Genomic DNA, 56,136 nt, shown 5'->3' with positions numbered 1-56,136 from the left:
ACATTGAAGAAGTTCGCCCTGGCCAACTCAAGTACCGTGCCGGCGGATGCTCGCTCTTTCGATGCTCGCTTGACGTCTGAGGGTATCGGACATGCACAAACGCGGTCCGCTGAGGTTAATGGCACCACCCAGGCCCCGTCGGGTGTGGATGCAGCCGAGCTATCGTCGCCAGCCTCGACAAATCTCACCGTCTCAACGCTCGACCCCGCCAGTCGAGGCTCAGCGCAATATATTTCGACCTTATCCGACCCCTTCCTTGACCTCCCCGCTTTGACGGTAGGCTTAGGACCTCCAGATGCGTCAATCGGCCGAGATGCCGACCCTTCGTTGGATCCGATGCATGCTCCAGCCTCGGAGAAGGAGAGAGGCAAGCTGGACGAACGCCTGGCCTTATTAGATCTCGTTTCCGTTCTTGAGCACCTTCTGACCGATGAGCGTGATGGGGCTGACGGTGTATCTCTTACGCCTCCGCAGCAACAGATGCAGCCATTTCAGGTCGAAAGAGCTGGTATCATCGCCTCCTTCATCTTGAATGCCGCCATGATTCCCGGCTGGCCTCCACCACGCCCGATCGAAGGCGTTCCCGCTGTTGTTGCCAGCTTTGTTCAGCAACAAAAGGAATTATCCGATGTGGAGCGTGACCTGCTGCTCAGCATCGGCAAGGTATTGAACGCGCCGAAGTCGCTGGAGAAGCTGCTTCGCATACTCAAGGCAAGTGCGAAGCGCGCAAAGTTGCTGGCGGCGCTGGATTTTCTCCTGGCAGTGACGGAGGACTTGGTGGCCCTGTTGCGAGCGGAGCTTGAGCGTCTGGAAGATCTGGCATCTGACGGCGAGAGTGGATCGCGCCAGCGGCTGCACTTGAAATAGCAAGCCGGTTAGGGCGCTAACCGGATCACCGCGTTGCATTCGGCACAAGTGGCGAACGCCTAAAGAATTAGTGTGCCGAGAACAGCAGTGTGGAGAAGGGACCATGTCCTCTGTCAGTTCGATTTCCAATGCGCCAATCGCGCCCCAGATCGTTACGCCTGACGCCGTAACGCCTGTCGGTCCAGCACAGGCCGTTTCCGGGCTGGTCACCTCTTCTGTTGAAGATCAGTTAGCAGCCGCGCTGGCGCTGATGGGCGGACCAAATTCCAGTGTTGGCTTGTCGGGGCTTTATCGCGCCCAATCCCCAGGCGATATTTCCGTCCTGTTGGCAGAGGCTTCGTTGACGCTTCAAAACATCTCGGACGAGGCGAAGGCTGAGAAGGCGCGGCTGGCGATGGGATCGGTCGTGGATGCGCTCACTGCCTATAGCGCGGTTGCGCAGCGCCAGACGGAACTGGATGCGAAGGCTGACGCTGCCAAGCTTCAATCAGATATAGCAACCAAACAGCAGTCTATTGCCGAGCAGATCGCTGCATTGGAAGCCATCACGGATCCGGATCAGAAGGCGGCGGTTGCGCCGCAGCTTGCAAACCTCAAATCGGAGATGGTGTCCCTTGCGCAAACGGCGCTTGCACAAACTGCAGCGCTTCTTCAACGGGAACTGGACCGGTTGCCTGATGGCGATCGCAGCAAGTCGGTGGCTGATCAACTCGCTGCCGTAAATCTGCAGATAACGACGTTGGCAGGCCCTGATGCCTATTCGAATGCGCTGTCCGCCTTGGCAGCCAATGACGTGTTGCTGGTGACGAAGATCCAGGACTATGACGCGGCGGCAAACGCCATCCCCGGGATCTCCGACATCAACCAGGCCGTCATGGCAATTGCCGCAAACGTTGCCACGGTCTTTGCATCTATCAATGCACTGCAAGTCAGCCAATCTGCCCATGATGTGGCGGAAAATTCTGCCGTTGACAGACTGCTCTCGGACATTCTTCAGGCGGCTGCCAAAGCCGATGCATCCTTCATTCAAGAGGAAAACGGTCCCACTCTGGCAGCGCAGACGCAGCTGCGCACCGCGCGTCAGGATGATGCGGAACGAACGGATCAATCAAAGCTGGTTGATGCACTGCTGATGGCTGCGGTCGATCTTTTATTACAACTCTCCACTCTGGAATCGTTGACCATTCAAGAGCCACAAATCCAACCGGGCCGCAGCCGTCTTCGCGTGGATGTGTGACATGACCGGGGTATCAACTGCCTGTCATCAACCGGTTTGGTCTATGCCTTGATGGGAAGCGTTCGGCCGCGCGCCTTACGCCTGAGGAAATCATTACCGATGCAACGCTTCCTGCACACCCTATCCAAACGGAATGACCTATTCCTGGCATTCTTGTTGGTCTGTATCGTCTTCATGATGATCTTGCCGCTACCGATCGTCATCGTCGACACACTGATCGGTATAAACCTGACTATATCGGCCATTCTTTTGATGGTTGCGCTCTATCTCAAGGACGTAGTGCAGCTTTCGTCCTTTCCGTCACTGCTGTTGATCACAACGCTTTTCCGCCTGGCGTTGGCGATCTCCACGACACGGCTGATCCTGCTGCACGCCAATGCCGGCCATATCGTCGAAACCTTTGGCAAGTTCGTGGTCGGCGGCAATCTTGTGGTCGGGGTCGTCATCTTCCTCATCCTGACCATCGTCAATTTCATGGTGATCACCAAGGGCTCGGAACGTGTCGCAGAAGTCTCAGCGCGCTTCTCGCTGGATTCGATGCCCGGAAAGCAAATGTCGATCGACAGCGACATGCGCGCCGGGCTGATCGATCTTGAAGAGGCAAAGCGGCGGCGCGGCAAACTGGAAAAGGAAAGCCAGCTTTACGGCGCCATGGACGGCGCCATGAAATTCGTGAAGGGCGACGCGGTCGCCGGCCTGATCATTATTGCTGTGAACATGATTGGCGGCATTACGATTGGCACGCTTCAGAAGGGGATGCCCGTTGCGGATGCCGGCCAAGTCTATACCCTATTGACCATAGGCGATGGCCTCGTCCAGCAGATACCCGCGCTCTTTATTTCCATTACGGCGGGCTTCATCGTTACGCGCGTTTCGTCCGAGGAAAACGACAATCTCGGCAGCGATATCGGCAGTCAGCTGATGTATGAGCCGAAGGCCTTGCTGATTACGGCCGTCATCCTCTGCATATTCGCCGTCATTCCGGGCTTTCCGACGATGGTTTTTGCCATGCTTGCCCTTGTGGTGGGTGGGGGCGGCTTCGTCTCCATGCGCAATCGAAAGGCCGTCGGACGCAATGAACGGTCAGGTGAAATGCCCGCGCTTGCCGCGGCTCTTGCACCGCAGGGGCAGGTTCCCAAGTTTCCGGAGGAAGACGACGCGCCCGTCGAGGCTGTGACCTTTGCACTGACCGTGCCGTTGATTGTCGACATTGCGGCGTCCGTACGCTCGTCGATCAGGCCGGACAAGCTTGACCGGGAGGTCGCACGCGTGCGGAGAGCGCTTTATTTCGATCTCGGGGTTCCGTTCCCCGGCATCAATCTTCGTCTCAATGAGAACCTCCGGGATGGCGAGTATCGTATCCTCGTCAACGAAATTCCGGTGGCATCAGGCGCTGCCCGGCCCGGCTACTTCATCGCCCGGGAGACGGAAGCGAATTTGAAGATGTTTGGCGTCCCTTTCGAGAGGGGCGATGATTTCCTGCCGGGAACGCCGTCGCTCTGGGTTCAGGTCAAATATCTCCCGATCCTGGAAAAGGCGAGTGTCCAGGTGATGACACTGTCCAGCATGCTGACCTTTCATCTGGCCCATGTGCTGAAGGCGCATGCCCATGAGTTCATCGGTGTGCAGGAAACCATGTTCCTGATGAACCAGATGCAGAAGAATTTTGGAGAGCTCACCCGGGAAGTCACGCGGCTGCTGCCAGTAACCACCATCACCGACGTGCTGCAGCGGCTTGTTTCGGAGGACATTTCCATCCGCGACATGCGCACCGTTCTCGAAGCCTTGGTTACCTGGGGACAGCGCGAAAAGGACCCCATCATGCTCACCGAATATGTACGCGGTGCCCTCAGTCGCTACATCACGCACAAGTTCTCCGGCGGACAGAACATGATCCCCGCCTTCCTGCTTGCCAAGGAAATTGAGGATGCCGTGCGCGGAGCAATTCGCCAGACCAGTGGAGCCTCCTATCTTGCCCTGGCGCCCGATGTGCATCGTCAGATCATCGACTCCATACGGAGTGTCGCAGGCAACCCTGCGCCCCGTGCGATTTCACCGGTCATTCTGGCGCCGATGGACATCCGCCGCTTCATGCGAAAGGTTGTTGAGCGTGACTTCCCCACAACGGCTGTCCTGTCCTATCAGGAGCTGTCGCCGACCGCCAATATCCAGCCGCTTGAGCGGATCAAGCTCCATAACGCCGTATCGCATCTGGCTGCCGAATGAGCCCAGGTCCGAACCTTGACGGGACGGTGCTTTCGGTATGGCGTTGGCCTTCGCCGAGGCTGCTTATCCCTGTCGTGGCGCTTACCGCGGCAGTTCTTTGTCATGCTGCAGTTTTCGGCTCCGCTGCGCCGACATCCTATTTCCTGGCAGTCGGTGCTGCCGTGGGATTGATGAACATCGGGCTTGCTTTGGAAAGTCACGAGGCGCTGACACTCGGCAGTCTTGTTGCCGCAATTGCTGCATTGGCCGTTCCTTGGGTGCCCGCGCTTGCTGCCGGACACACGCTGGAAGATATGGTCGAGCTCAATTTGATTTGGCCGCAATGCCTCGTGCTTTTGTTCTCCTCGCGGCTGATTACCGAGCTTAATCGTCTGCGGTTCGTCGCCTTCTGGCGGCATCTCAACGGACGCCCGCCGGGCGCACAATCCTTCTGTTCCGCACTGCTTCTGGGGCTTTCTCTCACACTGGTTTTCTATGCTGCTATCGGTGCCGCAGATGGGACACCCGCCCATGATCCAATTGGCGTGTTGCGGCGTGCGCTGGCAGCAAGAAGCCCTCTTCACGCGGCAATCGTGGTCGTCTTCATGACGGTTGGCGCAGCCCTCCTTGATGTGGTTCTGGCACTCTGGCGGGAGCGGCTTGACCTCGATGCCTTGCGGCGTTCTGTCGAAGACGGATCCAATGTGTCCGGGCAACTGGGCGAGGTATTGACTGCTTTGCCGGCGCATTCTCGCATACGCGCGGTTGCTTTTGATGCGCTGTTTCCGTCATCGTGCGGAACTGTCCAGTCGCCCATCGAGGCGATCCATCGCGCCTCCCGGCGTTTCATCCGCACGCTTCTCAGCTTTTTGCCGCTCCTCGGCTTCCTCGGCACAGTTATTGGTCTTGCCATCGCTATTGCCGGACTGGATAGCCAAGGCGGTCAGCAGAACGGCGCGAACCTGGGGCAAAGTCTTGCCGGCCTTGGGCTGCAATTCGAAACGACGTTGCTTGGTCTTCTGGGTGGCCTGCTGGCATCGCTGGGGGTTGCACTCGTGGACAAATGGGAAGCGGAGCTGCTGGCAGCGGCACGTCATATCGTGCTTGTCTCGCGGGCAAGGAGCCCGGCATGAAGGGCGGCGCTCACGATGCCGATGATGATTTTGAACATGCCGATGCAGGTTTTATGCAGCTTCCGATCGGTGACCTCTTCCTGGCGCTGGGTGCAGCCTTTCTTGTTGCCATGCTGTTGAGTATCGGTCTGCGGGTAAACAACCACGTCTGGCGTGATGAGCAGAATGCGGAACTGCAGGTTCTGGCAAGGCGCGAGGGCCTTTTGCTGCCCGCGGAGCGTTCGGAACCGAAGCTCGTCGTCAAGCGGGATGCCATTCCGGGTAACGCTGCCCTGCTGACGAGGCTTCGTTCGGGCAAAGCGGCGCATCGCTCTGTTCTTCTGGTGATTGATAGCGGTGGCGGGGAGAGCGCTTTCCTTTTTGAAAATCTGATTGCAGGTGTCGGCTTGTCCAAAGTGCGTCGGCTGAGGCTCGATGAGGATTGTGCTTTTACTCAAACGCCTCTCGATCCAGGCCCATGTCGCGCCTTGCTGGCGCGTCTTCGACAGGACGAGTAGCCATGTGGCGATTTGACTTTGCCGTCGTCGCGGATCTGACTGCCAATGTTTTCGCCACTTGCTTCCTGCTTTTTCTGCTGGGCTGGCAAAATGGCTCAGCTGACCGTGATGAGCGGGCGCATGCGCAAGCGCGGCTATTTCGGGTGGAGGAGCGGGAGGCGCTGAGCGGGCAGGACCGGGTCGTGATGCTGTTTCGCCGTGGCGATCCGGGTGTTTTGAGGTTCGATCTCCTCGGAGATCATGTTCTTGTTCTGCGACCTGGCCTTCCCCCATTCCGAGCGGATGCGGGCTCGATCGCGGCAGCGCTCGTGAACGCATCGGGACCGGCGGTACTCTACGTTTTTGACAACAGGTTTTATTATCCTGTCGTCAATGCCCTTCATCACATGGGGGTAGTCTTTCGGGAAATGGATGTACCTGAAGCGTTGAGCGCGCGCGAGCCGGATAGACGTGGCTGGTCCACTGGCTTTCTTGACCTGATTGCAAGCCAGCCCGATCGAGCTGAATTTTCGGCCGGGTTATCGCGACTGCTGGAGGCCGTAGGGTCGCCGGGGGCGGGCGTCGCCGGGCCCACGGCCCACGACGGAACCAATGACGCTGTTTCTCCGGTGACAAAGCTTTTGGAGAGTGTGACGCGCTGTGTAGCTATCCTGCTTCTCATTGTGGGCTTTGCACTGGCGGGCTTTACCGAATGGTGGTTTCCACCGCAAACACAAGCATAAGCGCAATCTGTGCCGAACATCACGCGCGGAAAGCGACGGACATATTAGAATGCGCCTAAAGCCATCTGGCAAATGAAGGAGTAGGTCTCGTGGCTGATATGATATCGTCTGCTTCCCGTCCCGTAGGCTCCAATGGTTTGGAGCGGCGTTTGCTCGATCCGCTGAGGCTTGATCCATCGGAACGCTCGGATTTGACCGCAAATGCGAAGTCCGACCAGGATGCCTTCGAGGATTATCTCAATGGTAATGCAGGCATATCGACATTACCCCAGTCGCGCCGGCATACCTCCTTCGATACCGTTGACGCGATCCAACAGGGGAGCGTCTATGGCGTTCCCGTCGATCAGGTGAAAATCTGACGGCAGCCTCGGCCCTCCACCATCAGTATTTCAGTCTGTGCCCTTCGCCGTCGCCGCAAGAAGCACAGCTGCAACGATGTGTGGCGCTTGGACGAGTTTGTCGTCACCATTTCCGGTGACATCGCCACCAAACGGTCTGCGGTAAATTCGGATCGGTCCAAGATACCGTTTGCAGAAAACACGCAACAGCAACTTGATCTCAGGCATCAAATTGCTGTTGTTTCCAAAGCCGGTACACAAGGTCATTGCCGACCATGGTGTCTGCCAGATAGCGATCAAAACCCTTTCGGCATTCGGGCGATAAGATGACATGCTGACCGTATAGCTCCGCCAGTCCATGTTCTTGTGCTTCGGAAAGGAGCTTTCGAACGTGCGTACGCGAAATGCCGAAACTGTCGCCAATATTGGCGAAGGAAATCCGAGAAGCGGTTTGTCCGTCGCACGTAATGCTCAGTTCTATCAGCTTCGTCAGGATCATCATGCCTGCAAGCCGAGGGAAAAAGAAGGCAATGGTTGGATTAGCGGCCATGAAACTCCGAGCATAGGCCATGAAGGACGCTCCGATCTGTCTGGCGCCGCGCTGAAACGCGAGATCTCCCGACATTGGTTCCGGGTAGCCAGGGTCAGGAAACATGACATGCAATGGAGCATAGTAGACGACCATTGTCTTCAGATCCCGGTCGATCATAGTCTGGGTCGGCCGGAGAAGCTTGGTGCGCCGGTCTTTTTCCACCAGTGAACTTTCGACATATCCAACATCGATGAGCCGTCGAATGATATCATGCACCCGTCGCCCACTCGCTAGCCCCAACTGCTCTAGATTTTGTTTGATCATTCGCATGCTAGGCCAAGAAGTCCGATCCTCAGGATCATGTGCGCAATAGTAATTCATGATGGCGAAATAGACAAAAGCCTTTCCCTCATCAAAAAATATTTGATTTTCCTTCGCATTATTCTCATGAGCCTTCAGCATCTCATGGACATATACCCTACGCGCATCAGGAAAGCGGGGGTGAAAGATGATGTCTTCGTAGGAGAGCATTTGGGGCGCATCTTGTAACATGGCGGACGGCTTGCCTTGTGAAAAATGTTTGGGTTCAGTGCATGCAATGTTCGCTTGATCAGAAGACTATCCCGCTCCAGATGATCTTAGCGAGTTAGTATCACAATATATCCTTCCCCCTTAGAGCTTGCGCAAGTGGCGAAGCGGTCTAGACAGGCCGTCCTATCCGAGCAAGCGCTTCAGGAGTGCAATTTGCGTCGTCCTGTGCCGTTTGGCACAGTCGGTCCGTGCGAGATGTCTATCGTACGCGCCGCGTTGCGTCTGGCCTAACCTGAAGCACATGCAGGACCACGGTTTCGTTCACGGCGATTTAGGAGCCCATAACCTATTTGTTGGCGAAGGCGGTGTGATGAAATTTGCTGATTTCGGTACGACGCAAGGTGGGAATAAACTGAAGGTTGCAAGCGGCTGAGCGGTGGACACGACCCATTTTGTTTCGCCTGAAGCGAGTCGTCTCCGCGATGAAATTGCAAGGGCAAAGGACCTCACAATATTTTCGAATCAGGGCGATACATCCCTCAAAGTTTCCTTCCGCGACCTCAAGAATGTTCTTTCAGCGGCTTTCCATTCTAATCCTGGACCCAGCGGTGGCAAGACTCAGATGTATCTTGTAACTGAACATGTTATGGGTAGGCTTCAGTCGGTTAACGAGAAGCTTCGTCAAAGTAATTTGGAAAGCTTGAGCGCTCGCACGCTAGATCCAGAAATTGATACTTGGGCGCTCGGCGCTAGCCTATACTACATGATGACTGAGACCTTATTATCTGACTCAGCAAAAAAGTCCCAGGATGGTATGGTGAAAAGCTGCGATCCTATGTGGATGGTCATGCCATTGGGCCTGGCGGTTATTTCGACGCGCCATCCACCGGTGACGTTAAGATTGACGAACTCATTAACCAGCTTCTTCATCCGGATCCCTCGAAACGCCCCACAATGGATGAGCTGCTGAGCCACGAGGTGTTTGCGGATGAGGCCGTGGGCCCGGCAGAGACGCGCGCTGCTCTGGTTCGCTTCATTAGCACAAATGCTGCTGTAGGAGCGAAATCCAATTCGACTCCGTCTGAAACAACTGATGAGAGCGTCAGCGACGTCAGGATTGATGATCCTGCAGGTTGGGTCTCTGCCCGGATGCCTTATCCGACGGAACAGGCGAATTTGTCTGTTGGCGGCGAGAATATGATCGGTGGAGCCCGAGCGCGGTCCACTGGCTGACTGCGACCAAGGGACGATCGAGCGTCGTTATTGGCATCCTTTTGCCTCGGCGCTCGATCACATTCTTCCTCGGATTCAAGACCGAAATCGCTCACTTCCGCGAACGCGTTGCTTTTCAGCACAGGGGGCATTCGTCCGCACGGTTACAAGCGTATCAGCAGCGGAGGGATCGATGGACTTTTCAAAACTAATTAACGAACTGAGCGCGGAGATCGGTCTTTCAGTCGTAAGCGATATCATCAGCCCCTTTGAAATTGTTGTCGATGCCCTGGCTGTTACGCTAACGCAGGAGGACCGCGGAACCGGCTCCAGCCTGGTACTGTCATGCCTGCTTGGTGCGATACCCGAAGAACATGAACTGGATGCATATCGCGTGCTTCTGGATGCCAATACATTCTGGAATGCAACGGCGGACTGCACGCTTGGCGTCAATGCACAGACGCGGCAAGCCTATATTTGCTACCGCATCATGGATGACGGCATCAGCGGTGAGCGCCTCGCCGATATCCTGGAGAGCTTCGTCTATGTGGCAGGCAATTGGGCGAACTTCATTGAGGGCTTGAACGAATTCGATGTCGAACAGGGTTTGCAGCTCCTCGACCAAAACGCCTTTCTGCGAGCATAGGAGAAGAGGTCATGACAAAGTTGTTGCAGATCGGTCACCCCGATATTCGGGTCAGAGTTGGCTATTCCGACGAGCGGCCATCAAAGCGCAACGATCATCATGCGACTGCGACATCCGGTCGGGTGGGCGGCGCATTTGAAGGGCGCAACATCAGCGGTGGCCCTGCTCAGCCAGCACACACATCCTTCTCGTTCGGGTCGTTTATCAAGGATAATGCCATCGTTCAGGCCGCCGTATCCAAATTGCAGAACTTCGCGGCTCGCCACGATAAAGATGGCTTGGCTTCCATGCTTGGTCTTCTCAAAACGGGTGCCCTCGAGAACGCGCAGCTTCAACAGTCTACGTTGCGCGACGATTTGAGTGCTCACGATTCCGAAAAATCGAATATTCTTGACGTCGCCATCGATGTGAAGGGCCGGGGCCAAGTCGAGGTTTCCGCTCTTATGGAAGAGTTGCGGGTCTCTCTCGGAGGAGACAAGAAGATCTCGCAGTTCGAAATGAATCGCTACATCAGGATGGGCGAACGCATTTGCGAGGCGGTAAAGAATAGCAAAGATGGTAAGACGGATGTAGGGGTAACCGTCAACGGAAAGACGATTTCGATACCCTCCAATGTAGATACGACGCGCGCCGTTGGGTGGTACATGTTCGCCAAGGCTATGGTGGACAATGCGGGCGCTGAGCGAGAGGCGGTCACGGCAGGGGGCGACGGAGCCATGCTTGTGAAGGATCCCGGCAAGAAGCTGTATAATTTCCTGAGTAGTGCGCCCAGTTGCTATGGCAGAACCTCAACCCACCTGAAGGCACACAGTCAAAACGCGGGCAAGAAGATGAGCTTCGGTGAAGCTCGGGCGCAGACCGGCATTATCTCGGCTTTTTCGGTGAAAGGCGGTGGTGCGGTCCAAAGCGGTATCGAGGACTACAGCTCCAAGATGCCGGGTGGAGGAACTCTTCTTTTCGACACCATTAAGCCCGACTCGAGCGGCGATTCCCTTCTGTTCATGAAGTTTGAGCCGGTGGGAACGCCAAGCAGCTTCAGCCACATTGGCCGGCATGTTGACCCCGCGGATGGATTCGCCCGCAATGTGGCCGGTCTTGCAAGCGTCGCAGGACGCAACATCAAGCATGGGTTTCATCTCGTCGAAAGTATCGCAGCAAAGCACTTCAAGCAGGAAGAAGCGTATCGAGGCGAGAAATTCGATAAGGGCCCGACCAAGGCGGTTTATCGGGAATTCAAGCAAGCGCTTGAAAACGCTGATTGGATTGATGCGGGGTCTAAATCAGAAATCGCCAAGCATGTTGCAACGTATGGAGCGGCGGGAATGCTCGCCCAGTGCGAAGAGATCAACAATGCAGCGCTGGTGGCAGCCGTTCCGGATAACGATCGCCTGGTCTTTTTGGACGTTAGCGAGCGATTGACCAAGCTAATGGCCAGCCTCGGTGCCGAACTGGGCATCGAGCGTCGAGGTAACGAGGTTCACGTCCTCTATTGAGCCGAGAAGCTTCGTCTTGGTTTCCACGAAATCGCGGCGGGCGGATGTGCCGCTCTAGTGATCGGTAGGCGTAGGGAGGTGTGATGAAGAAGTTTCCGGTTGCAACCATGGAAAACGCTGGTGCCTGATCAACCCCTGATTCATTTCACGCCATCTGTCTTTGGTACAAACAAAGTATCGAGGCCGTGAATATGCCTGGGAGGAAGTGTGTCTGCCTGCCGGACGACATCTCTATCGAAATGTCTGCTGGCTCACTAGACGGGATGCTGCAGCCTGCCTGTGCGTTTGGCAATGAACATCCTTGCCGCCCGAAGTCTTCTCTTCCCGGTGGTGGTGAATGAAATTTTCTATTGCATCGGCCAAGTCGGACATTCAAGACAATGCCGAGGTTACGTGCGACCATTCGCGCAACCGCCCTGTATTGGCGTGGATGGACCGGCGGCGAGCCGGCTCTTTTGCAATCCTCATGGCGGCGGCTTGCTGGCTCGTCGCTTGCACCACCGTCGAAGATGCTCTGGTCGTCGACGATCCCAACGCGGTTCCCCGTCTGGCCAGCAACCAGGCACCGCGAAAGGGGCCGGTTGTTGATGTGGAAAAGCTGAACAAGCTTGGCGCGGAGCAAACCTCGCGCACTTTTACAGCCTATGTAGGCAAGGAAAAGATCGATTATCCGGGAGACGTTGCGACGATTGCACAAGACATTGGCGAAGTTCGCTCGGCAACCAAACAAGCTTCGTTCGAACCAACCGCCGAAGTCAGCATCGACTTCAAGAACGCAACGATAGACGAAGTTCTCCGGCGCCTTTTGAGCGGTGCTCTAGGGGTCAACTACATCGCTCCGGATAACCTTGCCGGCAGGGTCACGTTCAAAACCGAGACACCGGTGCCAAAAGCACGCGTGCTTTCGGTCGTTCGGGATATCTTGTCTCGCAACAATCTGGTGATGCGTTCTCTCAACGGCATTTACCATATTGGTACGCCTGAAGCGATTGCGGCCCTTGATACAAACGCGGCCAATGGTGCAAGAGGCCAGGAGGCCCAGCGGGTCATCCAACTACCCAAGGGTAACGCGCAGGAGGTCGTTGCGCTCGCGGGCCGCATGTTGCCGCCCAGCGTTGTCTTGCAGGCGAGCAGTTCGCGCAACACCGTTATTCTTCAGGCGGGTCCGACTGAAGCCGATTCAGCAGAACGTCTTGTTCGCATGCTGTCAAACATGGCGACCGGGCAGCGTTCCATCGCCATCCTTCCGCTCGGCCAGGGAGAGCCGCAAGCCGTGGCGCGCCAGATCACCGATTTCTATTCGGGTTCTTTGCGTGGTTCGGATGCGAATGTGACCATCATACCGCTTGAAGCCCAGCGCGCCGTGCTTGTCGGAACGCCGGACGAAACCGTGATGGAAAACGTCAGGCTGCTGGTGCGCCAGCTAGACCAGTCGGTGTCGGACATTTCGGCACTTCGGGTTATTCCGCTCACTCATCTGCGCGCGGAAGAAATTGCCCCGCAGCTTGCGCAGAGTTTTGGTGCCGCTTCCGGCGGCGGCAATGGACCGGTAGCGGATGAACCGCGACGTGGCATAGACCAGCGTATCTCGCGCTCTAAACTTTTTCCAAACAGTCAGGCGGCTGGTGCCTCCGCTGATAATGAGGACGGTACCAGCTTGGCCGCGCCACCACCCAGCACAATCATTGCGACGCCAAATGGTGGTCAGTCGGCGTCGCAGTCCTCCGGCCAGGGCGGCGCTCAACGCGGTGGTCGCGCGCCAGCCAACGGCCAGACCAGCGGTGCCAACAATGGCGACACGATACAGGTCTCCGCGCCGGCGGGTGGAGGAAACGGCCAGGCAGACGTCAGAATTGTCGCCGACAAGCGCAACAATACGCTTCTGGTCTACTCGAACTATCGCATCTTTTCGCGCATGCGGGATGTGGTGGCCGCATTGGATGTACCGCAAAGCCAGGCGGTGATCGAGGCGACCGTCATTGAGGTCAATCTCACAAATTCGCTCTCGCAAGGCGTGGCCTTCTACCTCCAGGGCAAAGGTTTCAACGTCGGCTCCGGCATACCGGGTAACCAATCCCCACGCGACGGTGGCGTCATAGGTTTCTCCGGTTCTGTCGGAAGCTTCTCCGTCGATGCCGTTTTGAAGGCGCTGCAGCAGGTCACGACACTCAAGGTCGTCTCCTCGCCCTATCTCACAGTCATGAACGGGCAGGCGGCCCGCCTCGTGATCGGCGATCAGATCCCCTTCGCGACGGCCTCGCAGTCGTCCAACAACGGCGGCAATGTCACTGTGACGCGCGAGGTGCAGATTCTCGACACGGGCATTGTCATGCAGATCACGCCCACCATTCATGCGGATGATTCCGTAACGCTTCAGATCAACCAGTCCGTTTCGACACCGAAGACGAGTACCGGCGGGGATTCCCTGACGCCAACCATTTCGACGCGCGATATACAATCGCAGATCCTCGTACAATCCGGGCGTACGGTTCTTCTGGGCGGTCTCATCCAGGATAATGTCGGGGCGGACTCCACGCAGATCCCGAAGGTATCGAAGGTGCCGATCCTGGGAGATCTTCTCAGCCAGAAAAATGCGCAATCGCGGCGAACGGAACTTGTTGTGCTGATCACACCGCGGGTTTCCAGGACCGCGAACGAGATCGATTCCATCACCAAGCAGCTTCAGTCGTTTATGGTATCCACACCGCAGGCAAGCGATCCGGCTGGCATAAAGCGGAAGCCCGCGACGTCAGCCTACAAGCAATAGCGCCCGCAGATTTGGCTGCGGACGCATATAATGCTGTGGATCGAGGCAGGCAAAGAGCCCGTAAAAACTCAGATCCCTTCTTCGAGGGAGAGGGCTTGGAGACGCTTTCGATCGAGAATGACAAGACCCCGGTCATGAATGGCTACCATGCCCGCGCGCTCCCAGGCCTTCAGAGCCCGGTTGACATTGCTGCGCGCGCCGCGGGCCATCAAGGCGAGATCGCCTTGGGTGACAAAGGAACCGATCGCCTGAACCGTCCTGCCCTGATAGATCACGGTCGTTTCCAAATCGTCTGCCAGTCGCAACACCGCTTGCGACAGGCGACCATGCAGGGTTTTGAGACTGAGATTGCGCGTGAGCATGATATAGGAGCGGTAGCGTTTGGCTACGACACCGGCAAGAGCCAACCGTACCTCCGGGTGAGTGTTTTCCATTGCCTGGAAGCTTGATATCGGGATCCGAAAGACAGACGTGTCTCCGATGGTCGTTGCCATGTCGTGGTAGACGCCGCCTTCGAATACGCCCAACTCCCCAAAAATCTCGCCTGGGCGGAGGATGCCGAAAAGTACTGGTGAACCGTCCTCAAGAAGATAGGACAACCGGACGTGGCCCGATCGCACAAAGAATAGATGGCTGGCTTCGTCGTCTTGAAGATAGATGAATTCGTTCTGGCCGAATACCTTTACATTGGCTTTTCTGGCCAAAAGCATTTGAGTCGACTGACCAAGTTGCCGGAACGGTGAGGAATCCCGGAAGGGTATTCTTTCGGCAAAGGGTAACGTTTGCGTTGTCATCTCACCTATATCCGCCAATATACGACCGGTTTATCGACATGCGTAATGTTTTAGCAGTGCTGTATGGGCGTCATTGATGATGCTAAGTCTTTGCGTTCGATACACTTCGTTTCCGAAGCTGATCGCGCAGAAAATACTCGGGCGCTAAATCTTCACCAGTATCTTCTTGTTATGCAACCTGGAACTTTTTGCATGCAATCTTAAGGAGAAGATTCATTGTCAACGTCAAAAAATCAAAACATGATGAAATATCATGGTTTCAGCACTCTTCGTTCAACTGCCCCATGAAGAAGTGCGTCATGCATCTGTGCCCGATGTCACAGGTCCGGTGCGAAACGGATAGACACCCCAATGGGCGCTGGTGCATGCATATAATGCTTTAAGGCTTGTGTGCAGAGGGGGTATCGGTCGATTCCATCTTCTTTGCCAATCGCAGGATTGCGGAGAGCTCCGAAATCTCTGGCCAGCCTGAAGCTGGGATGGATTGAAAAGGTTGAGGACGGAATGCTTCTGAACCGCCAAAATGACAGAGCTTCACCCGCCTCGAAAGAGGCGAGGGCGCCTCTCATCATGACCGATCTCGCCGAGATGCTCGTTGGAACGCATGGGCGTGAAGTTGCGGCGAAGATTATGGCGCGCTTTGAGGAGGCGGATCAGCACCTGTTGCGTAAGATGCAGGCTGGCGTTACGCCCGCAGATTACGCGACCATGGCTGCCGTGCGCGAAGCGCTGCGCCATGGAAGCAAAGTTCTGCGGATCGCAGAAAGGGCGGCAACAGTGGGCCTTCACGATGCCCCGCCTGCGCGCGGTTCCGATCTTCAATCGGGCATCCGGTAAATGCTGATGGTCGTCGAAAGCTGGGTTTGAGACGAGAACGTATTCGTAGAGGAGATTGGAAACATGGCAAGCACCTTCACGGGCCTCGGTACGCAAGAGGTTTGGGCCGCGGGCACGAAGGATACATCCTTCGACGGGCAGACCAGCGCAAAATACGTCATCCGCGACGGGTTCGACCTCATCTGGAGTCAGAAGCAGTTGGGGGACCAGATGCAGAAAATCGAAGGTGACATCCGAGATATCGAGCAGAATGCGAACCTGTCCGATACCGAGAAGATGTTCTCAATGCAGATGGCCATGAATACGTGGTCTGCAGTGTCTAACTTGCGCACCAACGTGCTGAAGTCGGTTGCCGACACGCTGAAATCCATTGCCCGTAACGTTTCCTGATCAAGCCGGCTCCTGACGGGTCGATCAGCCGGACGCAGGCCTGCTCCGATCCGTTTATCAAGGCAGTTCAGGCTCGCGTGGGCCGTGACGTCTGCCTGTTTGTGCATGGAAACTGATCGTGGGTGCGGAGTGAATGCGTATTCCGGGGAGAACACATTATGGAAGGTGCAATCGAAACTCTCCGCCAAAATGTGGCGACCCAAAGCGTTGTTTCTCCGGTGGGAACCGAGGTCATGGAGGAGGTGCGCGGCTCCTACCGGGGCGAGCGCGTCGAAGTTTCCTCGGTCGAGTCGCAGTTGGAGGACGCCAAGGAAGAGATCGGCATGTCCGTGGCGCATCGGGCGGACAAGCGAACGCTGGGTCAGCGGGAGATCCGTCAAGGCCGTGGGTCGAATATTAACGCTCTCGCACGGATCGCCGACTATTACGACAAGCTGCCTGACATGCCGCATGAGGATGCCCTGGCATCACTCGTGGAGCAAATGCAGAATTTTGCCGATTTGCTGGATGGGGATGGTGGCTCTGAGGTAACCATCGAAGATCTCTTTCGGGCGCTTCAGGCTTTTGATGGTGACCCGACGCATCAATTCGCGGCGCTGGAACTTGCGCGCGATGTATTCGCTGCCAGCGGCGCGTCCAACGCATTTCTTGCGTTGCTTGATGAAGCGGCGGCGGCTTTTCAAACTGGCGATCTGGGCCGGGATACCAGGGCCGGCTTTGCAGCAGCAGAAGTTGCGAATCGGGCAGCGCAAACTCTGGAAACCGATCCTGCAGCAGTACGGGAGGCCTATCGCGATCTTCTGCGAGAAAATACGCGTGACATGGGTGCCCTTTTCGACATGTTGCGACGCTTCGACGTCATGAAAAGCATGGAGGAAATTGTCGGAACCTTCATCGAAGTTGCCGGTCGTGACCTGTCTGCTGCCAGTCCGTCCAGCGACCCGATCTTCCTGCATTCCCTAGTGACCGAACTTGCCAAGCTGAAGAAGATGCAGACAGCCATAGACCTGTGTGCCCAGCTTACCCGTTCAGTGGATCGTCTGCTTCAGCCGGGGGAATTGGCACGCGGTACACCTGTCGACGTCGCATCGCGTATGCTGGCCTTCGCTTCGCGGGAGGGTCCAGGATTGCAGGACGCCCGGCAATTGATGTCGCGTTATGAGAAGAGTTCCGCGGCGACGCAGGTTGCCTTTGCCAATGGTTTGCGTGCCATCCACCTGGATCTTCCGGATGAGGTAATGCCGTCTTTACAGGCACGGCTGAACCAGACGAAGGCGCTTATGCGCCTGCTGGATGAACTCGTCGAAGCCGAAGAAGAAGACTATGAAGGCCGTGATCGTGATGACCAGCACCGCCAAGGGGAAGGAAAGAACTCGTGACTTTTTCGCCCCCTGTCCGGCAGGTTATCGAAGGTTTTGCCGCGCAACTCGGTATGACCACAAAGCCTGCACCTGATGGAAGCCACAGCTTCCGTTTTGAGATATCCGGTCTGCTAACCTTCACCGCTGGCTCGCGAAACCGCGTTGTCATAAGCCTTGCGCGTAAGCCTGCCATCATGAGCGATGCCGTCAAGACAAGCGCCTTGATGATGGCCGGACTTGATCCCGGCGGGCATCACTTTCTCCACGTGGGTCTGGCAGCGAATGATCAACTCGTCTTCGCGGTGATGATGAATGCGGAGGACTTTACGCTGCCGGCCATCGAAAGTGCGCTGCAGCGTCTTCTGCCGGCATCGGCAGCCATCGCTTAGAAGGTGGCCCTTCGCCCCCTCTCAGTGGGGTTTTGGCCTATGGTCGCCGCAGTCCATGTCGATCACGCCATGTTCCAATGGCTTGCCGTAAAGATTCTCACGGTTTCGCGAGACCCAGGCAAGAACCTCGGCGACGGCATCGAACAGGTCGTCTGGAATAGGTTCATGCAGTGCCGCATCGGCAAATAGGGCGCGCGCCAGAGCCACATTGCGGAAGATGGGCACCCCGGCCTTTTCCGCCTCCGTTCGCAAATAATGCGCTTGTGCATTGCGCCCCTTCGCCGTCACCAGTGGTAGAGGCGTTTCTCCAGGTCGATAGTCGATCACCACCGCGAAATGCGTAGGATTGACCACGACCGCTGCACCTTTTCGAGCGGCCGTACCGCCATCGCCCATGATCAATTCCTGAGCCAGCTGCTTGCGCTTGCCCTTGATGTGTGGATCGCCTTCGCTCTCCTTGTATTCCCGCTTTACCTCGTCCTTCGACATCATCAGGCTTTTGATGTGGGTGTGCTTCTGCCAGGCAAAGTCGGCCGCCGCGACAATGATGAATGCCAACGCCGAATAGGTCAGAGTCTGGAAAAGGATTGAAGTCGTAATCGTGGCAATGCAGGCGATGCCGCATTGAAGGGAGTTCAGAAACGGGCCGATCGCGTTCCTGATGACGTAGTATAGCAGGATCGACAGAAAAATGATCTTGAGGTTGGATTTCAGAAGTTCAACAACCGAGTTCATGGAAAAGATTCGCTTGAACCCTGCTGCTGGCGAGATCTTCTCAAGTTTCGGCATGATGCTGTCGAATGTGAAGAGCGATCCGAATTGCACGTAATTGGCCGCGATCCCGGCTAATATCACCACACCCAGGACCGGGAGGAGCACAACTGCGCCTTCGCGAAATGTGTAGACGATCCCGATCACTGCGTTCGCTTGGAAATCACCTGTGGCCAGACGCGCTGTCTGGTCGAAAATGCCGATGATGGCGGATGTTATCGCACCCCATGAAAGCCAGATGCAGGCAACGGTGGCAAACAGAGATATGGTTGTCACCGCTTCCTGACTGCGTGCGACTTGGCCTTTCTCACGCGCGTCCCTCTCCTTCTTGGGAGTCGGCAGCTCTGTCTTTTCCCCGCCCTCGCTCATCGACGACCTCCTGGGGAAAGACTGTCAACTGGATGAGATTCGCCAGCGGTCGGCGGCGGCTCATGGTTTGCATTCGACGGTTCCTTGGGAGGAAACAGAATGGGATTGGCGACTGGAACGATCGTATCCGGTCCCTCGGCACGATAGGCGGGCGGCGCAGGCATACCGGGCGGTGGATTGGAAAACTGCATCACGGCATAGAACCGGTCGATCAGCGGGCGGAAGCTTTGCAATTGATCGACGCTGTAGGGCATGAAGCGCGCGAAATAGAAAATCAAAAGGAAGATCGCAAGACCACTTTTGATCGGCATGGCAAGAATGAAAACCTGAACCTGTGGCGCAAAGCGGCTGACCATCGCCAAGGCAAATTCCGACAGGAACATCACAGCCGCGATCGGTCCAGCGATGATGACCATGATGCGCAGCGCATTATCGGCGATCGATAATGCAAGTTCGGGAAAATGCGGCGAGAGAACTGGAAGGCCACGCGTGGCCGGCCAGACATGATAGGACTGGTAGAGGAGGCCGAGGATCGGCAGCATGGCGCCTGTCGAATAGATATAGGTCAGGAAAGCCTGGCTGAAGAGAATACCGAGCGGTGACGTCTCATGACCCTGCAGCGGATCGATAGAAGCTGCAACGGCTGCACCACGCTGGTTGTCGATGAAGGCTCCGGCCGATTGTACGGCCCAGAAAATCCAGCTGACGATATAGCCGAGCACGAAGCCGATCGCATATTCTTTCAAGACATAGGCAACGAACGATACCACCGATCGGTCGAAGGCTGCCACGTCCGCCATGTTGATCGGCACCGCGATGATTGAAAGCGATAGGATTGCTGCGGTTTTTGAAATGCGCGGTACCGCGGTATCGGCCAGGAGCTGGGACACCTGCATGAAGGAATAGATCCGCGGCAGCGTCAGGATCAGCGCGATGATTTCGCGGTCGAAGAAACTGAAGTAGAGTCTTCCGATGTCGATGATCTCATTCATGTCATGCTCGGAAAATTGTCGAACAGCTTGGTCGTGAAGTTGACGATTTCCGAACCAAGCAGACCCGCCATGGCTGCGATGGTAATGGCGACCGCAATCAGCTTGATCGCGAAGGAGACCGTCTGCTCCTGGATCTGTGTCAGTGCCTGCAGCAGACTGATGATGATGCCGACCACCGATGCGACGATGATCGGTGGCATGGAGAGAACCATCACCAGCAGCATGGTTTCCTGCAGTTGCTGAAGTGCATCGCTTGGTGACATCGTCTTGCTCCTATACGTAAGTCTTGACGAGCCCCAGGATCAGACGCGACCAGCCGTCGATCATTACGAACAGGAAAAGCTTGAACGGCAGCGAGATCGTCAGCGGCGAGACCATCATCATGCCCATGGCCAGCAGGATGTTGGAAACGATAAGGTCGATGGCGATGAACGGCAAATAGAGGAGAAAGCCGATCTCGAACGACTCCCGCAGCTGACTGACCGTAAAGGCCGGCAGTACCACCGCAACTGATTTATCCGTGAGTTGCGAGGCCATGTCCGGCGGCCAGAGTGTCTTGGCAGCCTCCATGAAAAATACCTTTTCGCGGGGGCTTGCATGCTTCTCCAGAAACTGGACAAGCGGCCCGCTTCCCGCTTCGTAGGCGCTCTTCAAACCCTCGGCCGTATTGTAGTTAATCTGCTGGACGGACAAGAGATTGTAGGTCTGCACGACAACCGGGGCCATGATGTAACCGGATAGGATGATGGCGAGCGCATTCAGCGCCATGTTCGGCGGAATGTTCTGTACGCCGATCGCATTGCGTACGAGCAGGAAGACCACCGAAAGCTTGATGAAGCTTGTGGCGACGACCGCGATGAAAGGAAAGAGTGCTGCGGCGGCGAGCAGCAGGATGAGATTGAGCGGATCGGTCACGGGCTGGTGTCCTTCCCTTTGTTCGTCATGACATCACTTGCGTGATGCGCACGCCGATCCGGTCATCAATGCGCACAAGATCGCCCGTTCCAACCGCCTGTCCGTTGACTCGAAGCGTGACGGCGATACCGTCTTCGAGAGGTTGCTGCTCCATCTCGACGACACTGCCGCGTGTCCAGCTTGCCACGGTCGTCATGGGAACCTCGATCCGTCCGATATCAAAGTCGACCGCAAGGATAAGGTCAGTCAGCCCTCCCGAATGTTGTTCATCCGCTGACAGTTCGCCCTCGATGGGATCAGACATTCTGGAAATCTCCGATTTGAAGCTTGCTGGCCGCAGGCCATCCAGTGGGAAGGAGCCGCCGCAGACGGACTGATCCTGCGAGACAGAGAAGGTAAAGAGCCGGTTCGCAACGCGAACGTTCCTGCAATCCGGTGCCGTCGCGGCCATGATCACGACATCACCAGGTTCGATTGCTGCGAGTTCCGATTTGCTGAGCGATAATCGACCCAGGGTCATATCTGCCGATAGAAGAAGACTTTCGTCGAGCGGTCCCCTCGCCTGAAAGTTCGGCAATGACCTGGCTGCCAGCAGGGAAATAAGCCAGGCGCGGTTCAGGCCCGCCTTGAGGACTATTGGCCCGGTATTGCGCTGATCGATCGTCAGATCGAACCATTCGTCTATACTGTCGGCTTGGACCGGATCGTTGCTGCGGCCAACGTCCGCCATTGCCAGTTCTATGTCCGAGCTTTGCGGCAGCAGGCCGTTCATAACCGTCAAAACCCCTGCCCAAACCGCTTCGGCCAAAGGTTCCGGAAGGCTGTCGATGTCGGCTGCTTGAAGTTCTGAATTCGTCAAATCGGCAAATGGAAACTCGATCAGCCTGAACAATGCCTTGCCGATCGGATGACCGATCCGCACGCGGGCAAGCGGAAGATGTGCGACGGGCTTTGCCGCGGGCTCAACCTTCATGATTGCGCCGGCTTCAAGGGCGATGGGATGGCGGATTTGAGCCATAAAGGCATTCCAGACAGCCAGATGTGAGTGGCCGGCAATATCCGGCGCATTGATGCTTTTGACTGGCATCCATCGCTTCATCTCATCCGCCCAACCACTAGAAACCGCTCTTGCGGCTTTGGCCACCATCGTTCGGCTTATCCATAAGCAGATTTAGAACGCTCTTTCGGCGGCGACCTTCCGGCGGCTGTGACTAACGGCACAGCCGATCTTCCTTCCCCGTGTTCCTTCGCGGCAGCAGGCCCCTAATGGGATTGTGGGGATTGCGGAAGCCGGCTTTGAGGCCGCCGCAAGGGCAGGCGATGAGCTGCGCCGGGCAGTGTAGAATGGAGCCATCGAACGATGAGTGAGCCTGCGGTTGCCTCCGCTGCGGTTATTCTAAAGATCCTCACAGGCGTGCAGTCGGGCGTGGATATCTCACTGGCTGACGGCGTCTATACGCTTGGGTCCAGCGCTGAAGACGACATTCAGGTCTATGATGTCAGTCTCAAGCCAGGGCATGCACGTTTGCGTATTGCGGACGGTAAGGTACAGCTCGCCGGCGTTCATGGCAGCCTGCACAGCAATGCGGGCGCGGATTTCCCCGCCGATGGTGACTATCAGGAACTAGAACCGCTCGATATTGTCAGTGCTGGCGCAACGCGCTTTACGACCGGTCTACCCACGGCCAATTGGGCTTCGATCACCCGGGATGCAGCTACGCAGGATGAGGTTGCACCGGCAATATCACGTTCGCGCAGTAAAATTGGAGCGGGATCGGAACCGCCGCGCCTGCTGTTTGTGTCCTTGATGGTGGGTGCAGCAGTCTTCGGGGCCGTCGCCTTCTGGCTCTTGTTCGGTAATCTTGGCACAGCCAGGCAAACGGCACGGGCCGACGAGCGCCCGACACTGGAGCGCGTTCAGCAAGCTGTTGCGAAGCTTCCACTGCCGCGCTCACTGGAGATCTCGCGGGCAGTCGACGGCGTGACCTTCGTGACAGGCTTTACGGACAATCCGGCGGAGCGGCGTGCAGTGATTGCTGCGGTTCAGGAGGTCGATGGCACAGCACGTGTTCGCCTCACCGTTCTCGAAACGACGCGCAACGAAATCGGCGCGCTGTTGTCAAAGAACTATCCACATCTCGATTTCACCCTTGATGACAAAGGGGTGCTGACGCTTTCCGGCATCGAGCTTGATCCCACCGCTGCTGCGGCTGTGATTGATCTTGTCAGGGATCGCGTTGCCGGTCTTACGTCCATCGTTTCCAATATACGCACTTCAGAAACGCTGCTGGCCGATGTGCGTGCCATGCTGGACCGTTCCCGGCTATCGCCCTTGGTCCTGTTGCGGCTCGACGGGACCCTTATCGAAGCCTCAGGACTTCTCCCGATCGAAAAAATCGATGCTTGGGCAGGCTTCTTGCAGGCATACGCTTCGAATATCGCACCGATGATTCCCTTGCGCTCCTTCGTGAATCTCCAAAGTGCCAAGGGCGAAATCATGCCCGCCCAAGCCGGACCGGGATTGATTCTCGGCAAGGATGCGGCTGGCCCCAACGAAATGAAGGTCGATGTCTCTCGACTGGCCAACGGCCAATTCAAGCCGGAGGACCTGTTTTCCAACCAGGCTGTGAAGGCAGCGGGCAATACGACGGGGCCGAACACCGATAACGGCCCTTCGGGACAGCCGGACCAGGGTGCTGAAATCGGTCAGCGTCTGCAAGCGGAATTGGATGCTGTCGCTGGTCCATCGTCCATGATACAGCAGCGCAATGGTGATCCAAGTGAAAGCAACGGAGCGCCTTTGTCGAGCTCTTCGCGTAGCGACGCCACAGCAGAAGCACGCAACAGCACCGAGGTCGCTCGCCTCCTGCATAGCTGGGACAAAGAGGGCGCGGCAGGCTTTACTCAAGACAGCGTTCTCGTGCAGGGCCTTACCCGGTTGCAGGATCAGCTATCCGAGGCCACGAAGCTTGAGGACAGTTACAAACCTCTCACGGCAACGCTGGATGTCGTTCTGAACAGTCCCTGCTGGAATGGCTCCCGGCTTTCAGCTGCGAATGCCAAGGGCATTGTGTTCTGGCTCGATATGATCAGCGTCAGCGACAAGCTGACGATCCACGACCTGCGGCCGGAACTTCAAGGCACGGTACTGGAGGCCGCACTGAACCCGACGCACCTTGCGGACTGCTTGAAACGGTTCGGCGATACGTCCAGATCCGTCTATTTGACGGAAATCAGGCGAAATCCGAAGTTCGTCAACTTCATTGTCCGCAGCCTCTCGCCATATCAGCTTGACGTTGTTGGGGCGGATCTCACGCGCGATCGTTTTGTGCAGATCCGCAACGGAGACAAGTTGGCCCAAGGTTCGGCACCGGACAAAAATAGCCGTGTAGCGGTTGTCGGAGAACTCGGCGTGGCAATCCGCGTTGCGGATACCTTTTCCATCGTGATTTACGGCGAAAATGTCAGCTGGTTCGTTCGATAGAGCGGAAGGGATACTTGCGGTTATCCGGCATCAACGCGAGAGAATTGCGGAAATCTGTGACATGACTCCGGGCGCTTCGACCGTATCGACCGGGTCAGTCCGACTCGCCGGAGCTTCCAATACACGGATCCTACGGGTAGGGAAGCGCAGGGACAGGCGGTCCGCAAGGGCCTGGGCAGCAAGTTTCAAATCGTCGATCAGCGGATGTTCACCGGTAGTCAGGGTAACGTCCAGCTGATCCCCTGTCATGGTCAGGACGAGTGCCCTGATCTCCGAACCGTCCAATGCAGGCATCTGCAATCTGACCGTCACGGGTCCGCCGGGCATGGGGCGGTCTGCCGTGTTGAGGGCTTCGGCAATTTGTGCGGCGATGCGTTCGGCGCGCGCCTTCGGCGAAATGCGATCTGCTTCCATAGGCTCCGTGACGGCCGATCTGCCGTTCGCTGAGGCTGCAGCGATAAGGGACAGGCCTTCCGGCACCAACGGCGCATCTTCCTCATCACCCTGATGTCCCTCGTTCGGCTGCTTCGAAAGCGCATGACGCAGCCGCGCAGAAAAGGCGGCTTCCCGGTCCTGTCGATCGCTTGTATCCTCACGAAAATCGCGTCTGGTTTCAAACCCGCTGCTGGTTTGTCCTCGTGACGTTCCGAACCGGGTAAGGCCCGTATTCGCCCCACCTCGGTCTGCGTATGGGCCACTGCCGTCCGCAGAGGAGTGGTTAGAGTTCGTACCTCGACCGTTCTCAACGCGCGTCATGCGATCTTTCTCCTTGATCGGGAAAACATGTCTTCGGTTTCTCCCTCTTCTCTCGCCGTCAATGCTTCGGCCTGTGCGGTTACGAGATCCTGAGTGATTACGTCGTACTTGTCGGTGACCTTGGTCGCTTTCCGAAAAGCGTCTGCCGCCTCGTCTCGCTCTCGACGCACCCTTGCCTCGACATGCGCGGTTCGCTCCCGTTCATCCACCAGGATCTGGTGTTTCGCATGAAGTGTCGCGACCCGCGCCTTGATTTCATCGATTTCCCCCAAGGCCACGGTCCTGCCGAAGATTGTCTCGAAGATCGCGTTTTCGCGGGCGGGAAGCGTTCTCTGGCTTTCCTCAACGGCTTTGACTGCCGCATGGTGCGCGTGCTCAGCTTCATACAGGGCTCGACGGCATGATTGCAGGTGACGAAAAGCCTGCTCTTGTTTCAACGTTTTGACATGCAGCAGTATCTTCATCTGGCCGATCATCGGGTCACCTGCTGAAGCTTGCGCAGCATCGTCCCAAAATCATCGAACTCATCGGTGGCCTGCTTGAGGAATTCATTGATTGGCTTGTATCTGGCGATCGCAAGATCGGATTGCGGATCGGCGCCCTGTTTGTATTCACCAACCTTGATCAGCAGTTCGACGTCCGCATATGCGGCAAGCCATTCGTTGATTTTTGCGGCCATCGCTTGATGTTCGCGTGTGGTGACAGAACGCATCACCCGGCTTTTGGAGGCAAGCACGTCTATTGCCGGAAAGTGATTGGCGGCTGCGAGCTTGCGCGACAGGATGATGTGTCCGTCCAGAATGGAACGTGTTTCGTCCGCGACCGGCTCGGTCATATCGTCGCCCTCCACCAGAACCGTATAGAGCGCGGTGATCGAACCTCTTTCATTCATGCCCACCCGCTCCATCAGACGCGGCAGGTTGGCAAACACGGAAGGCGGAAAGCCGCGGCGGGTGGGGGGCTCGCCTGCGGCAAGGCCAATCTCGCGCTGAGCGCGCGCAAAGCGCGTCACGGAATCCATCAGGAACAGAACGCGCTGACCTTGATCTCGGAAATATTCGGCGATGGCTGTAGCGGTGAATGCAGCTTTGGCGCGCTCCATGGACGAGCGGTCCGAGGTTGCGACCACAATGACCGACTTTGCAAGTCCGTCCGGCCCGAGGTCGTGCTCAATGAATTCGCGCACTTCGCGGCCGCGCTCGCCGATCAGCGCGATAACGGTCACATCCACGGCCGCGCCCTTGACCAGCATGGACAGCAATGTGGACTTGCCGCCGCCAGCTGCAGCGAAGATGCCCATGCGTTGCCCTTCTCCGCAGGTGAGCACACCGTCGATGGCTCGCACCCCAAGCGGCAATGGCCGGTCTATGATCCGGCGCGTCATGGGATCGGGTGGATTTTTGTAAACGGGATAGAAGGATTCCGGCACGAAGTGATCATCGCGACCATCCACGAAATTGCCGAGTCCGTCCAGTACGCGACCTTTAAGACCAGGGCCAACGGCAACCGCCTGCACCCGCCCCGTCCGTCTTACCTCGGTGCGTGGACTGATGCCCTGCGTCTCCCCGATGGGTGATAGAAGCGCCTCCTCGTCCAGGAAGCCAACACATTCCGCATAGAGGCGCAGGTTGGAACTACGATTGATCAACTCCACGATCTCGCCGATCTCGATCTCCGGTACGGCTGCGTGGATCATCGTGCCGACCACCTTGCGAACCCGCCCCGTGACCGTAAACGCTGAAAATCGATCGACTTGAGCCGCGAGACGATGAACGAAGCCATCAACACGGGCAGCTATGCGAAGACGGCGAGCGTCCGCAAGCTGCACGATCGCCTCACCGTTGATCGTCACGGCATTCATGGTCCTGTCTCATGTTCCGTGCTTGCGCCGACGGCTCCCGTTACGGCGGCGCGGATGGCGATTTCCAACTCCGAACAGGTGCGTCCGAGATCGCCATCGACACGGCCGATCGCAGTCTCGAAAACGATATTGGGAGCGCTGAGACTTTCGTCTTCAACAACATCCACCAAATCCACCTCCGGAAACTCGCTGATGATCCGCGTAATGGATGATTTCATCTCGGTGGCCTGCTCCGGGGAAACCCTTAGTTCCCCGCGCTTTTCGCGTCGCATGCGCCTGAGCGCAGTGCGAACCAGGGCTTCCGCCTTGGTGCGATCGTCGAAATCCTCCAGCAGACATCGCATCGCCGCAACAACGAGATCGGCAAGTTCGGTTTCTACGGCGGCAAGCTTTTGCTCCAGTATGAGGTTTTCGCTGAAAAGCCGCGCGGCTGCCTCTCGCCTGGCGGCTCGCAAGCCTTCCTCGAACCCGCGACGCTTTTCGGACTCAAAGGCTGCCTCCGCCCCTGCGATAATCTCAGCCGCACGACGGTCTGCTTCCTGCAGCAAGGCTTCGCTGGCGGCGACGGCTTCAAACGCGTCTCGTCTGATGACATGCGGCCCTGACGGAAGCCGAAAACCGAGCGTGTTCAAGCGATAATAGGGGCCCATCGCGGGTTTCTCCTTCGCATGAGTTTCACAAGCGATGAGACCAAGGCGTCGGCCAGGGGAGGCTGATGGGGGCTTGGCAGACAATCGATCAGAACAGGGGCGACGGCAGCAACAAAGGAATGCAGCACGCCTCGCCCGAATTCCTCGAACAGGGTTGAGGCTGCACTTAGATTATCGGTTTTGGCGATTGCGCGCCAAATCTTGGGACTGTTCTCTAGGGCGGCTAGCGTCGAATGCAGGGTTGGTGCCTCTTGCGTAGCGAAGTGGAAGCTCTCGGCTCCCAATATAGCCTGAGCGTGCTGTCGTTCCGCCTTGAGGCCCAGCCGTACAATCGATCTGTGTAGCGCCGCGGCAGCGGCCAGCTGAGCCGCGAAACGAATGTCCGCCTCCGGCGCGCTGGCAATCAGCAGTGCCAGCCGACCCTCTGCATGAGATGAAAGGTCAACAATCTCATGTCGCGACAGGGAAAGCGGGCGTGGATGCAGCCTTGCGAGCGCCGGTCGAAAAGCTGGATGTCGCAGCAAAGCAGACATGACGTCGTGGGCGGCAATTTCCGCCGGCAGACTGCTATTGCACAAGTGGAATTCCGCAATCCGTGTTGCGAAGGAAAACTCGGTTGCACCGAAGGGGTAACCTTGTTTTCCGGCGCCCGTCAGGTTATCCGCCACCATCATGACGGCTCCATCAGTGCAGTCGTAGCGTCACTTGTCGTCGTTCTGCTTCCGCGACGTCGACGGCTCAAGACGAACTGAACAACGCCAAAAATGGAACCGGCAGCAAGAATAAGAAGCGCCGCCGCAACGCTATAGATCACGATGCGCACCTGCGGCGCGCTGGGCGCCGGAACGGCCAAGCCTGGGAATACATCCACGAGATCGACATTGCCAGCACGTTGCTGCGCCTTGCGGGCTGCCGCCTCCGTCAAGACCACCGTGACGGCCGCATAATCGAGGCCTTGGATCGAACTGCTGACAAGGCGACGTATCTGCGGCACCAGGAATTCGAGATCCACATTCGGTTCGTGCTTGATGAAGACCGCTGCCGAGGATGGCTTGACCGGCTGGCCCAGTTGGGGCTCTTCCGGCAGGACGATGTGCACACGCGCGGTAACAACGCCGTCGATCTGAGAGATTGTCTGCGCGACCTCCTCGCCAAGCGCATAAATATATCGAACCCGCTCTTCAAAGGGTGACGAGATGATCCCGGACTTCTGAAACACGCGGCCCATGGATTCACGCGTGCGGCGCGGAAAGCCCTTTTCGTTCAGAAGATCGATCGCTCTGCCCAGGTTTTCCTGCTCCACCTGCACTGTGAAGGCTTCGCCGACGCCCGTCTTGCTGGCATCGATGTTCTCGGCCAACAGTACGGCAACCATCTGGTTTGCCTCATATTCCGTCAGGTTGGTATAGAGGTCGGCCTTGCACGCCGTCAGTGCCAACAGGCTGGCAATCATGAAGGCAAGCCTGAAATGCTGGAATGCTTTCCGCGGTGTCATGTCCACGGTTACTGACCCTTCATCAGGGTGTCGAACACCTGTGTCGTCTTGCCGGTAAGCTTTGAGGAAATATCGACCAGCATCGTGAAGTTGGCCACTTCCACCTGCATCTGCATCAGCGATGTCGCATCGGTGGTTCCCTGCTTCAGGATCTCGCTGACACGCGCTTCGCGTGCATCGAAGACCTCTCGAAGGCTGGAAAGCCCGTTGAGGATCATATTGCCCTCTGTGGGTTGCGGAGCTTGGCCTGCCGGTGCCAGATCGAGACCAATTCTTGCCCGGTCATTGGGAGAAAGCGCTTGCGGCGTCAGCGCCTGTGAAGCACCGGCGGGGTTATTGGTGGACGTGGATTGAGGATCAGCGGTCTGTTGTCGGGCCATGGCTTGATCAAAGGCTGCGACACGATCGGTGGGAATGATTCCGGGGACCGAGGACTGTGGTGCGGGTACTGGGGGAACTGCCCCGAGGATGGGGGAAACCATTGTCTTGCCTCCTTAAAGACTGAATTCGGAGATCGCTGCGCCCGCCATATCGGCGAAGGACGAGTTCGGCGCACTGGCGATGACGCCATGCAGGCATCGCGCGGCAGCCGCTCGGTCTCCGTGGCGCGCCTGGGCAAGGCCGAGATATGTCAGAACAGCTTCGCTAGGGGGCAGTTTCTTCAGGAGCGCCACAGCATCCGCCGGACGGTCTTGTGCAAGACGCACCATGGCAAGTCCGAGTGGCCCTGCTTCCTGATCGGGTCGGGCCGCTGTGATCCCTTGAAAAATGGTTTCCGCGTCACCTAACATGCCGGCTGTTATCGCCATGAAGCCAAGTTCCACGAGGGTTTTCACATCCTCGCGCTCAAGAAGCAGTTCGGTGTCATCGACCATCCAAGCTCATCCCCTTCGTCACTGCCGCAAATCTTGGCCGTCTATCAGATGCCGTCGCGGCCTCCGACGGCACGGATCCGCAGCAATCCTCTCATCAGCGTTCCGCTGGCGCTTCATGCCAGGCTCCGCATACATTACCGGTCCTAGTTCACGTGCATCTTCAGCAAAACGCGCTGCGCTCCCCGCAGATCGGTGCTGAATGAGGGATCGATCCGGGCAATGCGTGCCGCCGCAGCGAGATAAGTTCGTGCGGCCGACCCATTGCCTGAATGAAGGGCGACCATGCCCAGAATGGAGCACGCGCGTGGATGACGCGCGCCAAGATCCAAGCAACGTGCTGCAAGAACTTGCGCCGATTGGAAGTCCTTCAACCGCAGGGCAAAGACAGCAAGCCCAAGACAGGCGTCCGCTTCGCCTCCGGGCATGCTCACCAAACGTGAGAGCATGTCGGCGGCCTCTTTCATTTGCCCCTGCTGATCCAGCTGGATTACATGGGCATAGTTGTCTTCGCCGGACCGCGGCTCCCGAACGATTGCCGGATCCGGTGCGATAGACGCGAGAACCGAATTGCGCGCGGCTTCTGCGGCGGCAACGTCCACACGCTCGGCCTGTGCAAGCCCCGTATGGGCCGGCGCTGCTCCGTTCTTGTCCAGCAAATCGGAAGCGCCAACCTCCGGCATCGCGGAGAAGATTGCCAAATCGCTCATGAAACTCTGATCGTCTTGCCGCTTGCCGCGCATCGAATGTCACCTACCTCGTCAAAGCGCACTGACACGTTTTCGAGGTCCAGTCCTTGTACCAAACCAATCTGTCAATGCGCGCCTCATTTACGCACGACTGTATCGAACGTCACAGTGCTTTGTCGGATTATGGGCTTTGTTAAGCTAACAAACCCACGGCTATACGATGGTAATTCATGGCGGGCGATCAGACATCCGAAGGTTCCCATCAGGTAGCGGAGCAACGGGCTCGCTGGCTTGCGGGCGAAGGTCGTGAGACGGTGAGAGATGTGCAGCCGGTCCTTGCCGCCATTCGCGACCAGCTCGGCCAACTGATCAAAACATCGATCATTCGCGATGATCCCGTCTGCATGCTGCTCGTGGATCATATGGTCCTGGCGCCCGATATGGCTGTCTTTCATTCACGGGTTGAGCAACTGGAGGAACGCGTGAAGGACCTGCTGGCAGCCCGCGATAAGGCCAGGAGGGTAGCGGTGCCCAACCAGGCCGATAAGGGGTGGTCACATGCGCCGGTGCGCCGGCTTTTAAAGCTTTGAGATCTGAGGACTGACCGATGCCGAGCATTTTCTCCAGTCTGAACGCCAATTGGGGTACGATGACGACACTCAATGCCGGATCCTACGGTGTTGCGACGACGCTATCAGGCCCTGCATCCTCGATGGCGATCAGTACATTTGTTGCTGCCCCCAATGACGAACAGGTGCGCTGGCTGAAATCGCTCGGCAGCCCGCAAACCATTTCCGGCGGATATGTGCTGACGCTGGAAACCTCCTCCGAGACCTATCAGAAGGGGGCCGCCAGAAAGGACGCGTCCGGAAATTATGTCTACGATAACTATGGCCGGCCGGTCATGGATTATACGACCCAGACCCGGACCGTGGAAAAGGTGGCGATCACGCAGGTCGAGGGGCTAATTCCCAGCGCAGGCCAGAAGCAATCCACCATTCCCTACTACAATCTTCCCGGAAGTTCTTCTGGTGGGGATGGCGCACTGAACCGAGCGACAGCGGATGCACTGTTTCCCGTCAAGGACGGTCTCAACACAACCATGCCCGTAGCGGATCGTCCTCCCGGCTTCGACGTCAAGGCGTCGGATCTCACAACCGACGATGCGATCAACGCTTTTGGACGCATCTTCAACACCTGGCACTCGTCCTATCAGGTGGAGTGGGTGAATGCGAACCTCAAGGCGCAGGCGATTACCAATGGTGTTTTGCTCTTGCAGGGCGCAACCACCTCCATCACCTATGTCGCATCGGTGCCGCCACCGGCGAACGGCACCATATCGCTCGGCGAATACTCAGCCACCCCACGTATCTACCAGGTCAACACCCTGACAAAGGACAATTTTGCGACAATGCCGACCAAAGACCAGGAGCGGATCGTTGCCACCGAAGCGTTCAAGCATATGGCGTCCTCGCTCGGCCTGTCCGTCAACAAACAGCAGATGATCGATGCGGCGAATGTTTTGCGGGGCCAGGTAACGAATTACAAGGCGTCCAATCGCAAATTTGTCGCGTTGCCACCAGACGCGCAGCAGGCTTTTACAGACCAGATTGACCTCCTCATCTCGCGTCTCGACAAGATGAGCGTCTTTTCCCAGACTGACATCCAGAGCCAGTTGACGGAGTTGCAGACACGGTTCAACCGATTGGCAGCATTCTTCAATGTGTCCGAGGAAAATTGGCGGCCTGGGGCGGGACAAGCGCCCCTCAATACCCAGGATCTCAGCACGCTGCCCACAAATTTTTCAGAAACGTGGCTGCCTCTGGGTAATGACAATGATGTCATAAGAGTTCCAAAGAACGTCGTCAGTCTGGATGATAACGCCACGATCAATTCTGGATACAATGTCTTCCTACAGCAGGAAATGCGTATTCGCGACATGAAGGAAACACGAGCATCCGTGGCGGCTGGCGATGGTTATATGAACGGCAAAAAGCTCGATGCGCCTTCCATGATCTATTACTTTCAAAGCCAATACAATCTGGAAGGTGAGGCAAAGGTCACAGTTGAGACGGAAGAGGTAAAGCAGCAAAACGCTTATCTGAAAACAATCAGTGTCATGCAGGAGCTTATCAACAAATCCATTGCGCAATTCCAGAAAGCGGATGAGGGTCCAAAGAGTTTTGCGGGTCTGGGGCCGGATTTCCTGGATAATCTTGCCAAGCAGATCAATTCCAATCCGCCGCTGAATGAAGCTGACATACAGACGCTCAAAGCAATTTTCATGTTCTCAGATAAATCAAATGACGCACAGAAAAATCCTTTGGAAGTATTGCGGGGTCTCAGTCGGCCAAGACTTGATCTCGTCCGGGGAAATATTTCTACAGGCCCTCAAAATGGCGGGTATATGTGGGATAACGCATCCAATGATCTGCAATCACACACCCATCCGCAATGGTCTAATTATGGTACCCAGCTTTCGGAATTGGTGACCCTGGTGAACCAGGAAAGCCAGTTGAAGATGAACGATATCAATTCGCTCGACCGCGAACGTAATCGTCATTTCGATCTCGCCAACAGCGCCCTGCAGAAGATGGCCGATCTCTTGCAGAACATTTCTCAGGCGACCTGATCATGGGTGCTGCACAAGACGTGGCAGATTTCTGATGCGGATCCGTTCGCTTGACGTTGGTCTTGAATCCGTAAGCCGATGGCAGTTGGAAGATGAGGTCCATCTCCCGGACGACTGCCGCGTCAGCCCGAATTATTTGCCATCGTATCGCGCGCTGGATTCCATTCTGTATCCGCCTTCGCTCGACGATCGGTTGCCGGATTTGCTCCAACCTCGTAATGTGGATCCGCAATTGATGGAGCCTTCAATCCTCCAGGAAACGCGCGCCGGTCTTGCTGCAATATTCCATCGGCTGGCGATCGGCACGCGAGATCCCGCAGACCGTTTGGTGTTCCGTTCTGCCGGTGCATTTCTGGATGATGAAGTGAATCGGGATGCCGAGGTCCGCGCCGCGTTGGCATTGCTGTTGCGCGCATGATGGAGCCCTTGCAGCCGCATCATGAACTTTCGCCACGCGAGCGGGATTTTCTGATGCTGTCGATCTATGTTCAACTGCAGAATGGATATGTGGAGCGCGCAAGCCTGCTATGCGATGCCCTTCGTCGCCTGGGGGACAATTCTGCCGATGCTACCTTGGCTTCCGCTGTCATCGCCTTCATCAACGGACATTTTCGTGACAGTGTGGCTCATCTGGATCGCCTCGATCGTATCGATCCGCTCGAACGATTCGGTAATTACCGGCTAACGGACCGGCAGCGTATGCGTCGCTATCTCAGGCTTCGCTGCCTTTACGAACTCGAGGAAAAAGCCCGTGCGCAGGATGCGCTTGAGAGCTATCTGCGCCACGGCGAAACCAATGACGAGGGGCTTTGATCCGCGGATCGTTGGGAGAACGGATTTCCGCCTTTGAAACGTTGGCTATCCGGTAGCTTTTCTGGAGCGGACGGATTTCGGGCGTGCATATTCTATTCAGGATGAAACAGCCGAGGGCGACTTCCGTCTGCTGTGCGGCAAATGAGCGTGCCCGCAGTCGACGGCCGATAATTGGCTTGTAACGACCGATCGCCGTTTCGATCACGGACCGTTTGCCATAGCTGGTCGCGGTCTGCCAATCATCCGGTCATCGGCGTTGATCGTCGTGATATGTTGGTTTCGGTGAGTTTGGTTGATCTGTGATTGACTGTGCCCATGGAAGGAGAAGCGCCACGGGCAAGCCGCATCCGATGGAGTTGCATGAGCGTGTGGTTGCGTTTTGTGAATGAAGGCAACAGTGATCGGGAAGTCGCCCGGCATTTCCGGATCTCTCTCCGGCTGGTCAGGCTCAATAAATGCGACATGCTCTACGCTTGTCCTGCACGCAGCATGGCCCATCTGTCATGGTTGTTCTGAACGCATAGCGGATCTTTGGCGTGGTCGGCGGTTCAAGGGAACAGCTTAAGCCATCGGGAAACCTTCATCACATCAAGGCGTTTCGTCGGTTAAAGAACTCGGCTAAGGTGGGGTATGTCACAAATCACCGTAACGCCCGCCCGAAAAGAGAAACTTGCCGATACAGTCTACGGGCAGATTCTGTCTGAAATCACATCCGGCAAATTCACCGAAGGGGACAAGCTACCTTCCGAGGCAGAGCTTTCGCTAGCCTTTGACGTGTCGAGGCCGGTCGTTCGCGAGGCGCTATTACGGCTCTCGACGGATGGTCTCGTCCAGTCGCGGCGGGGCATCGGCACTTTCGTGTCTACCAAGCCGTCTACGAGGCTGACGGAACTGGCCGATGCCGCTAGCCTTTCCAGTTATGTACGTTCGTTCGAGCCAAGAATCGTCATTGAAGTCGAGGCCGCGCGGCTCGCCGCTCTGCGACGCTCACGAGCGCATCTTGAGGCCATCCGCCAGACGATAGACGACCTGAACGAGGCGATCGCGCGGGGAGAGCTAGGGCAGTTTCAGGACATCGCCTTTCACGACGCGATCGCGATTGCTGCAGGCAATGAATATTTTCCTGCGTTGCTAAGGGATCTCCGGAGACCCGTCCTGGAAACAATGAATATTGGACTGGAGCTTGCAAGGGAACGAGCCCCGGCTCGACGATTGCGGGTGGTGGAAGAGCACACTCGGATCTTCAATGCGATCAGTATCGAGGATAGCGATTCCGCTGCGAGCTATATGAAATATCATCTGCTTCAGGCGCGCGCAGCGATCCTCGATGCGCAGCATCTGGAGGCAGGGCGTCTACATGCCGGCAGGTTAAAGCACGACGAATAAGTTGGGTGTCAAGAGTGCCGCCCACCTTGTCCTATCAGTGCAGGATCTGAGCCAGGAATTCCTGCGCTCTGGCCGTCTTCGGATTGGCGAAGAACTGGTCCGGCTTACCGGTTTCGACAATCGCGCCGGCATCCATGAAAATAATGCGATCGGCAACCTGACGTGCGAAATGCATCTCGTGCGTCACGCAGATCATCGTGCCGCCCTCCTTGGCAAGTTCGACCATTGTATCGAGCACTTCGCGGACCATTTCGGGATCCAGCGCGGAGGTCGGCTCATCAAACAACATCAGTTCCGGGCTCATGGACAGCGCTCGTGCAATGGCAACCCGTTGCTGCTGCCCGCCGGAGAGCTGGGCCGGATATTTCCCGGCCTGTTCCGGAATCCGAACCCTTTCGAGAAAACGCTGCGCTATTGCGCGGGCCTCCTCCCGTGAAACGCCCTTGACCTTCATTGGTGCAATCATGCAGTTTTCCAGCACCGTCATATGCGGGAAGAGATTGAAGTTCTGGAACACCATGCCGGTCCGCCGCCGCACAGCATCGATCGAGGGACGTGCATCCGTCACATCAACTCCGCAGACGCGGAGCGCGCCGGACTGATATGGCTCCAGCGCATTGAGACAACGGATCAAGGTTGACTTGCCCGAACCGGATGGTCCGCAGATGACAATTGTCTCGCCTCGGGTGACGGTCATGTCGATCGTTTTCAGGGCTTGGAAGGCACCAAAGAATTTCGAAACCTGCTTTGCCTGCACGACCGCACCGCCTGAGTTTCCATTCGAGTGATCCACGTTCATGCTCTTGTCCTCATACGGTCAGACGATCTTCGGGTCGAGTTCGCCAGACGCATAGCGGCGAGCCATGTCCGCCATGCGGATGACCTTGATCTTTCCGGCATGGCCGGCCGTGCCGAATTCTTCTAGCCGCTGCTTGCACAGCTTGGTGATGGCATCCATCCCGGGCTTCATCATGTTGCGAATGTCGAATTCCTTGGGGTCTTCGTGCATTACACGGCGAATCTGGCCAACCAGAGCCATCCGGTTGTCGGTGTCGATGTTGATCTTGCGGACGCCGTGTTTGATGCCGCGCTGAATCTCCTCGATCGGCACGCCCCAGGTCTGTTTGATGTCGGCGCCGTATTTGTTCATGATGTCCTGCAGTTCTTGCGGAACCGAGGAGGAGCCGTGCATGACGAGATGGGTGTCGGGCAGGCGACGGTGGATTTCTTCCAGCCGATCCATGGCGAGAACTTCGCCATCGGGCTTGCGGCTGAACTTGTAGGCGCCATGCGAGGTGCCCATGGCGATGGCAAGCGCGTCGACCTTGGTTTGCCTGACGAACTTCACCGCCTCATCCGGATCGGTCAGCATGCGCTCATCGGTGCGCGATTGGAGTTTACCCAGAACACCGATCTCCCCTTCTACCGAAGCCCCCATATAATGCGCGATTTCAGAGACGCGGGAAGTGACACGTGCATTATAGTCGTAATCGGAAGGCGTCTTAGCATCTTCAAGCAGAGAACCATCCATCATCACGGATGTGAACTTGTGCTGCAGAGCAGTCGCGCAGGTCGCTTCGCTATTCCCGTGATCTTGATGAATGACCATCGGAATATCTGGATAAATCGTTTCGAGTGCGGCGAACAGGTGTTCGATCATGATATCGCCCGCATAGGCTCGGGCCTTGGTGCCGACTTGGAGAATGACCGGCGCATCGACAGCGCGCGCGGCATTCATGACCGCTAGCATCTGTTCCATACAGGTGACACTGAAGGCGGGCACGCCGTACTGGTATTCGGCGGCGTGGTCGAGCAATTGTCTGAGCGTAATTCTAGGCATATCGGGAGCTTTCTCGTGAAATGGCCTGCAGCCCGGCTGCAGGCCCTGATGAAGTCAGAAGCGCGGAACGTCTTCGTTGACGATGCCCAGCCATTGCTTCTGTGCTGCCTGCAATTCGCCACCACTCCACAGCATCATGATTTCGGTATTGAGCCACTGGTGCAGATCATAATCGCCACGGCGAACGCCAATCCCCATTGGCGATTGACGCACGGCAAATTTGCGCGCGAACTTGTCCGTCTGTGCGTTTATGGCGTTGGCAGCCGCAACACCGGAGACGATGGCATCGACCTGGCCCGTGAACAGTGCCTGATTGGTAGAGGCGTCATCTTCGAAGCGCTGAATGTTCGTTCCCTGCACGGCCTTCTGGGTGATGATCGTGTCGTTGGTGCTGGCGCGGGTCACGCCGACGCGCTTCCCAACGAGTGCTTCGAGATTGTCGAGCTTGGAGGCGGTCGGCGCGATGATCATCTGTTCGTCGACATAGATCGAATTGGTGTACATGATCGCCTTCGCGCGCTCGGCCGTGATGCCGAGCGACGAGATGACGATGTCAACCTTGCCGGTCGTCAGGTTGGGAATACGGGCTTGCGAAACCTGGTCGACAATTTCCAGCTTTACCCCAAGATCACGGGCGATGAGGTTTGCGACCGCAACGTCGAATCCGGACGGCTTCATGTTGGCGTCGGTCATGCCGTAGGGTGGTGTCGACAACGAGATCCCGACGATGATTTTGCCCCGCTTGATGATTTCGTCGAACGTATTCGTCGTCTGCTGTGCGAGGGCGACGGATGAAAGGCACGCTGCGGCGATTACGCCGACGACGGTCCTCCTGATGAATGCGAGCATCGTATTCTCCTCCTTTACGATGTTATGATTTTAGGCGTTTCTCTAGGCCGCGGCTGACGAGGGTCAGCGGAAAACAGACAAGGAAATAGAAGGCCGCGGCAGTCATGTAGACTTCGAGGGGCTTGAACGTGGCATTGCTGACGATCTGCGCCGTACGGGTCAGCTCGACAATGCCGACCACCGACGCAAGCGAGGTGTTCTTGATAAGCTGCACGAAGAAGCCGACAGTCGGCGGAATGGCGATGCGGACCGCTTGAGGCACGATAATGTGGATTAAGGTGTCGGCACGGCCGAGTCCGAGCGCATGGGCACCCTCCCGCTGTCCCTTCGGCACCGATTGGATGGCACCACGCCAGATATCTCCCAGGAATGCTGCGGCATAGAAGGAAAAAGCGACGGCGATCGCCACGATCGGCTGAACGGAAATGCCGAGATACGTGGCGCCGAAATAAGCGATGAACAGTGTTACCAGCAGCGGCGTACCTTGCACGACGAAAATGTAGAACTGTGCCAGCCGGCTGATGACGGGGTTGACCGACACACGCATCAGAGCGATGGCCGATCCCGCAATCGAGCCGCCTATCAACGCAATCATTGCAAGGCCGATCGTCCAGCCGAGACCGGTGAGCATGAACTGGACATGGGTGAGGCTGAATTGCTGAAACATCTTACCGCCCCAGGAACTTGAATGGAAACAGGACACGTTCGAGCACGGTCATGGACCCCTTCAGCAGCGCGACGAGAATGACGTAAACGGCAGCGATGACGAGGTAGATTTCCATATTCCGCAGCGTGATGCCCTGGATGTCATTGCCGATGCCGGTCAGTTCGGGAACCGAGATTGCGGAGACGACGCTGGACGACAGGAGGAGCAGAATGAACTGCGCTGCGAGCGATGGAAAAACCGCAGCAAGGGCCGGCTTGAGAATGACGTACCGGAAGATGGTCAGCGGTGACATGCCAAGGGCACGGCCGGCCTCGATCTGTCCCTTGGTGATGCTCTGGATGCCGGCGCGGATGACTTCGCTGCAATATGCCCCGCCATAGATGGACATGGCGAGAATGGCCGCAATGATCGGATCGAGCCGGATGCCGAAGCTTGGCAGGCCGAAATAGATTAGGAAAACCTGCACGATGAACGGCGTGTTACGGATTGCTTCAACATAGGCAAGGGCGGGCAGTCGGACGAGCCGGCTGCTGCTCAGGCATATACTAGCCACCAGAACGGCGATCATCAGTGCAAATACCATCGATACGACCGAAATCTGCGCGGTTAGCAGCATGCCCTTCAGCAAAAGGTCGCTGCGCGACAGCACTCCGGTAAAATCGAGATATCCCACGAAACGTCTCCAGATAGTCGCAGATCAGACGACAAGGCCCGTTCTTGCAAAATCGGCGTAGCGCGGCGCGAAATCTTCGCCCGCCGGTGCCGTAATGACATTATCTTGCCAGCTGCGGTTCTCGCGCCACGGGGTTGCCATTTTGTCAGTCAGCGCGTTCAGGTCATCCATGATGTGAGGCGCCTGATCGGCCAAAGCTCGCTCCATCGCTGCCATATCGGGAAAGTTTGAGAACGCCTTGGCCCATATCGCGCGACCAGCAAGGTATCCGCTGGCGCCTGCACGGTAGGCATAGGTGAGGAGCCGCACGTAGTCTTGCGGCGTGGAGCCCGCGCTCAGCAACACCCACGGACGGCCAAGACCCTGCGCCATGTCATCGAAGCGCTTCTGGATGCGGGCTGCGTCAAGACCATCAGGATCGGGTACATTGACCGTCTCCGTCGGCGGTTCGAGTTTGTAGAGGTCCACGCCATCCGGATTCATGATGTCCTTGTCTGCAAGCGAGCCAGCAACAAGTTCGACCCGCCGTGCGTTGAAGGCTTCCTGCGTCTCGTCCGGAAAGGGGTAGACGAGAAATTCCAAGATGAAAGGAATGTCGTTCTCTTGGCAGTCCCTCTTGACGCTGTTGAGATAGGTTAGTTGATGTTCCTTCACGTCGGCGCTGACATCGGCGCGATACCAGAGATTGACCTTGACTCCATCGCCACCGATCTTGCGGATGACACTTGGATTCCAGCCCGGAATATTCTCCGACTTGCGACCAGTCTTCGTCACTTTCCAGGTCGCCCATTCCGTCGCGACCAGCAATCCTTTACGCGAGGAAATGCCGTCGATGGTGGCCGAATAACCAAGCGGTGGATCAATCAGCACCGCAGAAGCCTTCGGTGCCAGATAGGTGCCAAGTAGCCGCTTGACGGCCGCAACATGGTGGTAGGGTGCATGATCGACATTGAGGGCGGCCTTGATCGGGTTGACGATCGGACCGGTCTGATCCATCGCCAGCATCTTGAAGCGGCCGCTTTCGTCCGCAAGCCGGCGCAGACCCCAAAGTTTGCCGGGGGTAATGTTCATTACGCACTCCTCTTGAGAAAATCTTCGACGGCGCCGCGATCGGGAATGCTTTCCCAGCCGCTGCCTTTCGCGCATTTCAGCGCGGCGGTAGCGCTTGCAAACCGGGCAGCGTCTTCGACAGTGCGACCTTCGGCAATACCCAGCGTATAGGCACCATGGAAGATGTCGCCGGCGCCATTGGTGTCGATGGCCTTGATGGGGAATGCCGGCACGTTGCGGACGCCCGCGTTGTCCAGCCAGAAAAAGCCGTGCTCGCCATCCGTAACCGCCACTACCCCCCGGCATAGGCTTCGCGCATGGCGCAGACCGGTTTCGATGTCGTGGCTATCGGAAAGCCTGCGAAGGCAGGCGGCGGAGAAGACGACATGGTCGGGAAGGTGCAAGAGTTTATGGACAGCGTCCATGTCGCCAACATCGGCATCGAGAACGCTGACGATATTGCGCCTGTGGGCAGCCTCGAAAACGGCGGCTGCGCCTTCCCACCAGCTGTAATCGGCAAGGACGCCGGTCACGCCGGCAAGCTGGTTTAACGGCAGCCATTCTGCCTCGTTGCCAAGGTCGCGTCCGATGAAGCCAAACGCCATGCGATCTCCATTCGGAGACACAAGGATCGTTCCGATCGGGCTGACGCCTTCATCCACGCGTCGCACCGAACTCGTATCGACGCCAACTGCTCCAAGGCGCGCCAGGATCTGGTCTCCGGTTTCATCGTTGCCAAGGCGACCCCAGTAGATGGTTTCGGCGCCGAGCAGTGCGGTGGTGTAGGCTGCTGTCGCGGCAATCCCACCGCCGGTCTTCAGCACGTCAAGCGCCCGAATCTTGCTCGGCTGCGTCGGCAGCGTCGGCAGATAGACGATCGTGTCGAGAAACGCGTTCCCCAGATGCACGATTCGCTGCTTGCTCAAACTCACCCGGCACCTCCCGATTGAAAACAACGGAGAGACGCCTTGCTTGCAGCAAGTCTCTAGCGCCTCCCATTGCCCGAACCATAAAAATTCAAAATCATGTAGTCAATATTATTTACATGATGAGGCGTAAAGTTTTTTACGCCGTCGCGCCGGGTCCTTATGAGATTGAGGCTTAAAATCGCGAAAAAATCCGGCGTTCTACAGATTTATAGACCCTTCGGACGGCGAATAGGCGAGGTCAATGTATCCGGATATGTTCTGATGACATGTCGTTGTCAAAATTTACAAGTTCGTTTATCTATCACCTGTTGCGACGCTACGCTGCCAAAGCTCTGGAACATTCTCATGGAACCGACTGACGAAGATGGAACGAGCTTCCTGTTTTAATACTCAATGATGAGGCTCTACATGCCGAACAAGCAAATCCGATGGGGGTTGCTGGGTGCTTCGACGATCGCCAGGGAAAGACTTGTCAACGCGATCCTCGCAAATGATGGTTATATCGCCTCGGTCTATTCGTCTGATCGAGATCGAGCCATTGTCTTTGCCGATGTCCTCGACATACCCGGTCGTATGACCGATCTCAGCGAGTTTTTTCGATCCTGCGATGTCGTCTATGTTTCGAGCAGGAACAGGCTCCACTATGAGCATGTCATAGCAGCGGCCTCTGCCGGCAAACATGTGCTGTGCGAAAAGCCTCTTGCAACGAGCCTGGATGAGGCGACTGAAATGATCGACGCCTGTCGGCAGTCGGGTGTCGTTCTGGCGGTAGACCACCATCTGCGGGGATCGACGGTTAATCGCGAAATGGCTGCCCTTGTTCGAAATGGGTCTATCGGCCGACCGCTTTTTGCCCGGGTCGTAAACGCCGGAGTGCTACCTCATCATCTTTACCCAGGGCGTTTGACGGATGAGGCCGGAAGCGGAATTATTTTCGACAAGGCGACGCATGACATCGATCTCTTGCGATACCTGCTTTCGGAAACGCCGCTGGAGGTGATCGCTATGACGAGCGACGTTCCGGTCGAACGGTCTTTGGTTGCTCAGGCAGTCATGAGCACGATGCGATTCCCCTCAGGCCTCGTTGCGCAAACTTTCGATGCCTTCAACGTGCCATGCAGCGGGACGGAGGTCGTCATTAATGGAACCGAAGGCAGCCTTTATGCCAGCGATTGCCTTTCCGGCCGACCAGCCGGTGGGCTGAAGCTTATTACAGCAGCAGGCGAACAGCCCATTCCGCTTTCGCATATTGATCCTTATACGGAGGTTGTTCGCCACTTTCATCTAGCGGTTACCACCGGCAGTCGCCCACTCGCAAATGGAGAGGATGGACGCATTGCAATTTCAGTTGCCGTGGCGATGTCAATCGCTGGACGTTCAGGGAATAGCCAGCCAACGACTGTTTTATCTCGCTAATTCCAAATAATTCTGGCCGCCGCTACGGCTAGCTCTTTCCACAATCAGGGGCAACGGTTCAAATTTTTAGGGCGGAAAGAGATAACTTCCATGCGATCTGTATTGGAACGACGCTAGAAATCCGCCCTTAGCCAACTGATAGCGAGAAAGTCGAGAGTGAGGCAACTAGTGTCCGCAATCGTGTCATCCAAGGAGATGGGGCGGACACCCAATTTCTCAACGATCGACAGGTAACCCATTTTTTGGCTTGACCAGATTGGATCGTTCCATATTATATTTGGAACGATCCAAAAAACAGCATGCTTTCGGGAGGGAGAATATGCGCTGGGCCTTGGTGGGCGCGAGTACGATCGCGTCTCAACACATGATCCGTGCGATCCGTGCTCAAGCGGGTGGCGAGGTTGCACGCGTCGTCAGCGGCTCCCGCGACCGCGCCGAGACCTATGCCCGTGAGCACGGCATTCCCGCCTTCGGCACTGATCTCAACGAAGCTTTGGCCGATCCGGTCATTGATGCCGTTTACATTTCCACGACGAACGAAAAGCATCTGCTGCAGGCGCTCGCCGCTATCGCCGCCGGCAAGCACGTGCTCTGCGAAAAGCCGCTGGCCATGACCGTTCCAGATGCTGTCGCCATGGTACGCGCCGCGGATGAGGCGGGCGTGACCTTTGCAACCAACCATCATCTTCGCTGTTCCGGCAGCCACCGCGCGGTGCGCGCGCTCATCCGCGAGGGCCGCCTCGGCAAGGTTCTGTCGGTGCGCGTCTTCCATGCCGTGCATCTGCCGGAAAACCTGCAGGGCTGGCGCATCAACTCGGCGGCGGAAGGCGGGGGCGTTATTCCGGATATCACCGTGCACGATGCCGATGTCGTCCGCTTCCTGCTGGACGAAGACCCGGTCTCGGTCGTGGCGCAGGCAACAAGCTCCGGGATGGGGCTGGGGGTCGAGGATTCCGCCATGTCGGTTTGGGCAATGCCCTCCGGCACGATGGTCATGAGCCACGAGAGCTTCACCCATCCTTTCGCTGGCAGCGGGCTCGAAGTCCACGGTACGCAGGGCTCGATCTTCGCGCGCGGCGTGATGACCCAGAAGCCGGTCGGCGAGATCGAACTGGTCGATGCGGCAGGCCGGCACGCGATCCCCTTCGCTGCGCATGATCTCTATATCACCGGCGTCGCCGAATTCGAGGCTGCCGTGCGGGGCGAGGGCCAGCCTGCCGCAACCGGCATCGATGGCGTGAAGTCGCTTGCTGTAGCGGCCGCCGTGCGCGAGGCCGCCGAAACGGGCGCCCGCGTGACAATCAATTATGGAGGCATGAAGTGAGCAAGGTCGTCAGCGCGGCAGAAGCCGTTGCGCGCATTCCCGATGGCGCGGTGGTCACTGTTTCCTCATCCTCCGCACTCGGCTGTCCCGATCTGGTGCTGAAGGCGCTGGGCGAGCGTTTCGAGGCGCAAGGCCATCCGCGCGGGCTGACCACGCTGCATCCCATCGCCGCCGGCGACATGTATGGCGTCAAGGGCATGGATCATATCGCCAAGGACGGGCTGCTGACGCGTGTTCTCGCCGGCTCCTACCCCTCCGGTCCGTCGAACCTGCCCATGCCGGAAATCTGGAAGATGATCGTCGAGGATCGCGTCGCGGCCTATAACGTGCCGTCGGGCGTCATGTTCGACATGCATCGCGAGGCCGCAGCCCGCCGTCCCGGCGTTCTGACCCGCGTCGGCCTCGAAACCTTTGTCGATCCCATCCGCGAAGGCTGCGCGATGAATGCGAAGGGCGCGGCAGCGCCCATCGTCTCGCGCGTCGAATTCGGCGGCGAGACCTGGCTGCATTTTCCCAATATCGTGCCGAATGTCTGCATTCTGCGCGCCACCACGGCGGACGAACGCGGCAACCTCACCTATGAGCATGAGGGCGCCTATCTCGGCGGGCTGGAACAGGCGATCACCGTTCGCAACCATGGCGGCCTCGTCATCGCTCAGGTCAGCCGCACCACGGCGGCAGGCAGCCTGCGTCCGCATGACGTTCGCGTACCCGGCCATCTCGTCGATCTCGTTGTGGTCGACCCACATCAGAAGCAGACCTGTGAGACGCCCTACGATCCGGCGATTTCCGGGCAGATCATGCAGCCCTGGTCGAGCTTCAAGCTCGCAGAACACGGCGTGGAAAAGGTCATTGCCCGCCGCGCGGCGATGGAACTCAAGGGCGGCATGACGGCCAATCTCGGCTTTGGCATCAGCGCGCAGGTACCGCGCATCCTCTTGGAAGAGGGCCACCCGGACGCCGTGACCTGGGCGATCGAACAAGGCGCGGTCGGCGGCATGCCGCTCACCGATTTCGCCTTCGGCTGCGCCTCCAATGCAGATGCCTATGTGCCGTCGCCGCAGCAGTTCATCTATTTTCAAGGCGCGGGCTTCGACGTCTCGTTCCTCTCCTTCCTGGAGGTCGATGTCGAGGGCAATGTGAACGTCTCCAAGCTCGGCAAGAAGCCGTATCTCACGGCCGGCTGCGGCGGGTTCGTGGACATCACGGCGCATGCGAAGAAGATCGTCTTCTCCGGCTGGTTCGAGGCGGGCGCGGAAATCGCGCTGAGCGACAGCGGCATCCGCGTCGCAAAGCCCGGCAAGTTCACCAAGATGGTCGAGCGGGTCGAGCATGTGACCTTCTCCGGCAACCGCGCCCGCGCACAGGGGCAGGACGTGCTCTACATCACCGAGCGCTGCGTGATGCGCCTCGGCGATGGCGGCCTGGTCGCCACCGAGATCATGCCGGGCATCGATGCTGAGGCCGATATCGTCGGCGCATCGCAGGGCCGGGTTCGCGTTGCCGAAAACGCCACGACCATGCCGGCGAGCCTCTTTGGCGATCAGCCGATGGGATGGACGCCATGAGTGACGTGCATCTCGACATCCGCGGCCGCATCGCGGAAATCCGGCTCGATAATCCCTCGAAGCTTAATGCGTTCACGGTGGACATGCTGGCGCGGCTCGCCGCCCATCTCGACGTCATCGAGCGCGACACGCAGATCGCCTGCGTGCTCCTGACCGCCGAGGGCGAGAAGGCCTTCTGCTCCGGCGCGGATATCAACGGCTGGGGCGACCTGACGCCCGCCGAATTCGCCCGCCACTGGGTGCGGGGCGGCCACCGCATTTTCGACCGGCTGGCGCGGCTCTCCAAGCCAACGATTGCCGTGCTGAACGGCCACGCCTTTGGCGGCGGGCTGGAACTGGCTGCCGCCTGCGACATCCGCGTGATGACGCCCCGCGCGACGATTGCGCTCCCCGAAGCTGCTGTCGGCATCGTGCCGGGCTGGTCCGGCACGCAGCGCCTGGCGCGGCTGCTGCCCGAGCCGGTGCTGAAGGAAATGGCGCTCTTCGGCCGCCGGATCAGCGCCGAGCGGGCGCTGCAATTCGGCTTCGCGGCCGAAGTCGGCGAGGATGTTCGCGCGCTCGCCGAAGCGATTGCCGCGCGCGTCACCGAGCTTTCGCCGCGCGCCGTCGAGATTGCCAAATCCATGATCCATGCCGCTCGGGATGAAGACGCCGGCGCGATGATCGAGGCGCTGGGTAGCGCCGCCATCTCCGCCAGCGACGACCGCAATGAAGGCGTTGCCGCCTTCAGGGAAAAGCGCAAACCCACATTTTCCGGACAATGACCATGAATGACCTGACCATCATCACCACCGCCAGCATCGCGCTTCCGGCAAGTCCGTTTGAGGGCCGCCATTTCATCGATGGCGCATGGTGCGGCAGCGCCAACGGGGAGACCTTCGAGCGCGTCTCGCCCTCGCATGGCGTCGTCGTCAGCCGCTCGGCCAAGGGCGGACGTGAGGATGCGGAACGCGCCATCGCCGCGGCCCGCAAGGCCTTCGATGCCGGCATCTGGAGCCGCATTTCCGGCAAGGAACGTGCGACCGTGCTGCTCAAGGTCGCGGACCTGATCGAGGCCAATGTGGAGCGCATGGCGATCCTCGAAACACTGGAAAGCGGCAAGCCGATCAGCCAAGCGCGCGGCGAAGTCTCCGGTGCCGCCGATCTCTGGCGCTATGCCGCCTCGCTTGCCCGCACGTTCCACGGCGACAGCCACAATTCGCTGGGTGAGCAGATGGTCGGCGTCGTGCTGAAGGAGCCGATCGGCGTCGTCTCGATCATCACGCCATGGAACTTCCCCTTCTGGATTCTCAGCCAGAAGCTGCCCTTCGCGATTGCCGCCGGCTGCACCTGTGTCGTCAAGCCGTCCGAAATGACGCCCTCGACGACGGTCATGCTGGTAGATCTTCTCATCGAGGCCGGGCTTCCTGCCGGCGTCGTCAACATCGTGCTCGGCTTCGGCCAGCCGGTGGGGCAGGTGATGGCGGAGCATGCCCATGTCGACATGGTGACCTTCACCGGTTCGACGGCGGTCGGCAAGGCGATCATGGCGGCGGCCTCCGGCACGCTCAAGAAGGTGGCGCTGGAGCTGGGCGGCAAGAATCCGCAGGTGATCTTCCCCGATGCCGATCTCGACTCCGCCGCCGATGCCGTCACTTTCGGCGTCTATTTCAACGCCGGCGAATGCTGCAATTCCGGCAGCCGCATCATCGTGCACGAGGATATCGCTCAAGACTTCGTCGCCCGTGTCGTGGCGCTGTCGAAGAAGGTCGCCTTCGGCGATCCGCTCAATCCCGACACGCAGGTCGGCGCGATCATCTCGTCCGCGCATCAGGAGAAGATCGACGGCTATGTGCGCGCTGCCGTCGCCGCTGGCGCCAAGGTTCAGCTCGGCGGCGCGACGCTGCCGATCGCCGAATTGCCGGGCCGCTTCTACCAGCCGACAGTCGTCACCAGTGTGACGTCCAACATGCCGATTGCCCGCGAGGAAGTGTTTGGCCCGGTTCTCTCGGTGCTGACCTTCCGAACGCTCGAAGAGGCGATCGATCTCGTCAACGACGCATCCTATGGCTTATCGGCCGGCGTCTGGAGCGAGAATGTCCATACCTGCCTCGAATTTTCCCGCCGCGTGCAGGCTGGAACCGTCTGGACCAATACCTGGATGGACGGTTTCCCCGAGCTCACCTTCGGCGGGTTCAAGCAAAGCGGCCAGGGTCGCGAAATCGGCCCCTACGGCCTCGACGAATTCCTGGAAGTCAAAACCGTCGTCATGCGGGTCGGCCGGACACGGGCGAACTGGGTGAGGAGCTGACCGACTTTCAAGACGCATCAAGTCACGCAACGCATCACCAAGGAGGAGGAGTACATGCGTAGCTTTATCAAGACGGCACTGGCCAGTGCGGCCGTGTTCGCAGCAACCACCACACTGTCTTATGCGACCGATGTCGAGGTTCTGCACTGGTGGACCTCGGGGGGCGAGGCGGCAGCGCTTAACGTTCTGAAGGAAGACCTGAAGGCCAAGGGCATCGGCTGGGTCGACATGCCGGTCGCCGGCGGCGGTGGGGAGGCCGCGATGACGGCGCTGCGCGCCCGTGTGACGGCCGGCAATCCGCCGACGGCCGTGCAGATGCTCGGTTTCGACATTCTCGACTGGGCGCAGCAGGGCGCGCTCGGCAATCTTGACGCCGTGGCCTCCAAGGAGGGCTGGGACAAGGTCGTGCCGGCAGCACTGCAAAAGTTCTCCAAGTATGACGGCCACTGGATTGCAGCGCCGGTCAACGTACATTCGACCAACTGGATCTGGATCAGCAAGGCAGCGCTCGACAAGACCGGCCTGAAGGCGCCGGAAAACTGGGATCAGCTGATCGCCGTTCTCGACAAGATGAAGGCCAACGGCATCACGCCGCTCGCCCATGGCGGCCAGCCCTGGCAGGAAGCCACGATCTTCGACGGCGTGGTGCTGTCCGAAGGCACGGATTTCTACAAGAAGGCCTTCATCGATCTCGATCCGGCGACGCTCGGCGGCGACAAGATGGCGGATGCCTTCACCCGGCTCCTGAAGCTGCGCACCTATGTCGATGACAACTTTTCCGGCCGCGACTGGAACCTCGCCTCGGCCATGGTCATCAACGGCAAGGCCGGCATGCAGATCATGGGCGACTGGGCAAAGGGCGAGTTCCTGAAGGCCGGCCAGAAGCCGGGCACCGACTTCGTCTGCATCCGCTTCCCAGGCACGCAAGGTGCAGTCACCTTCAACTCGGACCAGTTCGCGATGTTCAACGTGAAGGGCGACGACAAGATCAAGGCGCAGGTGGAAATGGCCTCTTCCATCGAAAGCCCGAAATTCCAGTCGGCCTTTAACGTGGTCAAGGGTTCCGTTCCGGCCCGCACCGATGTGCCGGACACCGCGTTTGATGATTGCGGCAAGAAGGGCATCAAGGATCTGGCAGACGCCAACACGAAGGGCACGCTGTTCGGCTCCATGGCGCATGGCCATGCGGCGCCGGCTGCGGTGAAGAGCGCCGTCTATGACGTCGTCACCAAGGCCTTCAACGGCGGCTTCAAGACCGGCAAGGATGCCGCCAAGGCGCTGGCCGACGCGGTTGCTGCGGCCAAGTAAGGGCGGCCAAGTAAGGCTTAAACGTGAGAAGAGGGCGGTACCGAGCCGCCCTCCCTTTCCGCTCAATCGCGCGGAAAATTCCGGCACGGGGCGGCAAAACGAATTCCATGGGAGACCGACATGGCCAGCTCAGCAGAGGCCGATCTTCGCACGCGCATACAGGATTGGTTGCCCAAGATCGTGCTGGCGCCGTCCTTCGCTGTGACGCTACTCTTCGTCTACGGCTTCATTCTCTTTACCGTCTTCCTGTCGTTCACCGGCTCCAAGATGCTGCCGAACTACACGCTCGTCGGCTGGGAGAATTACCGCAAGCTCTGGGCGCTGGAAAACTGGCACATCGCCATCGTCAATATCGGCATTTTCGCGAGCCTCTACATCGTCATCTGCACGGTTCTCGGCCTGTTTCTGGCGATCTTCCTCGACCAGAAGATCCGGGGCGAGGGCGTGTTGCGCCCCATCTATCTCTACCCGATGGCGCTCTCCTTCATCGTGACAGGCACGGCGTGGAAATGGTTCCTTGATCCGGGCATCGGGCTCGAACATGTCATGCATCTCTGGGGCTGGGAGAGCTTTTCCTTCACCTGGATAAAGGACAACAACATGGCGATCTACACGATCGTGATCGCCGCCGTCTGGCAGACCAGCGGCTTCGTCATGGCAATGTTCCTCGCCGGTCTTCGCGGCATCGACAACGAGATCCTGAAGGCGGCGCAGATCGATGGCGCATCAAGCTTCCAGCTCTATCGCCGCATCGTCATCCCCATGCTGCGCCCGGCCTTTCTCTCGTCCTTCGTCATCCTGAGCCACCTCGCCATCAAGTCCTATGACCTTGTGATCGCGCTGACGGGCGGCGGGCCGGGTCGGGCGACCGAAATGCCGGCGACCTTCATGTATTCCTACACATTCACCCGCAACCAGATGGGCATCGGCGCAGCATCCGCCGTGATCATGCTGATGACGATTGCCGCCATCATGGTTCCCTATCTCTATGCCGAGCTGAAGGAGAAGCACTGATGTCCGCCGTCAGCCAGGATACCGCCGTCAATACCGGCCGGATCGCCCGCACCTTCATCTATCTCCTGCTTCTGCTCTTCGCGCTGTTCTACCTGCTGCCGCTCTATGTGATGGTGGTGAACTCGCTGAAGCCTCTGGCGGAAGTCACCGGCGGCAACATGATGGCGTTGCCGCAGACCTGGACGCTGGAGGCCTGGAAATCAGCCTGGTCCACCGCCCAGATCGGCGTCTCGCCCACCGGTCTCGAGCCGTATTTCCTCAATTCCATCCTCATGGTCGTGCCGGCCGTGGTGATCTCGACCGTCATCGGTGCGCTCAACGGCTATGTGCTGACCAAGTGGCGCTTCCGCTTCGACACGATCGTCTTCGGGCTGATGCTGTTTTCCTGCTTCATCCCGTTCCAGATCGTGCTCATCCCCATGGCCATGGTTCTCGGCAAGCTCGGGCTTGCCGGCACCGTGCCGGGCCTCGTGCTTGTCCATGTCGTCTACGGCATCGGCTTCACGACGCTCTATTATCGCAACTACTACGCCACCTTTCCGACCGAACTGGTGCGGGCCGCACAGATCGACGGGGCGGGTTTCTTCCGCATCTTCTGGCGCATTCTCCTGCCGATCTCCGGGCCGATCACCGTTGTTTCCGTCATCTGGCAGTTCACCAATATCTGGAACGACTTCCTGTTCGGTGTCTCCTTCGGCGGCACCAGCCAGCCGATGACGGCGGCGCTGAACAATCTCGTCCAGTCCTCTACGGGCGTGAAGGAATATAACGTCCACTTCGCGGGCGCGATCATCGCCGCCCTTCCCACTCTCTTCGTCTACATCGTCGCCGGGCGCTATTTCGTGCGCGGCCTGATGGCGGGCTCTGTCAAAGGATAAGAACCATGGGCTTTCTCGACATCGCAAACGTCACCAAGTCCTACGGCAAGCTGGAAGTGCTGCATCGCGTGGATATCTCCATCGAGGAGGGCGAATTCCTCGTCCTCGTCGGCCCCTCGGGCTGCGGGAAATCGACGCTGCTCGGCATGATCGCGGGGCTCGAGGGGATTTCCTCCGGAAACATCTCGATCAAGGGCCGCGTCATCAACGGCGTGCATCCCTCCAAGCGCAACATCGCCATGGTGTTCCAGAGCTATGCGCTCTATCCCAACATGACGGTGGCGCAGAACATCACCTTCGGGCTCGAAATGCATGGCGTGCCGAAGCCGGAGCGCGACAAGTCGCTCGGCGATGTTGCCAAGCTCCTGCAGATCGACCATCTGCTCGACCGCAAGCCCGGCCAGCTCTCAGGCGGTCAGCGCCAGCGCGTCGCCATGGGGCGGGCGCTCGTGCGCGATCCGGATGTCTTCCTCTTCGACGAGCCGCTGTCGAACCTCGATGCGAAGCTCCGCGTCGACATGCGCACGGAAATCAAGAAGCTGCATGAGAAGCTGAAGACGACCATCGTCTATGTGACGCATGACCAGATCGAGGCGATGACGCTCTCGACCCGCATCGCCGTCATGTACAAGGGCTATATCCAGCAGCTCGGCACGCCGAAGGAAATCTACGACACGCCGGCCAATGTCTTCGTCGCCACCTTCATGGGCAGCCCGGCGATGAACGTGATCCCGGCCAAGGTCGTGGTGAAGGAGGGCATGCCTTATGCCGAGGTGAAGGATGCCAAGGGCGAGCCGCAGCATCTGCGCTTCAGCCAGCAGAACCTGACCGCCTGGGACGGCCGCGATATCCTGCTCGGCATCCGCCCGGAAGCGATCACCGATCCGGAAGGGGCAGACCGCAAGTCCAACAATATCGTGCCACTCGTCAACGATGTCATCGTAACCGAACCGGCGGGCTCCGATACGTTCGTCACCATGTCGCTGGGAAGCAAGGACGTGATTGCACGCATGCGTGCCGATACCGATATCCGCGCCGGCCAGCGGTTCGACTTCGCCGTCAACATGGACAAGGCGGTTGCCTTCGATCCCGAATCCGAGGAACGGATCAAGCCGTGAGCGACCACGACATCATCATCATCGGTTCCGGAATGGGGGGCGCGACGCTGGCCGCTGCCTTGGCCTCCTCCCGGCGCCGCATCCTGATCCTCGAAAAGGGCGAGCGGCTGCAACCCTCCCCCGCCGATCGGGATGCGGCTTCGATTTTCGCCCGCGGCCATTTCCGCCCGAAGGAGGAATGGCTGGACGGCGAGGGCAGGCCGTTCAACCCCGGCAACTATTACAATGTCGGCGGCAATTCGAAATTCTACGGCGCGGTGCTGATCCGCTACCGCAAGGAGGACTTCAGCCCGCTGCGCCACATGGGCGGCACGACGCCCGGTTGGCCGCTCTCCTATGACGAGATCGAGCCCTTCTATCAGCAGGCCGAAACGCTTTATCGCGTGCGCGGCGAGCTCGGCGACGACCCGACCGAGCCGCGCCATTCCGGTGCCTATCCCCACCCACCAGTCCGTGACGAGGCCCCGATTGCCGATCTGCGCCAACGCCTGAAGCGCGTCGGGCTGCACCCCGCGTCTCTGCCGCTGGGCGTCGATATCGAGCGCTGGCTGAAAGGCGGGCAGACGACCTGGGACGCCTATCCCAACACCTGCGGCGGCAAGATGGATGCCGAGTCGGTGGGGCTGGAGGAAGCGCTGAAACACCCGAACGTAACGCTTCGGACAGGGTGCGAAGTGACGCGCCTCATTGCCGGGGCGGATAGGCGCATTACCGGCGTCGAGGTTCTGGAGGCGGGGCAGCGGCAGGTGCTCGAGGCGCCGGTGATCATTCTGGCGGCCGGTGCCGTCCGCTCCGCCTCGATCCTGCTCGCCTCGGCCAGTGAGCGCTACCCGAACGGGCTCGCCAACAGTTCCGATCAGGTCGGCCGCAATTTCATGAACCACAATTGTTCGGCCGTGCTGGCGCTGCATCCGTTCCGGAAGAACAATTCGGTCTACCAGAAGACCCTGATGGTCAATGACTTCTATTTGACCGGCGGGCCGAACGGCGAGCCGCTGGGCAATATCCAGCTTCTCGGCAAGATCACCGGCACGATCCTCAAAGCGAACTCGCCGCTGCCGGGGCCAATCGCCGACTGGATCGCCGCCCGCGCGGTCGATCTCTACGCCATGTCGGAAGACCTACCGAACCCGCAAAGCCGGGTGACGCTGCGCGCCGGGAAGATCGTGCTCGACTGGAAGCGCTCCAACTGGGAGGCGCATCTGCAACTGGTGGAGAAGCTGAAAGCGCTGCTGCGCAAGGCCGGTTACCCGGTCGTGATGTCGCGCCCCTTCGACCGCCGCACGCCGTCGCATCAATGCGGCACGGCGCGGATGGGCAGCGACCCGGCCACAAGCGTGGTCAATTCCTTCGGCCGCAGCCACGACCACCGCAACCTCTTCATCGCCGATGCCTCCGTCCTGCCGACCTCGGCGGCGGTGAACCCGGCGCTGACGATTGCGGCACTCTCGCTGCGCATGGCAAAGCATGTTCTGGAGACGGAGGCCATGGCATGAGCCCGCTTGCTCTCATCACCGGCGGCCAACAGGGCATCGGTTTCGGCATCGCCGAGGCGCTGGTCGCGGCCGGTTTTCGTGTCGCGCTCGTGGCGGAAGTCTCGCCGGAGGCCGAGGTCGTTGGCGAGGCGCTTTCCGGGCTTGGCTCAGAGGCGCGCTATTTCCAGCACGACCTGCGTGACATTACGCACGCCGAAGCCTGCATCGCTGATGTTATCCGCGCTGTGGGACCGATCGACACCTTCGTCTCCAATGCCGGTGTGCCCGCGAAGGTGCGGGGCGACATGCTGGAGATGCTGCCGGAAAATTTCGATTTCGTCTTCGACATCAACCTGCGCGGGGCGTTCTTCCTGGCGCAAGCGGCGGCGCGGCACATGCTGGCGACCGTCAGCGAGCACTATCGCTCCATGCTCTTCGTTACCTCCGTCAGCGCCGAGATGATCTCCATGGAGCGCGCCGAATATTGCATGTCGAAATCCGCGGCCTCGATGATGGCGCAGCTGTTTGCCGTGCGGATGGCCCCGCATCAGATCGGCGTCTTCGAGCTCCGCCCCGGCATTATCGAGACCGGCATGACGGCGGGCGTGAAGGACAAATATACCGCGCGGATCGAGGGCGGGCTGGTACCCGCTGCGCGCTGGGGGCAGCCCCGCGATATCGGCGCGGCCGTGGTGCCGCTCGCCACTGGGCAGATGGCCTTTTCCACTGGCGCGGTGATCCCGGTCGACGGCGGTCTCTCGCTGCCGAGGCTTTAGATTTTTGCGCAATTCCGGACGCGAAGCCCGTTTCGCTGGAATTGCTTGTAGAGGTTCAGAAAATGCAGACGTCTTACGATTTCATCATCTGCGGCGGCGGCTCGGCCGGCTCGGTGCTGGCGGCGCGGCTTTCGGAAAACCCCAAGGCGCGCGTGCTGCTGCTGGAAGCCGGCGGGCGCGACTGGCATCCGTTCTACCACATGCCGGCAGGCTTCGCGAAAATGACCAAGGGCATCGGCAGCTGGGGCTGGCACAGCGTGCCGCAGAAGCACATGAACAACATGGTCATCCGCTACACCCAGGCCAAGGTGCTGGGCGGCGGCTCGACGATCAATGCGCAGATCTACACGCGCGGCAATGCGCTCGACTATGACGACTGGCGGCAGATGGGCTGCGAGGGCTGGTCTTACGAGGACGTGCTGCCCTATTTCCGCCAGGCGGAAGACAACGATACCTATGACAACCGCTATCACGGCAAGCGCGGGCCGCTCGGTGTCAGCAAGCCGGCCGCTCCGCTGCCGATCTGCGAGGCCTATTTCAGGGCCGCCGGCCAGCTCGGCATCCCGACCAATCACGATATGACCGGCGAGAGGCAGGACGGCGTCGGTTACTATCAGCTGACTCAACGCAACGTCCGCCGCTCCTCCGCCTCCGTCGCCTATCTCAACCCGGCCCGCAGCCGGCCGAACCTGACAATCAAGACCGGCGCGCAAATCCTGCGTGTGCTTGTCGAGAACGGCAAGGCCGTGGGCGTCGAGGTGGCGGGCGAGGGGACGATCCGCGCTGATGTCGAAGTCATCATGTCGTCGGGTGCGATCGGCAGTCCGCGCCTGCTCATGCTCTCCGGTATCGGCCCGGCGGATCACCTGCGCGCGCTGGGGCTTCCCGTCGTCTACGACCAACCGGGCGTCGGCTCGAACCTGCAGGACCATGTCGATCTCTTCGTCATTGCCGAATGCACCGGCCCGCATACCTATGACCGCTATGCCAAGCCGCATCTGTCGGTGCTTGCCGGCCTGCAATATCTGCTGCAGAAAAAGGGACCGGTGGCCTCCAGCCTCTTTGAAACGGGAGGCTTCTGGTATGCCGATCCGGAGGCCCGCTCGCCGGATATCCAGTTCCATCTCGGCCTCGGCTCCGGCATTGAGGCCGGCGTCGCGGCGATGGAAAATGGCGGCGTGACCCTGAACTCCGCCTATCTGCGCCCCCGCTCGCGCGGCACGGTGCGCCTTGCCTCCTCCGATCCGTTAGCCGCCCCGCTGATCGATCCGAATTACTGGGCCGATCCCTATGATCGCGAAATGTCCATTCGCGGATTGAAGCTT

The 56,136-nt window shown here is 58.4% G+C and carries 57 protein-coding genes and 1 pseudogene (2 of these 58 running past the window's edge); 34 read left to right on the top strand and 24 right to left on the bottom strand.

All coding sequences use genetic code 11. The annotated features are described in order from the left end of the window. The 7 genes from Q2T52_RS14045 to Q2T52_RS14015 all read left to right on the top strand — a co-directional run. Positions 1-867: the 3' portion of a hypothetical protein gene (locus Q2T52_RS14045; protein ID WP_302077403.1), read on the top strand. 261 nt of this gene lie to the left of the window's left edge; 867 of the gene's 1,128 nt are visible here — the last part of the coding sequence; its start codon lies beyond the left edge, outside the window; the stop codon is at positions 865-867. 103 nt (positions 868-970) lie between these two features. Then, positions 971-2,104 (top strand): hypothetical protein, encoded by a 1,134-nt coding sequence (locus Q2T52_RS14040; protein ID WP_302077402.1) that lies wholly within the window; start codon positions 971-973, stop codon positions 2,102-2,104. A 99-nt stretch (positions 2,105-2,203) separates the two neighbouring features. Then, on the top strand, positions 2,204-4,330 hold the full coding sequence (sctV, locus tag Q2T52_RS14035) for a type III secretion system export apparatus subunit SctV (RefSeq protein ID WP_302077401.1): 2,127 nt from the start codon (positions 2,204-2,206) through the stop codon (positions 4,328-4,330). Positions 4,331-4,404: 74 nt separating this feature from the next. Beyond that, entirely contained in the window at positions 4,405-5,442 is a 1,038-nt protein-coding gene (locus tag Q2T52_RS14030; RefSeq protein ID WP_302077400.1) for a MotA/TolQ/ExbB proton channel family protein, read from the top strand. Next, positions 5,439-5,939: a hypothetical protein gene (locus Q2T52_RS14025; protein WP_302077399.1), complete on the top strand. Its 501-nt coding sequence runs from the start codon at positions 5,439-5,441 to the stop codon at positions 5,937-5,939. The genes Q2T52_RS14030 and Q2T52_RS14025 overlap by 4 nt, the downstream gene beginning before the upstream one ends. Positions 5,940-5,941: 2 nt before the next feature. Beyond that, positions 5,942-6,661 (top strand): hypothetical protein, encoded by a 720-nt coding sequence (locus Q2T52_RS14020; RefSeq protein WP_302077398.1) that lies wholly within the window; start codon positions 5,942-5,944, stop codon positions 6,659-6,661. 89 nt (positions 6,662-6,750) lie between these two features. After that, entirely contained in the window at positions 6,751-7,020 is a 270-nt protein-coding gene (locus tag Q2T52_RS14015; protein WP_302077397.1) for a hypothetical protein, read from the top strand. Between the two features lie 199 nt (positions 7,021-7,219). Here the strand turns inward: Q2T52_RS14015 and Q2T52_RS14010 are convergent, their stop codons facing one another. Then, on the bottom strand, positions 7,220-8,062 hold the full coding sequence (locus tag Q2T52_RS14010) for a hypothetical protein (protein ID WP_302077396.1): 843 nt from the start codon (positions 8,060-8,062) through the stop codon (positions 7,220-7,222). A gap of 301 nt (positions 8,063-8,363) precedes the next feature. Between Q2T52_RS14010 and Q2T52_RS26840 the strand changes: the two genes are divergently transcribed. From Q2T52_RS26840 to Q2T52_RS13990, 5 genes are all read left to right on the top strand, one after another. Further along, entirely contained in the window at positions 8,364-8,495 is a 132-nt protein-coding gene (locus Q2T52_RS26840) for a protein kinase (RefSeq protein WP_367187316.1), read from the top strand. Positions 8,496-8,498: 3 nt separating this feature from the next. Then, positions 8,499-9,032 carry a hypothetical protein gene (locus tag Q2T52_RS14005; protein WP_302077395.1) on the top strand — a complete coding sequence of 178 codons (534 nt, stop codon included), beginning with the start codon at positions 8,499-8,501 and terminating at the stop codon, positions 9,030-9,032. 435 nt (positions 9,033-9,467) lie between these two features. After that, entirely contained in the window at positions 9,468-9,920 is a 453-nt protein-coding gene (locus Q2T52_RS14000) for a type III secretion system chaperone (RefSeq protein WP_302077394.1), read from the top strand. Positions 9,921-9,931: 11 nt separating this feature from the next. Beyond that, on the top strand, positions 9,932-11,413 hold the full coding sequence (locus Q2T52_RS13995; protein WP_302077393.1) for a hypothetical protein: 1,482 nt from the start codon (positions 9,932-9,934) through the stop codon (positions 11,411-11,413). Positions 11,414-11,750: 337 nt separating this feature from the next. Then, positions 11,751-14,180, top strand: a complete 2,430-nt coding sequence (locus Q2T52_RS13990) for a secretin GspD/PilQ domain-containing protein (RefSeq protein WP_302077392.1) — start codon at positions 11,751-11,753, stop codon at positions 14,178-14,180. Between the two features lie 68 nt (positions 14,181-14,248). Here Q2T52_RS13990 and Q2T52_RS13985 read toward each other — a convergent pair whose 3' ends face one another. Then, positions 14,249-14,974, bottom strand: a complete 726-nt coding sequence (locus Q2T52_RS13985; protein ID WP_302077391.1) for a Crp/Fnr family transcriptional regulator — start codon at positions 14,972-14,974, stop codon at positions 14,249-14,251. Between the two features lie 570 nt (positions 14,975-15,544). Between Q2T52_RS13985 and Q2T52_RS13980 the strand changes: the two genes are divergently transcribed. The 4 genes from Q2T52_RS13980 (at position 15,545) to Q2T52_RS13965 (ending at position 17,951) form a co-directional block, all read left to right on the top strand. Then, positions 15,545-15,811, top strand: coding sequence for a hypothetical protein (locus tag Q2T52_RS13980; protein ID WP_302077390.1), 267 nt, complete (start codon positions 15,545-15,547; stop codon positions 15,809-15,811). A 63-nt stretch (positions 15,812-15,874) separates the two neighbouring features. Beyond that, the gene (locus Q2T52_RS13975) at positions 15,875-16,201 is read left to right on the top strand and encodes an EscF/YscF/HrpA family type III secretion system needle major subunit (RefSeq protein WP_302077389.1); all 327 of its coding nucleotides are present in this window, start codon (positions 15,875-15,877) and stop codon (positions 16,199-16,201) included. A 158-nt stretch (positions 16,202-16,359) separates the two neighbouring features. Then, positions 16,360-17,580: an HrpJ domain-containing protein gene (locus tag Q2T52_RS13970; protein WP_302077388.1), complete on the top strand. Its 1,221-nt coding sequence runs from the start codon at positions 16,360-16,362 to the stop codon at positions 17,578-17,580. Then, a complete protein-coding gene (locus Q2T52_RS13965; protein ID WP_302077387.1) occupies positions 17,577-17,951 on the top strand; it encodes a type III secretion system chaperone family protein in 375 nt (124 codons plus the stop codon). The genes Q2T52_RS13970 and Q2T52_RS13965 overlap by 4 nt, the downstream gene beginning before the upstream one ends. 21 nt (positions 17,952-17,972) lie before the next feature. Here the strand turns inward: Q2T52_RS13965 and sctU are convergent, their stop codons facing one another. From sctU to Q2T52_RS13940, 5 genes are read right to left on the bottom strand one after another with little or no spacing between them, the layout of a single operon-like run. Then, on the bottom strand, positions 17,973-19,091 hold the full coding sequence (gene sctU, locus Q2T52_RS13960) for a type III secretion system export apparatus subunit SctU (protein WP_302077386.1): 1,119 nt from the start codon (positions 19,089-19,091) through the stop codon (positions 17,973-17,975). Then, a complete protein-coding gene (gene sctT / locus Q2T52_RS13955) occupies positions 19,088-20,083 on the bottom strand; it encodes a type III secretion system export apparatus subunit SctT (protein WP_302077385.1) in 996 nt (331 codons plus the stop codon). Before sctT ends, sctU begins: the two co-directional genes overlap by 4 nt. Further along, positions 20,080-20,346 carry a type III secretion system export apparatus subunit SctS gene (sctS, locus tag Q2T52_RS13950; RefSeq protein ID WP_302077384.1) on the bottom strand — a complete coding sequence of 89 codons (267 nt, stop codon included), beginning with the start codon at positions 20,344-20,346 and terminating at the stop codon, positions 20,080-20,082. Before sctS ends, sctT begins: the two co-directional genes overlap by 4 nt. A gap of 10 nt (positions 20,347-20,356) precedes the next feature. Further along, the gene (sctR, locus tag Q2T52_RS13945; protein WP_302077383.1) at positions 20,357-20,998 is read right to left on the bottom strand and encodes a type III secretion system export apparatus subunit SctR; all 642 of its coding nucleotides are present in this window, start codon (positions 20,996-20,998) and stop codon (positions 20,357-20,359) included. A gap of 25 nt (positions 20,999-21,023) precedes the next feature. Next, a complete protein-coding gene (locus Q2T52_RS13940; RefSeq protein ID WP_302077382.1) occupies positions 21,024-22,085 on the bottom strand; it encodes a FliM/FliN family flagellar motor switch protein in 1,062 nt (353 codons plus the stop codon). Positions 22,086-22,358: 273 nt separating this feature from the next. Between Q2T52_RS13940 and Q2T52_RS13935 the strand changes: the two genes are divergently transcribed. Next, positions 22,359-24,482, top strand: coding sequence for a BON domain-containing protein (locus Q2T52_RS13935; RefSeq protein ID WP_302077381.1), 2,124 nt, complete (start codon positions 22,359-22,361; stop codon positions 24,480-24,482). 30 nt (positions 24,483-24,512) lie between these two features. Here Q2T52_RS13935 and Q2T52_RS13930 read toward each other — a convergent pair whose 3' ends face one another. From Q2T52_RS13930 to Q2T52_RS13890, 9 genes are all read right to left on the bottom strand, one after another. Beyond that, on the bottom strand, positions 24,513-25,238 hold the full coding sequence (locus Q2T52_RS13930; RefSeq protein ID WP_302077380.1) for a hypothetical protein: 726 nt from the start codon (positions 25,236-25,238) through the stop codon (positions 24,513-24,515). Continuing rightward, complete coding sequence (gene sctO, locus Q2T52_RS13925; RefSeq protein WP_302077379.1) at positions 25,235-25,714, bottom strand: type III secretion system stalk subunit SctO; 480 nt, start codon at positions 25,712-25,714, stop codon at positions 25,235-25,237. The genes Q2T52_RS13930 and sctO overlap by 4 nt, the downstream gene beginning before the upstream one ends. Next, entirely contained in the window at positions 25,711-27,099 is a 1,389-nt protein-coding gene (sctN, locus tag Q2T52_RS13920) for a type III secretion system ATPase SctN (protein WP_302077378.1), read from the bottom strand. Before sctN ends, sctO begins: the two co-directional genes overlap by 4 nt. Next, positions 27,096-27,749, bottom strand: coding sequence for a type III secretion system stator protein SctL (gene sctL, locus Q2T52_RS13915; protein ID WP_302077377.1), 654 nt, complete (start codon positions 27,747-27,749; stop codon positions 27,096-27,098). Before sctL ends, sctN begins: the two co-directional genes overlap by 4 nt. Beyond that, positions 27,728-28,423: a hypothetical protein gene (locus Q2T52_RS13910; protein ID WP_302077376.1), complete on the bottom strand. Its 696-nt coding sequence runs from the start codon at positions 28,421-28,423 to the stop codon at positions 27,728-27,730. The genes sctL and Q2T52_RS13910 overlap by 22 nt, the downstream gene beginning before the upstream one ends. Continuing rightward, positions 28,420-29,244 carry a type III secretion system inner membrane ring lipoprotein SctJ gene (gene sctJ / locus Q2T52_RS13905; RefSeq protein ID WP_302077784.1) on the bottom strand — a complete coding sequence of 275 codons (825 nt, stop codon included), beginning with the start codon at positions 29,242-29,244 and terminating at the stop codon, positions 28,420-28,422. Before sctJ ends, Q2T52_RS13910 begins: the two co-directional genes overlap by 4 nt. A gap of 8 nt (positions 29,245-29,252) precedes the next feature. Continuing rightward, complete coding sequence (locus Q2T52_RS13900) at positions 29,253-29,726, bottom strand: EscF/YscF/HrpA family type III secretion system needle major subunit (protein ID WP_302077375.1); 474 nt, start codon at positions 29,724-29,726, stop codon at positions 29,253-29,255. A gap of 12 nt (positions 29,727-29,738) precedes the next feature. Next, positions 29,739-30,119, bottom strand: coding sequence for a tetratricopeptide repeat protein (locus Q2T52_RS13895; RefSeq protein ID WP_302077374.1), 381 nt, complete (start codon positions 30,117-30,119; stop codon positions 29,739-29,741). A 143-nt stretch (positions 30,120-30,262) separates the two neighbouring features. After that, positions 30,263-30,826 carry a hypothetical protein gene (locus Q2T52_RS13890; protein ID WP_302077373.1) on the bottom strand — a complete coding sequence of 188 codons (564 nt, stop codon included), beginning with the start codon at positions 30,824-30,826 and terminating at the stop codon, positions 30,263-30,265. Between the two features lie 209 nt (positions 30,827-31,035). Between Q2T52_RS13890 and Q2T52_RS13885 the strand changes: the two genes are divergently transcribed. The 4 genes from Q2T52_RS13885 to Q2T52_RS13870 all read left to right on the top strand — a co-directional run bounded on the left by Q2T52_RS13885 (position 31,036) and on the right by Q2T52_RS13870 (position 34,250). After that, the gene (locus Q2T52_RS13885; protein ID WP_302077372.1) at positions 31,036-31,395 is read left to right on the top strand and encodes a hypothetical protein; all 360 of its coding nucleotides are present in this window, start codon (positions 31,036-31,038) and stop codon (positions 31,393-31,395) included. A 164-nt stretch (positions 31,396-31,559) separates the two neighbouring features. Continuing rightward, positions 31,560-33,437 carry a hypothetical protein gene (locus Q2T52_RS13880; protein ID WP_302077371.1) on the top strand — a complete coding sequence of 626 codons (1,878 nt, stop codon included), beginning with the start codon at positions 31,560-31,562 and terminating at the stop codon, positions 33,435-33,437. A gap of 34 nt (positions 33,438-33,471) precedes the next feature. Continuing rightward, entirely contained in the window at positions 33,472-33,855 is a 384-nt protein-coding gene (sctX, locus tag Q2T52_RS13875) for a type III secretion apparatus assembly protein SctX (protein WP_302077370.1), read from the top strand. A gap of 53 nt (positions 33,856-33,908) precedes the next feature. Beyond that, positions 33,909-34,250 carry a hypothetical protein gene (locus Q2T52_RS13870; protein WP_302077369.1) on the top strand — a complete coding sequence of 114 codons (342 nt, stop codon included), beginning with the start codon at positions 33,909-33,911 and terminating at the stop codon, positions 34,248-34,250. A gap of 45 nt (positions 34,251-34,295) precedes the next feature. On the opposite strand, the pseudogene Q2T52_RS13865 reads toward Q2T52_RS13870, so the two are convergent. Beyond that, a pseudogene (locus Q2T52_RS13865) lies at positions 34,296-34,532 on the bottom strand (IS5/IS1182 family transposase); the annotation flags it as partial. A gap of 348 nt (positions 34,533-34,880) precedes the next feature. Between Q2T52_RS13865 and Q2T52_RS13860 the strand changes: the two are divergent. Next, positions 34,881-35,636, top strand: a complete 756-nt coding sequence (locus Q2T52_RS13860) for a FadR/GntR family transcriptional regulator (protein WP_302077368.1) — start codon at positions 34,881-34,883, stop codon at positions 35,634-35,636. Positions 35,637-35,670: 34 nt separating this feature from the next. On the opposite strand, the gene Q2T52_RS13855 is transcribed toward Q2T52_RS13860, so the two are convergent. Genes Q2T52_RS13855 through Q2T52_RS13825 form a run of 7 tightly spaced genes read right to left on the bottom strand, consistent with a single transcriptional unit; the run spans position 35,671 to position 41,647 of the window. Continuing rightward, a complete protein-coding gene (locus Q2T52_RS13855; RefSeq protein ID WP_302077367.1) occupies positions 35,671-36,435 on the bottom strand; it encodes an amino acid ABC transporter ATP-binding protein in 765 nt (254 codons plus the stop codon). 18 nt (positions 36,436-36,453) lie between these two features. Then, entirely contained in the window at positions 36,454-37,476 is a 1,023-nt protein-coding gene (gene fba / locus Q2T52_RS13850) for a class II fructose-bisphosphate aldolase (protein ID WP_302077366.1), read from the bottom strand. A gap of 54 nt (positions 37,477-37,530) precedes the next feature. Continuing rightward, positions 37,531-38,325 (bottom strand): transporter substrate-binding domain-containing protein, encoded by a 795-nt coding sequence (locus Q2T52_RS13845; protein ID WP_302077365.1) that lies wholly within the window; start codon positions 38,323-38,325, stop codon positions 37,531-37,533. A 22-nt stretch (positions 38,326-38,347) separates the two neighbouring features. Further along, the gene (locus tag Q2T52_RS13840) at positions 38,348-38,992 is read right to left on the bottom strand and encodes an amino acid ABC transporter permease (RefSeq protein ID WP_302077364.1); all 645 of its coding nucleotides are present in this window, start codon (positions 38,990-38,992) and stop codon (positions 38,348-38,350) included. Position 38,993: 1 nt separating this feature from the next. Further along, on the bottom strand, positions 38,994-39,665 hold the full coding sequence (locus Q2T52_RS13835) for an amino acid ABC transporter permease (protein WP_302077363.1): 672 nt from the start codon (positions 39,663-39,665) through the stop codon (positions 38,994-38,996). A 24-nt stretch (positions 39,666-39,689) separates the two neighbouring features. Continuing rightward, a complete protein-coding gene (locus tag Q2T52_RS13830; protein WP_302077362.1) occupies positions 39,690-40,736 on the bottom strand; it encodes a tagatose 1,6-diphosphate aldolase in 1,047 nt (348 codons plus the stop codon). Beyond that, complete coding sequence (locus Q2T52_RS13825; RefSeq protein WP_302077360.1) at positions 40,736-41,647, bottom strand: PfkB family carbohydrate kinase; 912 nt, start codon at positions 41,645-41,647, stop codon at positions 40,736-40,738. The genes Q2T52_RS13830 and Q2T52_RS13825 overlap by 1 nt, the downstream gene beginning before the upstream one ends. 405 nt (positions 41,648-42,052) lie before the next feature. Here Q2T52_RS13825 and Q2T52_RS13820 point away from each other — a divergent pair, with 405 nt between their 5' ends. From Q2T52_RS13820 to Q2T52_RS13765, 12 genes are all read left to right on the top strand, one after another. Next, positions 42,053-43,060: a Gfo/Idh/MocA family protein gene (locus tag Q2T52_RS13820; protein WP_302077359.1), complete on the top strand. Its 1,008-nt coding sequence runs from the start codon at positions 42,053-42,055 to the stop codon at positions 43,058-43,060. Positions 43,061-43,379: 319 nt separating this feature from the next. Next, positions 43,380-44,384 (top strand): Gfo/Idh/MocA family protein, encoded by a 1,005-nt coding sequence (locus Q2T52_RS13815; protein WP_302077358.1) that lies wholly within the window; start codon positions 43,380-43,382, stop codon positions 44,382-44,384. Beyond that, on the top strand, positions 44,381-45,952 hold the full coding sequence (locus Q2T52_RS13810) for an acyl CoA:acetate/3-ketoacid CoA transferase (protein WP_302077357.1): 1,572 nt from the start codon (positions 44,381-44,383) through the stop codon (positions 45,950-45,952). The genes Q2T52_RS13815 and Q2T52_RS13810 overlap by 4 nt, the downstream gene beginning before the upstream one ends. Beyond that, entirely contained in the window at positions 45,949-46,716 is a 768-nt protein-coding gene (locus Q2T52_RS13805) for an enoyl-CoA hydratase/isomerase family protein (protein WP_302077356.1), read from the top strand. The genes Q2T52_RS13810 and Q2T52_RS13805 overlap by 4 nt, the downstream gene beginning before the upstream one ends. Before the next feature lie 2 nt (positions 46,717-46,718). Beyond that, complete coding sequence (locus Q2T52_RS13800) at positions 46,719-48,242, top strand: aldehyde dehydrogenase family protein (RefSeq protein ID WP_302077355.1); 1,524 nt, start codon at positions 46,719-46,721, stop codon at positions 48,240-48,242. Positions 48,243-48,296: 54 nt separating this feature from the next. Continuing rightward, on the top strand, positions 48,297-49,550 hold the full coding sequence (locus Q2T52_RS13795) for an ABC transporter substrate-binding protein (protein WP_302077354.1): 1,254 nt from the start codon (positions 48,297-48,299) through the stop codon (positions 49,548-49,550). Positions 49,551-49,670: 120 nt separating this feature from the next. Next, a complete protein-coding gene (locus tag Q2T52_RS13790) occupies positions 49,671-50,564 on the top strand; it encodes a carbohydrate ABC transporter permease (RefSeq protein ID WP_302077353.1) in 894 nt (297 codons plus the stop codon). Further along, positions 50,564-51,442, top strand: coding sequence for a carbohydrate ABC transporter permease (locus Q2T52_RS13785; RefSeq protein ID WP_302077352.1), 879 nt, complete (start codon positions 50,564-50,566; stop codon positions 51,440-51,442). The genes Q2T52_RS13790 and Q2T52_RS13785 overlap by 1 nt, the downstream gene beginning before the upstream one ends. 5 nt (positions 51,443-51,447) lie before the next feature. Then, on the top strand, positions 51,448-52,560 hold the full coding sequence (locus Q2T52_RS13780) for an ABC transporter ATP-binding protein (RefSeq protein ID WP_302077351.1): 1,113 nt from the start codon (positions 51,448-51,450) through the stop codon (positions 52,558-52,560). Continuing rightward, positions 52,557-54,056, top strand: a complete 1,500-nt coding sequence (locus Q2T52_RS13775) for an FAD-dependent oxidoreductase (RefSeq protein ID WP_302077350.1) — start codon at positions 52,557-52,559, stop codon at positions 54,054-54,056. The genes Q2T52_RS13780 and Q2T52_RS13775 overlap by 4 nt, the downstream gene beginning before the upstream one ends. Beyond that, a complete protein-coding gene (locus Q2T52_RS13770) occupies positions 54,053-54,811 on the top strand; it encodes a 3-ketoacyl-ACP reductase (RefSeq protein ID WP_302077349.1) in 759 nt (252 codons plus the stop codon). The genes Q2T52_RS13775 and Q2T52_RS13770 overlap by 4 nt, the downstream gene beginning before the upstream one ends. A 62-nt stretch (positions 54,812-54,873) precedes the next feature. Beyond that, on the top strand, positions 54,874-56,136 hold the 5' portion of the coding sequence (locus Q2T52_RS13765) for a GMC family oxidoreductase (protein WP_302077348.1). 324 nt of this gene lie beyond the right edge of the window; the window shows 1,263 of its 1,587 coding nt (coding positions 1-1,263); the start codon lies at positions 54,874-54,876; the stop codon falls past the right edge of the window.

The sequence above is a fragment of the Rhizobium oryzicola genome, assembly GCF_030504645.1.
Taxonomy (GTDB): Bacteria; Pseudomonadota; Alphaproteobacteria; order Rhizobiales; family Rhizobiaceae; genus Neorhizobium; species Neorhizobium oryzicola.
The sequence above is the reverse complement of the archived record's forward strand: the minus strand, read 5'-3'. Positions and strand labels throughout refer to the sequence as shown.

Excerpts from the sequence above, each read along its gene's own strand:
- fba (WP_302077366.1), bottom strand. The coding sequence starts at position 37,476 with ATGCCTAGAATTACGCTCAGACAATTGCTCGACCACGCCGCCGAATAC.
- sctT (WP_302077385.1), bottom strand. The coding sequence starts at position 20,083 with ATGAATGAGATCATCGACATCGGAAGACTCTACTTCAGTTTCTTCGAC.
- Q2T52_RS13870 (WP_302077369.1), top strand. The coding sequence starts at position 33,909 with ATGCTGTCGATCTATGTTCAACTGCAGAATGGATATGTGGAGCGCGCA.
- Q2T52_RS13900 (WP_302077375.1), bottom strand. The coding sequence starts at position 29,726 with ATGGTTTCCCCCATCCTCGGGGCAGTTCCCCCAGTACCCGCACCACAG.
- Q2T52_RS14000 (WP_302077394.1), top strand. The coding sequence starts at position 9,468 with ATGGACTTTTCAAAACTAATTAACGAACTGAGCGCGGAGATCGGTCTT.
- Q2T52_RS13990 (WP_302077392.1), top strand. The coding sequence starts at position 11,751 with ATGAAATTTTCTATTGCATCGGCCAAGTCGGACATTCAAGACAATGCC.
- Q2T52_RS26840 (WP_367187316.1), top strand. The coding sequence starts at position 8,364 with ATGCAGGACCACGGTTTCGTTCACGGCGATTTAGGAGCCCATAACCTA.
- Q2T52_RS13845 (WP_302077365.1), bottom strand. The coding sequence starts at position 38,325 with ATGCTCGCATTCATCAGGAGGACCGTCGTCGGCGTAATCGCCGCAGCG.
- sctJ (WP_302077784.1), bottom strand. The coding sequence starts at position 29,244 with ATGACACCGCGGAAAGCATTCCAGCATTTCAGGCTTGCCTTCATGATT.
- Q2T52_RS13840 (WP_302077364.1), bottom strand. The coding sequence starts at position 38,992 with ATGTTTCAGCAATTCAGCCTCACCCATGTCCAGTTCATGCTCACCGGT.
- Q2T52_RS13820 (WP_302077359.1), top strand. The coding sequence starts at position 42,053 with ATGCCGAACAAGCAAATCCGATGGGGGTTGCTGGGTGCTTCGACGATC.
- Q2T52_RS13890 (WP_302077373.1), bottom strand. The coding sequence starts at position 30,826 with ATGAGCGATTTGGCAATCTTCTCCGCGATGCCGGAGGTTGGCGCTTCC.
- sctS (WP_302077384.1), bottom strand. The coding sequence starts at position 20,346 with ATGTCACCAAGCGATGCACTTCAGCAACTGCAGGAAACCATGCTGCTG.
- Q2T52_RS13795 (WP_302077354.1), top strand. The coding sequence starts at position 48,297 with ATGCGTAGCTTTATCAAGACGGCACTGGCCAGTGCGGCCGTGTTCGCA.
- Q2T52_RS13855 (WP_302077367.1), bottom strand. The coding sequence starts at position 36,435 with ATGAACGTGGATCACTCGAATGGAAACTCAGGCGGTGCGGTCGTGCAG.
- sctO (WP_302077379.1), bottom strand. The coding sequence starts at position 25,714 with ATGATCGGCCAGATGAAGATACTGCTGCATGTCAAAACGTTGAAACAA.
- Q2T52_RS13940 (WP_302077382.1), bottom strand. The coding sequence starts at position 22,085 with ATGCCAGTCAAAAGCATCAATGCGCCGGATATTGCCGGCCACTCACAT.
- sctX (WP_302077370.1), top strand. The coding sequence starts at position 33,472 with ATGCGGATCCGTTCGCTTGACGTTGGTCTTGAATCCGTAAGCCGATGG.
- Q2T52_RS13805 (WP_302077356.1), top strand. The coding sequence starts at position 45,949 with ATGAGTGACGTGCATCTCGACATCCGCGGCCGCATCGCGGAAATCCGG.
- Q2T52_RS14025 (WP_302077399.1), top strand. The coding sequence starts at position 5,439 with ATGAAGGGCGGCGCTCACGATGCCGATGATGATTTTGAACATGCCGAT.
- Q2T52_RS13790 (WP_302077353.1), top strand. The coding sequence starts at position 49,671 with ATGGCCAGCTCAGCAGAGGCCGATCTTCGCACGCGCATACAGGATTGG.
- sctV (WP_302077401.1), top strand. The coding sequence starts at position 2,204 with ATGCAACGCTTCCTGCACACCCTATCCAAACGGAATGACCTATTCCTG.
- Q2T52_RS13910 (WP_302077376.1), bottom strand. The coding sequence starts at position 28,423 with ATGATGGTGGCGGATAACCTGACGGGCGCCGGAAAACAAGGTTACCCC.
- sctN (WP_302077378.1), bottom strand. The coding sequence starts at position 27,099 with ATGAATGCCGTGACGATCAACGGTGAGGCGATCGTGCAGCTTGCGGAC.
- Q2T52_RS13770 (WP_302077349.1), top strand. The coding sequence starts at position 54,053 with ATGAGCCCGCTTGCTCTCATCACCGGCGGCCAACAGGGCATCGGTTTC.
- Q2T52_RS13780 (WP_302077351.1), top strand. The coding sequence starts at position 51,448 with ATGGGCTTTCTCGACATCGCAAACGTCACCAAGTCCTACGGCAAGCTG.
- Q2T52_RS13785 (WP_302077352.1), top strand. The coding sequence starts at position 50,564 with ATGTCCGCCGTCAGCCAGGATACCGCCGTCAATACCGGCCGGATCGCC.
- Q2T52_RS13860 (WP_302077368.1), top strand. The coding sequence starts at position 34,881 with ATGTCACAAATCACCGTAACGCCCGCCCGAAAAGAGAAACTTGCCGAT.
- Q2T52_RS14010 (WP_302077396.1), bottom strand. The coding sequence starts at position 8,062 with ATGCTCTCCTACGAAGACATCATCTTTCACCCCCGCTTTCCTGATGCG.
- Q2T52_RS13885 (WP_302077372.1), top strand. The coding sequence starts at position 31,036 with ATGGCGGGCGATCAGACATCCGAAGGTTCCCATCAGGTAGCGGAGCAA.
- Q2T52_RS13970 (WP_302077388.1), top strand. The coding sequence starts at position 16,360 with ATGGAAGGTGCAATCGAAACTCTCCGCCAAAATGTGGCGACCCAAAGC.
- Q2T52_RS13895 (WP_302077374.1), bottom strand. The coding sequence starts at position 30,119 with ATGGTCGATGACACCGAACTGCTTCTTGAGCGCGAGGATGTGAAAACC.
- sctL (WP_302077377.1), bottom strand. The coding sequence starts at position 27,749 with ATGGGCCCCTATTATCGCTTGAACACGCTCGGTTTTCGGCTTCCGTCA.
- Q2T52_RS13980 (WP_302077390.1), top strand. The coding sequence starts at position 15,545 with ATGACCGATCTCGCCGAGATGCTCGTTGGAACGCATGGGCGTGAAGTT.
- Q2T52_RS14040 (WP_302077402.1), top strand. The coding sequence starts at position 971 with ATGTCCTCTGTCAGTTCGATTTCCAATGCGCCAATCGCGCCCCAGATC.
- Q2T52_RS13975 (WP_302077389.1), top strand. The coding sequence starts at position 15,875 with ATGGCAAGCACCTTCACGGGCCTCGGTACGCAAGAGGTTTGGGCCGCG.
- Q2T52_RS13995 (WP_302077393.1), top strand. The coding sequence starts at position 9,932 with ATGACAAAGTTGTTGCAGATCGGTCACCCCGATATTCGGGTCAGAGTT.
- Q2T52_RS13930 (WP_302077380.1), bottom strand. The coding sequence starts at position 25,238 with ATGACGCGCGTTGAGAACGGTCGAGGTACGAACTCTAACCACTCCTCT.
- Q2T52_RS13985 (WP_302077391.1), bottom strand. The coding sequence starts at position 14,974 with ATGACAACGCAAACGTTACCCTTTGCCGAAAGAATACCCTTCCGGGAT.
- Q2T52_RS13830 (WP_302077362.1), bottom strand. The coding sequence starts at position 40,736 with ATGAACATTACCCCCGGCAAACTTTGGGGTCTGCGCCGGCTTGCGGAC.
- Q2T52_RS13815 (WP_302077358.1), top strand. The coding sequence starts at position 43,380 with ATGCGCTGGGCCTTGGTGGGCGCGAGTACGATCGCGTCTCAACACATG.
- sctU (WP_302077386.1), bottom strand. The coding sequence starts at position 19,091 with ATGAGCGAGGGCGGGGAAAAGACAGAGCTGCCGACTCCCAAGAAGGAG.
- Q2T52_RS13800 (WP_302077355.1), top strand. The coding sequence starts at position 46,719 with ATGAATGACCTGACCATCATCACCACCGCCAGCATCGCGCTTCCGGCA.
- Q2T52_RS14020 (WP_302077398.1), top strand. The coding sequence starts at position 5,942 with ATGTGGCGATTTGACTTTGCCGTCGTCGCGGATCTGACTGCCAATGTT.
- Q2T52_RS13935 (WP_302077381.1), top strand. The coding sequence starts at position 22,359 with ATGAGTGAGCCTGCGGTTGCCTCCGCTGCGGTTATTCTAAAGATCCTC.